48 protein-coding genes and 2 pseudogenes (1 of these 50 running past the window's edge) are annotated in these 57,671 nt (G+C 60.2%); 28 read left to right on the top strand and 22 right to left on the bottom strand.

Features of this window, described 5'->3' with window-relative positions; translation table 11 throughout:
* The 3 genes from AO064_RS01635 to AO064_RS01625 all read right to left on the bottom strand — a co-directional run.
* Positions 1-317: the beginning of a Fic family protein gene (locus tag AO064_RS01635; protein ID WP_064052212.1), read on the bottom strand. 829 nt of this gene lie to the left of the window's left edge; the window shows 317 of its 1,146 coding nt (coding positions 1-317); it begins with the start codon at positions 315-317; its stop codon lies beyond the left edge, outside the window.
* Positions 318-406: 89 nt separating this feature from the next.
* Positions 407-787 carry a MerR family transcriptional regulator gene (locus AO064_RS01630; protein WP_015886094.1) on the bottom strand — a complete coding sequence of 127 codons (381 nt, stop codon included), beginning with the start codon at positions 785-787 and terminating at the stop codon, positions 407-409.
* Positions 726-1,370 (bottom strand): NAD(P)H-dependent oxidoreductase, encoded by a 645-nt coding sequence (locus tag AO064_RS01625; protein ID WP_064052211.1) that lies wholly within the window; start codon positions 1,368-1,370, stop codon positions 726-728. Before AO064_RS01625 ends, AO064_RS01630 begins: the two co-directional genes overlap by 62 nt.
* 211 nt (positions 1,371-1,581) lie before the next feature.
* Between AO064_RS01625 and AO064_RS01620 the strand changes: the two genes are divergently transcribed.
* Both AO064_RS01620 and AO064_RS01615 read left to right on the top strand, forming a co-directional pair.
* Positions 1,582-2,664, top strand: a complete 1,083-nt coding sequence (locus AO064_RS01620) for a PDDEXK nuclease domain-containing protein (RefSeq protein WP_064052210.1) — start codon at positions 1,582-1,584, stop codon at positions 2,662-2,664.
* Between the two features lie 179 nt (positions 2,665-2,843).
* Complete coding sequence (locus tag AO064_RS01615) at positions 2,844-4,163, top strand: sensor histidine kinase (RefSeq protein ID WP_082893853.1); 1,320 nt, start codon at positions 2,844-2,846, stop codon at positions 4,161-4,163.
* 50 nt (positions 4,164-4,213) lie between these two features.
* Here AO064_RS01615 and ycaC read toward each other — a convergent pair whose 3' ends face one another.
* Positions 4,214-4,846: an isochorismate family cysteine hydrolase YcaC gene (gene ycaC, locus AO064_RS01610; protein ID WP_064052209.1), complete on the bottom strand. Its 633-nt coding sequence runs from the start codon at positions 4,844-4,846 to the stop codon at positions 4,214-4,216.
* Between the two features lie 269 nt (positions 4,847-5,115).
* Positions 5,116-5,226 (bottom strand): annotated as a pseudogene (locus AO064_RS31105) (tyrosine-type recombinase/integrase); the annotation flags it as partial.
* A gap of 123 nt (positions 5,227-5,349) precedes the next feature.
* On the opposite strand from AO064_RS31105, the gene AO064_RS01605 reads away from it, so the two are divergent.
* From AO064_RS01605 to AO064_RS01585, 5 genes are all read left to right on the top strand, one after another.
* Entirely contained in the window at positions 5,350-6,744 is a 1,395-nt protein-coding gene (locus tag AO064_RS01605; RefSeq protein ID WP_064052208.1) for a TolC family outer membrane protein, read from the top strand.
* Between the two features lie 170 nt (positions 6,745-6,914).
* Positions 6,915-9,056 carry a type I secretion system permease/ATPase gene (locus AO064_RS01600; RefSeq protein ID WP_064052238.1) on the top strand — a complete coding sequence of 714 codons (2,142 nt, stop codon included), beginning with the start codon at positions 6,915-6,917 and terminating at the stop codon, positions 9,054-9,056.
* A 5-nt stretch (positions 9,057-9,061) separates the two neighbouring features.
* Positions 9,062-10,486 (top strand): HlyD family type I secretion periplasmic adaptor subunit, encoded by a 1,425-nt coding sequence (locus AO064_RS01595; protein ID WP_064052207.1) that lies wholly within the window; start codon positions 9,062-9,064, stop codon positions 10,484-10,486.
* 37 nt (positions 10,487-10,523) lie between these two features.
* Positions 10,524-10,907: a hypothetical protein gene (locus tag AO064_RS01590; RefSeq protein WP_064052206.1), complete on the top strand. Its 384-nt coding sequence runs from the start codon at positions 10,524-10,526 to the stop codon at positions 10,905-10,907.
* 53 nt (positions 10,908-10,960) lie between these two features.
* Complete coding sequence (locus AO064_RS01585; RefSeq protein ID WP_122256250.1) at positions 10,961-21,055, top strand: calcium-binding protein; 10,095 nt, start codon at positions 10,961-10,963, stop codon at positions 21,053-21,055.
* Positions 21,056-21,227: 172 nt separating this feature from the next.
* Here AO064_RS01585 and AO064_RS01580 read toward each other — a convergent pair.
* The 10 genes and pseudogenes from AO064_RS01580 to exaC all read right to left on the bottom strand — a co-directional run.
* Positions 21,228-21,674, bottom strand: a pseudogene (locus tag AO064_RS01580) (tyrosine-type recombinase/integrase); the annotation flags it as partial.
* 324 nt (positions 21,675-21,998) lie between these two features.
* Positions 21,999-22,775: a LexA family transcriptional regulator gene (locus AO064_RS01575; RefSeq protein WP_015886088.1), complete on the bottom strand. Its 777-nt coding sequence runs from the start codon at positions 22,773-22,775 to the stop codon at positions 21,999-22,001.
* A 213-nt stretch (positions 22,776-22,988) separates the two neighbouring features.
* Positions 22,989-23,516 (bottom strand): inorganic diphosphatase, encoded by a 528-nt coding sequence (ppa, locus tag AO064_RS01570; RefSeq protein ID WP_064052204.1) that lies wholly within the window; start codon positions 23,514-23,516, stop codon positions 22,989-22,991.
* Positions 23,517-23,625: 109 nt separating this feature from the next.
* Positions 23,626-24,441 (bottom strand): M90 family metallopeptidase, encoded by an 816-nt coding sequence (locus tag AO064_RS01565; protein WP_064052203.1) that lies wholly within the window; start codon positions 24,439-24,441, stop codon positions 23,626-23,628.
* Positions 24,442-24,447: 6 nt separating this feature from the next.
* Positions 24,448-25,104, bottom strand: coding sequence for a DedA family protein (locus AO064_RS01560; RefSeq protein ID WP_043205963.1), 657 nt, complete (start codon positions 25,102-25,104; stop codon positions 24,448-24,450).
* A 309-nt stretch (positions 25,105-25,413) separates the two neighbouring features.
* Entirely contained in the window at positions 25,414-25,872 is a 459-nt protein-coding gene (locus tag AO064_RS01555; protein WP_015886085.1) for a GNAT family N-acetyltransferase, read from the bottom strand.
* Positions 25,873-25,964: 92 nt separating this feature from the next.
* Positions 25,965-26,798: an ethanolamine ammonia-lyase subunit EutC gene (gene eutC / locus AO064_RS01550; RefSeq protein ID WP_064052202.1), complete on the bottom strand. Its 834-nt coding sequence runs from the start codon at positions 26,796-26,798 to the stop codon at positions 25,965-25,967.
* Positions 26,795-28,189, bottom strand: coding sequence for an ethanolamine ammonia-lyase subunit EutB (locus tag AO064_RS01545; protein WP_015886083.1), 1,395 nt, complete (start codon positions 28,187-28,189; stop codon positions 26,795-26,797). Before AO064_RS01545 ends, eutC begins: the two co-directional genes overlap by 4 nt.
* 64 nt (positions 28,190-28,253) lie before the next feature.
* The gene (eat, locus tag AO064_RS01540; protein ID WP_015886082.1) at positions 28,254-29,687 is read right to left on the bottom strand and encodes an ethanolamine permease; all 1,434 of its coding nucleotides are present in this window, start codon (positions 29,685-29,687) and stop codon (positions 28,254-28,256) included.
* 207 nt (positions 29,688-29,894) lie between these two features.
* On the bottom strand, positions 29,895-31,415 hold the full coding sequence (gene exaC, locus AO064_RS01535; protein ID WP_064052201.1) for an acetaldehyde dehydrogenase ExaC: 1,521 nt from the start codon (positions 31,413-31,415) through the stop codon (positions 29,895-29,897).
* A 273-nt stretch (positions 31,416-31,688) separates the two neighbouring features.
* Between exaC and AO064_RS01530 the strand changes: the two genes are divergently transcribed.
* The 4 genes from AO064_RS01530 to AO064_RS01515 are packed head-to-tail and all read left to right on the top strand — an operon-like array spanning position 31,689 to position 35,906.
* Entirely contained in the window at positions 31,689-33,596 is a 1,908-nt protein-coding gene (locus tag AO064_RS01530) for a sigma-54-dependent Fis family transcriptional regulator (RefSeq protein WP_064052200.1), read from the top strand.
* Positions 33,597-33,653: 57 nt separating this feature from the next.
* On the top strand, positions 33,654-35,003 hold the full coding sequence (gene mpl / locus AO064_RS01525; RefSeq protein WP_064052199.1) for a UDP-N-acetylmuramate:L-alanyl-gamma-D-glutamyl-meso-diaminopimelate ligase: 1,350 nt from the start codon (positions 33,654-33,656) through the stop codon (positions 35,001-35,003).
* Positions 35,000-35,629 carry a flavin prenyltransferase UbiX gene (gene ubiX, locus AO064_RS01520; protein ID WP_010206807.1) on the top strand — a complete coding sequence of 210 codons (630 nt, stop codon included), beginning with the start codon at positions 35,000-35,002 and terminating at the stop codon, positions 35,627-35,629. Before mpl ends, ubiX begins: the two co-directional genes overlap by 4 nt.
* Positions 35,622-35,906 (top strand): YceK/YidQ family lipoprotein, encoded by a 285-nt coding sequence (locus AO064_RS01515; RefSeq protein ID WP_015886077.1) that lies wholly within the window; start codon positions 35,622-35,624, stop codon positions 35,904-35,906. Before ubiX ends, AO064_RS01515 begins: the two co-directional genes overlap by 8 nt.
* A 38-nt stretch (positions 35,907-35,944) precedes the next feature.
* Here AO064_RS01515 and AO064_RS01510 read toward each other — a convergent pair whose 3' ends face one another.
* The 3 genes from AO064_RS01510 to AO064_RS01500 form a co-directional block, all read right to left on the bottom strand.
* Complete coding sequence (locus AO064_RS01510) at positions 35,945-36,586, bottom strand: oxidoreductase (protein WP_064052198.1); 642 nt, start codon at positions 36,584-36,586, stop codon at positions 35,945-35,947.
* A 29-nt stretch (positions 36,587-36,615) separates the two neighbouring features.
* The gene (locus tag AO064_RS01505; RefSeq protein ID WP_064052197.1) at positions 36,616-38,334 is read right to left on the bottom strand and encodes a C13 family peptidase; all 1,719 of its coding nucleotides are present in this window, start codon (positions 38,332-38,334) and stop codon (positions 36,616-36,618) included.
* A 104-nt stretch (positions 38,335-38,438) separates the two neighbouring features.
* Positions 38,439-38,894 carry a MaoC family dehydratase gene (locus tag AO064_RS01500; protein ID WP_003194496.1) on the bottom strand — a complete coding sequence of 152 codons (456 nt, stop codon included), beginning with the start codon at positions 38,892-38,894 and terminating at the stop codon, positions 38,439-38,441.
* A gap of 176 nt (positions 38,895-39,070) precedes the next feature.
* Here AO064_RS01500 and AO064_RS01495 point away from each other — a divergent pair, with 176 nt between their 5' ends.
* The 4 genes from AO064_RS01495 to AO064_RS01480 all read left to right on the top strand — a co-directional run bounded on the left by AO064_RS01495 (position 39,071) and on the right by AO064_RS01480 (position 41,065).
* Entirely contained in the window at positions 39,071-39,424 is a 354-nt protein-coding gene (locus AO064_RS01495; protein WP_015886074.1) for a CidA/LrgA family protein, read from the top strand.
* Positions 39,421-40,137, top strand: a complete 717-nt coding sequence (locus AO064_RS01490; RefSeq protein WP_015886073.1) for an LrgB family protein — start codon at positions 39,421-39,423, stop codon at positions 40,135-40,137. The genes AO064_RS01495 and AO064_RS01490 overlap by 4 nt, the downstream gene beginning before the upstream one ends.
* A gap of 21 nt (positions 40,138-40,158) precedes the next feature.
* Entirely contained in the window at positions 40,159-40,749 is a 591-nt protein-coding gene (locus tag AO064_RS01485; RefSeq protein ID WP_015886072.1) for an LON peptidase substrate-binding domain-containing protein, read from the top strand.
* A gap of 100 nt (positions 40,750-40,849) precedes the next feature.
* On the top strand, positions 40,850-41,065 hold the full coding sequence (locus AO064_RS01480; RefSeq protein ID WP_064052237.1) for a hypothetical protein: 216 nt from the start codon (positions 40,850-40,852) through the stop codon (positions 41,063-41,065).
* On the opposite strand, the gene AO064_RS01475 is transcribed toward AO064_RS01480, so the two are convergent.
* Both AO064_RS01475 and AO064_RS01470 read right to left on the bottom strand, forming a co-directional pair.
* Positions 41,059-42,375 carry a bifunctional DedA family/phosphatase PAP2 family protein gene (locus tag AO064_RS01475; RefSeq protein ID WP_064052196.1) on the bottom strand — a complete coding sequence of 439 codons (1,317 nt, stop codon included), beginning with the start codon at positions 42,373-42,375 and terminating at the stop codon, positions 41,059-41,061. The genes AO064_RS01480 and AO064_RS01475 overlap by 7 nt on opposite strands.
* 64 nt (positions 42,376-42,439) lie before the next feature.
* On the bottom strand, positions 42,440-43,123 hold the full coding sequence (locus AO064_RS01470; protein ID WP_064052195.1) for a DNA-3-methyladenine glycosylase: 684 nt from the start codon (positions 43,121-43,123) through the stop codon (positions 42,440-42,442).
* Positions 43,124-43,298: 175 nt separating this feature from the next.
* On the opposite strand from AO064_RS01470, the gene AO064_RS01465 reads away from it, so the two are divergent.
* The 13 genes from AO064_RS01465 to AO064_RS01405 all read left to right on the top strand — a co-directional run bounded on the left by AO064_RS01465 (position 43,299) and on the right by AO064_RS01405 (position 55,806).
* Positions 43,299-44,564, top strand: coding sequence for a glutamate-5-semialdehyde dehydrogenase (locus AO064_RS01465; RefSeq protein WP_015886068.1), 1,266 nt, complete (start codon positions 43,299-43,301; stop codon positions 44,562-44,564).
* Positions 44,564-45,208, top strand: coding sequence for a nicotinate-nucleotide adenylyltransferase (gene nadD, locus AO064_RS01460; protein WP_043205958.1), 645 nt, complete (start codon positions 44,564-44,566; stop codon positions 45,206-45,208). The genes AO064_RS01465 and nadD overlap by 1 nt, the downstream gene beginning before the upstream one ends.
* Before the next feature lie 69 nt (positions 45,209-45,277).
* Positions 45,278-45,772, top strand: coding sequence for a ribosome silencing factor (gene rsfS / locus AO064_RS01455; RefSeq protein ID WP_064052194.1), 495 nt, complete (start codon positions 45,278-45,280; stop codon positions 45,770-45,772).
* Positions 45,773-45,781: 9 nt separating this feature from the next.
* Positions 45,782-46,249 carry a 23S rRNA (pseudouridine(1915)-N(3))-methyltransferase RlmH gene (gene rlmH, locus AO064_RS01450; protein ID WP_003176297.1) on the top strand — a complete coding sequence of 156 codons (468 nt, stop codon included), beginning with the start codon at positions 45,782-45,784 and terminating at the stop codon, positions 46,247-46,249.
* Between the two features lie 15 nt (positions 46,250-46,264).
* Positions 46,265-48,163, top strand: coding sequence for a penicillin-binding protein 2 (gene mrdA, locus AO064_RS01445; protein WP_015886066.1), 1,899 nt, complete (start codon positions 46,265-46,267; stop codon positions 48,161-48,163).
* Positions 48,164-48,194: 31 nt separating this feature from the next.
* Entirely contained in the window at positions 48,195-49,298 is a 1,104-nt protein-coding gene (gene rodA / locus AO064_RS01440) for a rod shape-determining protein RodA (protein ID WP_015886065.1), read from the top strand.
* 17 nt (positions 49,299-49,315) lie between these two features.
* Entirely contained in the window at positions 49,316-50,326 is a 1,011-nt protein-coding gene (gene mltB / locus AO064_RS01435; protein ID WP_015886064.1) for a lytic murein transglycosylase B, read from the top strand.
* Positions 50,326-51,330 carry a septal ring lytic transglycosylase RlpA family protein gene (locus AO064_RS01430; RefSeq protein WP_064052193.1) on the top strand — a complete coding sequence of 335 codons (1,005 nt, stop codon included), beginning with the start codon at positions 50,326-50,328 and terminating at the stop codon, positions 51,328-51,330. The genes mltB and AO064_RS01430 overlap by 1 nt, the downstream gene beginning before the upstream one ends.
* 180 nt (positions 51,331-51,510) lie before the next feature.
* On the top strand, positions 51,511-52,668 hold the full coding sequence (locus AO064_RS01425) for a D-alanyl-D-alanine carboxypeptidase family protein (protein WP_015886062.1): 1,158 nt from the start codon (positions 51,511-51,513) through the stop codon (positions 52,666-52,668).
* Between the two features lie 84 nt (positions 52,669-52,752).
* Positions 52,753-53,028 carry a DUF493 domain-containing protein gene (locus tag AO064_RS01420; RefSeq protein WP_015886061.1) on the top strand — a complete coding sequence of 92 codons (276 nt, stop codon included), beginning with the start codon at positions 52,753-52,755 and terminating at the stop codon, positions 53,026-53,028.
* Positions 53,028-53,675, top strand: a complete 648-nt coding sequence (gene lipB / locus AO064_RS01415) for a lipoyl(octanoyl) transferase LipB (protein WP_064052192.1) — start codon at positions 53,028-53,030, stop codon at positions 53,673-53,675. The genes AO064_RS01420 and lipB overlap by 1 nt, the downstream gene beginning before the upstream one ends.
* Before the next feature lie 26 nt (positions 53,676-53,701).
* On the top strand, positions 53,702-54,703 hold the full coding sequence (lipA, locus tag AO064_RS01410; protein ID WP_057444888.1) for a lipoyl synthase: 1,002 nt from the start codon (positions 53,702-53,704) through the stop codon (positions 54,701-54,703).
* Between the two features lie 182 nt (positions 54,704-54,885).
* Positions 54,886-55,806 (top strand): S66 peptidase family protein, encoded by a 921-nt coding sequence (locus AO064_RS01405; protein WP_064052191.1) that lies wholly within the window; start codon positions 54,886-54,888, stop codon positions 55,804-55,806.
* Between the two features lie 131 nt (positions 55,807-55,937).
* On the opposite strand, the gene AO064_RS01400 is transcribed toward AO064_RS01405, so the two are convergent.
* Both AO064_RS01400 and arfA read right to left on the bottom strand, forming a co-directional pair.
* Positions 55,938-57,263, bottom strand: a complete 1,326-nt coding sequence (locus AO064_RS01400) for a lytic murein transglycosylase (protein WP_015886057.1) — start codon at positions 57,261-57,263, stop codon at positions 55,938-55,940.
* A 61-nt stretch (positions 57,264-57,324) separates the two neighbouring features.
* Positions 57,325-57,489 (bottom strand): alternative ribosome rescue factor ArfA, encoded by a 165-nt coding sequence (arfA, locus tag AO064_RS01395; protein WP_064052190.1) that lies wholly within the window; start codon positions 57,487-57,489, stop codon positions 57,325-57,327.
* Positions 57,490-57,671: the final 182 nt, after the last annotated feature.

Raw genomic sequence — 57,671 nt, 5'->3', positions numbered from 1 at the left:
TCGGCCAAGCCTTCACTGCGACGGCTGACGCTGGCGTCCTTCAACGGCTCCAGGCCCAGGCCCAGGCGCCGTGCCAGTGATGAGCGCACCGAGCCCACATTCAACTGTTCCCCCTCGATGGCCGAAGAGGTCAGGATGTTTTGCAGTAACGCATCCAGCTCGTTGTGCGCGTTAACCGCCTGGCTGACGGTGCCAAGCATGCCCAGCAGCTTGCCTTGCGCTTGCCCGCACTCACGTAGCAAGGCCGCCAAGCGTCCTGGTTGCCAATGGAAGTGCGGCCAGTCGGGGTGTTGCCAGATCCAGAACGGCTGGTCCATGGGAGGTACCTGGTTGCGTGAGCCGAATAAAAACGTTATTCGGCTCATGTAGTGAGCCGATTGTGCCTCCTATTCGGCTCATCGTCCACTCAGGCAGACGTTGTGGCCGGTTGAGCGCAGCGGCCTTCTGCATCCTTTAGCTGGGCTTCGAACGCAAGCAATCCTGCCTGCGTCTTTTGCAGTGCTGCAATCTGAGTGGCCAATTCGTGTTTCTTCTCGGCGATTGCCTGGTCCGCCCGCTCCCAGGGCAATACATCGCCTACGTGGCCTGCAAGAATCTCCTGCAACTCCTTGAGCTTGAACCCCAATTGCTGCGCGCACTTGATAAACATCAGCAGCTCAACGCTTTGCTCCGAATACACCCGGTATTGACCCTGGCGCTGCGGCGGCGGCAACAGGCCGATCGCCTCATAGTGACGAATCGCCTTGATGGTGGTGCCCGCCAACTGCGCGGCTTTGCCGATGTACATGAAAACTCCCTTTTTCAAATAGTCCGCCGGCTTGCTTCAGCCACTTCGCCCGCTGCGCGGGTGTAGACCCCAGTATCGGCCCGAACATCAAGGTCTTGATTGGCTTGATACCGCAAAACGCCAGCGTAGTCGCACGCATCTGGTGAATGCCCGGCATGCGATAGACCCAGCGGTAATACCACGGGGGCGTGTCCAGGGTCACTAACAAGTGCGCGGTGCGTCCTTGCAGCAGTTTGTCAGGGAATGCCTTGCCCGCTCGGTATTTGAAGGCAAAACCGGGCAGGAAGATGCGGTCGAGGAAACCCTTCATCAACGCCGGGATACCGCCCCACCAGATCGGAAAAACAAATACCAGATGAGTCGCCCAGAGGATGTCGGACTGGGCGCTGAGCAAATCGGGCTCCAAGGCTTGAATGTCGCTGTAGCCGCTGTGAAGCACCGGGTCGAAAGCGATTTCACCCAGGCGTAGCACACGTACCTCATGGCCGGCGTTTTTCGCCGATTGGGTGCAGGTGTCTGCGAGGGCCGAACAGAAACTGGTGCTGGAGGGGTGGCCGAGGATGAGCAGGGTGCGATGAGCCACGGAGAGTGTCCTGGAAAAAAAGAGGCTCAGGGTAGGGGCTGCCGTATAGGGGAGAGTCAAGATTTGACGCCGAGAGGGGACGATTTTTAATTGCCAGTAGGACGATTCCGAGTCCTTCGCAAGCGCCTTCCTGATGCGGGTTCCAGCGCTTGTGAGAGCAAAATCCCCTGGCTAGGCTTCCTCCCGTTGCTAATACGAGAGTGAGCCAGGCATGAAAGAGAGATCGATTGGTGTGACCACGGCCCCCGAGGGTTACCACGATTGGCTGGTCGATCTCAAAAGTCGCATTCATACCGCTCAGCAGCGCGCTACGCTGGCGGTAAACCGCGAGTTGGTGCTGCTTTACTGGCAGATCGGCAACGATATCCTGACCCGCCAAGCGAAGCAGGGCTGGGGCGCCAAGGTTATTGAGCGCCTTGCGCAGGATCTGCGGGCCGCCTTCCCGGAGATGAGGGGGTTTTCACCGCGTAATCTCAAGTACATGCGCGCTTTTGCGGAGGCTTGGCCAGATGTGGAGTTTGTGCAACAAGCTGCTGCACAATTGCCCTGGGGGCATAATTTAGTCCTGCTGGACAAACTCCCCGGTCCCGAAACCCGCCGCTGGTACGCCTCCCAGGCAATCAAGTACAACTGGTCGCGCAATGTGCTGGTCATCCAGATTGAGGCCCGCCTGCTGGAGCGCAGCGGCAATGGCGTGAGCAATTTCGAGAGCCATCTGCCCAAGCCTCAATCCGATCTGGCGCGCGAGTCCCTCAAAGATCCTTATCGCTTTGATTTTCTCAGCCTGACTGCGGATGCGCATGAGCGTGATATCGAGAGCGCCTTGATCAAGCACGTCACCGATTTTCTGTTGGAGCTGGGTGCGGGCTTTGCCTTTGTCGGCCGACAAATGCGCCTGGATGTAGGCGGTGACGAGTTCTTTGTCGACCTGCTGTTCTATCACCTGAAGTTGCGCTGCTACGTGGTGATCGAACTCAAGGCCGGCAGGTTCAAGCCTGAGCATCTGGGGCAATTGAGTTTTTACCTCGCGGCCGTGGATGCCCAGTTCCGGCACCCACAGGACGGTCCCACCATCGGCCTGCTGCTGTGCAAGAGCAAAAATAAAGTCGTCGCCGAATACGCTCTGCGTGATCACACTCGGCCAATCGGTGTGGCTGAATATCAACGGGTCGAGTCGTTGCCGGCGGAACTGCAAACCAGCCTGCCGACTATTGAACAGATCGAGCGTGAGTTGGCCGGTGACGGTGCTCCCGTTCAAGAGAAAGAGTCACCCATCCAGGCTGGGAACGAATAATCGCTCAGTGCTTCTAAGCAACGGCTTCATTCACACCGTTTACCGCCGGAGCGCCAAAAAAACACAACTAACCTTCGAAGGCTGCCTGACTGAGGCACGGAAATAAGGTTCTCTTCATTTACCTTGCTGCGCCGTGCTTCGCCGAGCATCATTCTTTTCCCTGGACCCGACCGCGACGTATGCAGATGCCTCATCTTCCTGCCCCGCTCCCCGCCAACGAGCAGGAGCGCCTCCGGTCCCTGGAACATCTGGGCATCCTGGACAGCGCACCTGAACCTGGTTTTGATGACATTGTGTTGCTGGCAACCAACCTGTGCGACGTACCGATTGCGTTGGTATCGCTGGTGGACAAGGAGCGCCAGTGGTTCAAGGCCTGTATCGGCCTCGACGTTCGTGAGACGCACCGCGACCTGGCGTTTTGCGCGCACGCCATCCTGTCTCCCGATGAGGTGCTGGTGGTCGAGGACGCCGCCCTGGACGCGCGTTTCGAACACAGCGCGCTGGTGTTGGGGCCGCCGTATATCCGCTTTTACGCGGGCGCACCGATTCGCGATGATCGTGGTTTTGCACTGGGCACGGTCTGTGTCATCGATACCCGGGCCCGCACGCTGACGGTCGCGCAACACAATGCCTTGTTGGCGCTGGCCCGGCAAACCGCCTCGTTGCTGCAACTGCGTCTGCTCAGTGAACAGCGGGAATTGCGTGCCCGGCACCTCGAACACGAACTTGCTCAAGCGCAGGCGCTGGGGCGCCAGGCCGAACAGTTCATGCACCATGCCAAGCGGGTTTCGTCGCTTGGCATGGTGGCGGCCAGCATCGCCCACGACTTCAACAACCTCCTGCAAGCGTTGAGTGCCAGCTTGCAGATGGTGCGATTGCGCGCGCGCCGCCCGGACGACGTCGAGCGCTTCAGCGATGCCGGCCTGCAAGCGGTGGATCAAGGCCGTTTGCTGGTCAATCACCTGCTGACCAGCGTGCGTCACGACAGCCCCAACTTGATGTGCATCGACGTCAATGAGCGCCTTGAAAGCATGCGTGACGTGTTGCTGCGGACGGTCTCGGACGGGGTCGAACTGTCCCTCGACCTGGCGGCTGCCGGCACCGGTGTATTGTGCGAAGAGGCACAATTGAGCGCCGCGGTGATCAACCTGCTGGCCAACGCCCGCGATGCCCTGGGCGGCAATGGCCGCGTGCACATCCGTTCACGGCTGGTCAGCGTCGAGCAGGACGAAGCGCTGGCTGCGGGTAATTACCTGCTGCTTAGCATCACCGACAACGGCCCCGGTATGCACGAGGAACTGGCTGCCCAGGTCTTCGAGCCGTTCTTCACCACCAAATGCGCGGGCAAAGGCACCGGCCTTGGGTTGTCCCAGGTATTGGAGTTCGCCCAACGCGCGGGAGGCACGGTCAAAGTGCAAACCGCCCCAGGCGCCGGCACCACGATGAACCTCTATCTGCGTGCCCTTGGCCGTATCGACGCCAACCTGCCCGTCGGCTGAAACGCCGAAAGCCTGCTTTTAAGGGCAGGCTTTGGTATGCAGCGGTTTGCTTAGTCCTTGCGAGCCGTCAACGCCGAATAACCATTCATCAAGTTGCGATAGTTGGGAATACGTTGCGACAACAGATTCCCCAGGCCTTCGATATCGTTGCGCCAGTCGCCCTGCAACTCACACGCTACCGAAAACCAGTTCATCAACTGCGCACCGGCTTGCGTCATCCGGCTCCACGCCGCCTGCTGCACCGTGGTGTTGAAGGTGCCCGACGCATCGGTCACCACAAATACGTCAAACCCCTCCGCCAGCGCCGACAACGTCGGGAACGCTACGCACACATCCGTGACCACGCCGGCAATGATGATCTGCTTACGGCCGGTGGCCTTGATCGCCTTGACGAAGTCTTCGTTGTCCCACGCATTGATCTGACCAGGGCGCGCGATGTACGGCGCATCCGGGAACATCTCTTTCAGCTCCGGTACCAGCGGGCCGTTGGGGCCTTGCTCGAAGCTGGTGGTGAGGATCGTCGGCAGGTTGAAAAACTTGGCCAGGTCGGCCAGGGCGAGCACGTTGTTCTTGAACTCGTTGGGCGAGAAGTCCTGGACCAGGGAGATCAGGCCGGTTTGGTGGTCGACCAGCAGAACGATGGCGTCGTCTTTGTTCAAGCGGTTGTAGGTTGCAGTGCTCATGGTTGAATCCTTTTTGTTTAAGTAGGGAAGGGCGTTGCGTTCAACATGGGCATAGATTAATGGGTGGGTGGCGAGGGATAAATCGGGTGAAATAGGTAATACAGTCAACTCATAGGAGACAATGCTTGCATGGCCAGCAGTACCGATCCCTTTCATTTGCAGGACGTTTCCTAGAGAATCCCAGCCGCTTGCGCCAGCAAAATCCCGCGACTAGGCTGCGGTTTGTCACTGCCTATTCCGTGAACGGGTTTAGTCGCCCGGACTTCGCTAGCGTTTGCGTGCATGACTCCTGACTTGCCCTGACCTGGAAATAGAAACGGGCTCTCTCCTCGCTCTAAGCTCTTCACTAGCTTTACGACTTCCTCGGCAAGCGGAATCACATCTCCATTTTGTCACTCAGGCTTGAGTGCTTGACCTTCGACGCGGTCTATCTTAATTTCGGCGCCCCATCGGGGCAGCTGCCGATTTTCCGCTGCTTTCGCGTCATTCAAAAGGATTTGTTCATGAGTCGCGCTCAACACATTCTGTTGTTCGCCTGTCTGTTCCCTTCGTTCGTATTTTCCGCGCCGACAGCTGAGCGGGCCGAGCTGATGGCGGTCTATCGTCAGGCTGTTTCGCATAACTCCGATCTGGCTGCAGCCCGTGCCGATTACGCTGCGCAACTAGAACTGGTGCCGCAGGCACGGGCCAATCTATTACCGATGATCAGCACCGGCGCTACGTTTGAAGCCACTCGCCTGTCGCGTGACGAGCCAGGGCTTGAACGAGTGCGCAGCGGCAATACGATTCAGGCCAACCTGAAACAACCCTTGGTCAACGCAGCATTCTGGTATGAATTCAAGGCTGCCAAGGCCAGCATTGTGCAGGCGGCGCTGGAATTGTCGGCCAAAGAGCAAGCACTCATTCTGCAGACGGCGGAGGCCTATTTTGAAACATTGCGTGCCACGGATGAGCTGGCGGCATCGGAAGCTGAGGAGACCGCGCTCAAGCAGCAGATGGATCAGGCGCAAGCACGTTTGAAGGGTGGACTGTCGAGCATCACGGATGTCCTGGATGCTGAGTCTGCTTTCGATAATGCCCAAGCCAATCGCCAACTGGCGCAGCGCAAGGTCGAAGACGCTTTCGAGCAACTGGTGAATTTGACCAACCAGCAATACGCCAGTATCGAGGGCATGCAACATCGGTTGCCAGTGCTGGCGCCGATGCCCAATGATACGAAGTCGTGGGTGGAAGGCGCTGTCGAGCAGAACCTGATGCTGTTGGCGAGCAACTATGCCGTCGAGGCCGCCGAAGAACGCGTGCGTCAGCGTCAATCCGGGCATGCGCCAACGGTCGACGCGGTGGCTTCTTATCGCAAGGGCGATAATGACAGTTTTGGCTACAGCAACCCGACTGACTTTGGTCGGGATGGGTATCGTGGCAATGTTGCCCAGAGCAGTGTCGCCGTGGAAGTGACTGTTCCGCTCTATAGCGGGGGGCGCGTCAGTTCCCAATCGCATGAGGCCTATCAGCGGCTGACGCAAAGCGAGGAGTTGAGAGAAAGCCAGCGCCGGGAAGTGGTCCTCAATACCCGTAACTATTTCCGCGCCGTCAACTCGGACATCCAACAGATAAAAGCCCGAAGGCAGACGATCCTGTCGAGCCAGAAATCCTTGAAAGCGTCCAAAGTCGGCGCGGATGTCGGAACCCGTAACACCGTCGACGTCCTCAATTCCCAACGTCAACTCTTCAGGTCTGTACGTGATTACAACGACGCACGTTACGACTACATTCTCAATACCCTGCGGTTGAAACAGGCCGCCGGCACGTTGAGTGCCAACGACCTGCAAGAGCTTGCCCAATATCTGAAGGCCGACTACCAGCCGCAGCGTGATTTTCTTCCCCCTGATCTGATGTAAGGCTCTGGTACAGGCGTTAGAAGTCGGGTCCTAGTCGACAGAGATCGACAATTCGAATAATGTTGTTTTGATATCGTTCTTGCCTCGGGCCTTGGCGCCAAGCGGAACATCGTGCCCCACCCAAGGAAGTCATAGGGGCTCGCTAATGAATTTTCCGCATGGAAGCGTTTATGCAAGAACAAGGTACTTCTCCAGGGCCATCGGCGGCGCTGGACACCGGGCTGGCCTGTCTGGCCATGTTGGCTCGTTTTCACAACGTTGCCGTTTCACCAGAACAGCTTACCCACGAATACGTGGCTGAAGGGCAGTTGTTCGGCAAAGCCGAAATACTGCTGGCCACGCGTCAGGTTGACCTCAAGGCCAAGGCTATCCGCACCACGTTCGAACGGCTCGGGCAAACGCCCTTGCCTGCGATTGCCTGCGCCAGTGACGGCGGATTTTTCATCATTGCCCGTATGGACCAGGAAAAAATCCTGATTCATGACCCCCGATCCCAGCGCCCCGAGATGCTCAGCGCCGAACAGCTTCAGGCGCGCTGGGGCGGCGAGTTGATCCTCATACGGTCCCAGTCGTCGTTGGCAGGGGAGCTGTCCAAGTTCGATTTCACCTGGTTTATCCCCGCCATCGTCAAATATCGAAAGCTACTGGGTGAAGTACTGCTGGTTTCTTTCGTCCTGCAGATATTCTCGTTATTGACCCCGCTTTTCTTCCAGGTCGTCATGGACAAGGTGCTGGTGCACCACGGGCTCACCACGCTGGATGTGATTGCCATTGGTCTGCTGGGCATCATGCTGTTCGAAACGGTCTTGAGTGGGCTACGCAGTTATGTGTTCGCTCATACAGCCAGTCGCATCGATGTTGAATTAGGCTCCAAGTTATTCCGGCACCTGGTGACGCTTCCTCTCTCCTATTTCCAGGCGCGACGGGTTGGCGACTCGGTCGCTCGGGTTCGTGAACTCGAGAACATCCGCAGCTTTCTCACCGGCAACACCATTACGTTGGTGCTGGATGTCCTGTTTTCGGTGGTGTTCATCGCCGTGATGTTTTTCTACAGCGGTTGGTTGACGCTGATAGTGCTGCTGTCACTGCCGTTGTACATCGTGGTTTCCCTGTTGGTTACGCCGGTGCTGCGCGCCCGATTGAACGAAAGCTTCGCCCGTGGCGCCGAGAACCAGGCCTTTCTGGTGGAGACGGTCAACGGCATCGATACATTGAAATCCATGGCGGTCGAACCCCAGATCACCCGCAAATGGGACAACCAGCTGGCGGCCTACGTCAGTGCGGGTTTCAAGACCCAGACCTTGTCCACGATCGCCAATGAAAGTGTGTCCCTGATCGGCAAATTGGTCACTGTCGCGACATTGTGGCTCGGCGCCCGGCTGGTGATTGACGGGCAACTGTCGGTGGGCCAATTGATTGCCTTCAACATGCTCGCGGGCCGAGTCGCGCAACCGATCATGCGCCTGGCTCAACTGTGGACCAATTTCCAGCAGACCGGTGTTTCGGTCCAACGCCTGGGGGATATTCTCAATACCCGGACCGAGATGTCCCAGGCGACCCGCAGTGCATTGCCTGCATTGAAGGGCCGGATTGAATTCGACCAGGTGCATTTCCGTTATCGCCCCGATGGTTCCGAGGTGCTGCGCAGCGTTAGCCTGGAAATAGGCGCTGGAGAGGTGATCGGCATCGTCGGACGCTCCGGCTCCGGCAAAAGCACACTGACCCGCCTGCTGCAGCGTCTCTTTGTCCCGGAGCGCGGCCGTGTCCTAGTCGATGGCATGGACCTGGCGTTGGCCGATGTTTCTTCACTGCGCCGACAGATCGGCGTGGTGTTGCAGGACAACATGCTGTTCGCCCGCAGCATCCGCGAGAACATCGCATTGACCGATCCTGGCGCGCCTCTGGAAGCGGTCATGCAAGCGGCGAAAATGGCCGGGGCCCATGACTTCATTCTTGAGTTGCCCGAGGGCTACGACACGGTGGTCGGTGAGCACGGCGCTTCGTTGTCTGGCGGACAACGTCAGCGCGTAGCGATCGCCCGAGCATTGATCGGCAACCCGCGAATCCTGATTTTCGATGAAGCGACCAGTGCGCTGGACTACGAGTCGGAGCGGATCATCCAGCAGAACATGCAGGCCATCTGCAAGGGGCGAACTGTGATCATCATCGCCCACCGGCTTTCGGCGGTGCGCGATGCCAACCGGATTGTCGTCATGGATCGGGGACAGATCGTCGAACAGGGAACTCACCACGAGCTCCTTGCCCATCAAGCGGGACACTATTCTCGCTTGCACCGTTTGCAACAAGGATAGTTGCCATGAGCGAACCCTCAGCAACACGTGCGTTGTTGCGACGCTATCGGACTGCCTGGCGCCAGGCATGGCACCATCGTAAACAGTTGGACACGCCGAATCGGCTTGCCCACGAAGTCCAGTTCCTGCCGGCCGCGCTCGCCTTGCAGGATCAACCTGCTCACCCGGCGCCACGTTACATCCAATGGACCATCATGGGCTTCGCCGCGCTGGCGCTTTTGTGGGCCTGCGTGGGTGAAATCGAAGTCGTCGCCACGGCGCGCGGCAAGGTCGTGGCAAGCGGCAAGAGCAAGACCATCCAACCGAGCGAAGTGGCGGTGGTGAAAGCCATCCGGGTCTACGACGGGCAATGGGTCAAGGCCGGGGATGTCCTGGTGGAGTTGGACACCAGTGCGACCAGCGCCGACGTCAATCGCCTCAAGAGTGACTTGCTGGCGGCCGAGGTGGACAGCGCCAGGGCCACGGCGTTGCTTGAGGCGATTCAAAGTGGCAAGGAACCCGGCTCACTTGCCACGTACCTGCTTCAGGCGGATCCGCCGCAAGTGATGGCCGCACAACGCTGGCTCCAGGGGCAATACTTGGAACTGCGCAGCTCCCTGGACCAGGTCGATGCCGAAGTCGAGCAGCGCACGGCGGAAATCCAATCGGCCAAGGCGATGGTTGCTTCTGTGCAACAGACACTGCCGATCACCCGTCGCTTGGCCCAAGACTATCGAGAGTTGCTCGACCAGCAATACGTGCCTCGCCACGCCTACCTGGAAAAACAACAGGCCCTGCTGGACCAGGAGCGGGACATGGCCGTGCAGCAAGCGCGCGTGATTGAGCTCAATGCCAGCCGCAAGGAAGCCGAGCGGCGGCGCCAGGGCATCCTCGCCCAGACCCGCCGGGCAATGCTCGATTTGCAACAGCAATCAGAACAGAAAGCGGCGGCGTTGGCACAAGAACTCAAGAAGGCCGAACAACGCGATCACCTGATGAGCCTGACCGCGCCGGTGGATGGCACCGTACAGCAACTGGCAATTCATACCGTGGGCGGCGTGGTGACGGCGGCCCAGCCGCTGATGGTGGTCGTGCCCAATGACCAACCGATGGAAGTCGAGGCCATGCTGGAGAACAAGGACGTCGGTTTTGTCCGCCAGGGCCAGCCTGCCACGGTGAAAGTCGAAACCTTTACCTTCACCAAGTTCGGCACGGTCGAGGGTGAAATAGTCAGCGTTTCCAACGATGCGATCGAAGACGAGAAGCGTGGCTTGATCTACAGCAGCCGCATTCGTTTGTTGCAGGACTCCATTCTTGTCCACGGGAAAAAAGTGCCGTTGTCTCCCGGAATGTCGGTGACGGTGGAAGTGAAGACGGATCGCCGGAAGGTGATTGATTATTTCCTGAGTCCGTTGCAGCAGTATGCGGGTGAGAGTTTACGGGAACGCTAAGCGTGTCTAAGTTCAGAGATGGGCAGACGAGGTTTTAATGGATGAGCTTAAGGTTTTTTTTCGAAGTCTAGATGCGGGTGTTGTTTACTTGAGTCTGATCTTGGTCATGCTTTTGGCAATTAAGATAAAACTTGCCCGTGTATCGTACCTGGTTGTAGGGGGGTGTAGCGTTCCACTGTCATTTTATTGTTTTTTTTACTGGATTTATGGCGCCGGGGGAGACATGTGGGCGCCAGTGATGCTTGTTATAGAAGCGCTAGCGTTTGCCCAGCTCGGCTGGCTGGGTGGAATTCTTTTTTTGCTCGGGGTGGTGCTGAAAAAAGACTATTTGAAGATGTGTGGGCTTTGGGTGTCAATCAGTTCAATAGTTGCTCATGGTCTCTTTCTTGGAAATATCATTTTTCTTTGGGATGGGTCTTGATAAGTGCATTTTAAAATGCGGGTTTTAATAATTTAATCATAGGGAATTGAGCGATGTCGTTTAGCGGGTCTACGTTCGACTATATAAAAAACAACTCTGAAAAAGCTAAGGAAGTGGCCAGGGCGTTAGGTGCTCCAGACGTCACGGCTCAAGCGATATTGGGAGCTATTGGCGAGGAGTATGAATCTGTTGGTCTGGTCGATCAGGTTCAAACGGAACTTGTTAGTCGATACAGTCATGATGAACTTCAGAGAAATTATGAAGCTACGAAGTCCAGTCAGCAGATTTTAAAGGATGTTGTCAGTGCAGGCTTGATAGGCAAGATTACTATCAAAATGGACAATCCCGTGCTCAATGATGTAGGGCCCGGTAATATCAAGATTTTGACGGCTATTGATCTGCTAAAGACATATACTGATAATAATCCTGATGCGGATCCGTTAGAGATAAAAAATTATAATCAGGATTACAAGTTGTTGGTCAACGATCTTTCGGACCAAGACAATGTCTTGAGTCTGAAATTCGCAGCGCTGATGTTGCAGGAAGGCCAGGCCTTTTATTCCTCCCGAGCCTCGTCTGCGTGGAGCTCCTATGACCAAGACACCCAAGATGCCGTTCTGATCACCTATTACAACAACGGGAAGGAATGGGCGACCGAACGAGCGGATAAGTTTGCTGCAGAATCCCCGGGCGCTCAATATGCGCCCAAGCCGGGTGGCGGTGTCAGTGGCGGGGAAGTCTATCTTGAGAATGCCGAGCAAATTAAAAAATATGTGGGTGTTGTTTCCATCCCGGCCGTCAGCGATAACTTCTTTCAGCTCAACATTAATAATGCTGGCGCGGTTATAGAAAAAGGCGCAACAGACCACGAGCAAAGCGCCGCACAAGTGGCAGATGGATTGGTCCGCAGCGGTGGTGGTTGGGCAATCACCTATGATCCCAACAAGCTGAACGTCAATCAGATGCAAGGTAGTTGGGTCAACAACACCTTTGCTGCTGCGGCGACGCAGATTCTCGCCGATGGTTACCGGCCGGGTAACGTGAACACCGTCAAGGAAGTGTTCGATTTCAGCCTGCGCGGTGCCAGCAACGGTATTTCATTCGGCAGTAACTCAGGGCAGGCCGGCGCATGGCTCAATTCCGGTAATGCCCAGGCACGCCTGACGCTTCCGACTGACCCGCTGGTGCTTGATCTCAATGGTGACGGCGTTCGGTTGACTGACTATCTCAGCAACCCGGTGCTCTTCGACGTCGATAATGACGGCAGCAGCCTTGAGGAAACCGGCTGGGTCAGTGCGCAGGACGGAATCGTCGTTGTCGATCGCAACAACAATGGCAAGATCGACAACATCAGTGAAACTCTTTCCGAGTACTTCGGCGGGGCGGCGGGCGCGGGTGGCAACACGGGAGAAAAGCCTTTTGCCAATGGTTTTGCCGCGCTGAAAAGCCTCGACAGCAATGGCGACAACCTTTTCGATAATCGTGATGACGCCTGGTCCAGCGTGAAGGTGTGGGTCGACGCGAATCACGATGGTAAAAGCTGGGTAGATAGCAACGGCAACAATGCCGTCGATGCCGGGGAGGCCAGCGAAGTTCGCACCTTGGGCGAGCTTGGCATTACCAGTATCAATCTCGCCAACATCGTGCAAAACGGCGAAGTCCGCGATGGCAACGAAGTGTTGGCCCGTGGCACGTTTGTGCAAAACGGTATCAATAAGGAAGCGATTGCGGCCAATTTCCTGGCCAACCCCAACGGTCATACTTTCAGCGCCAGTGGCAATGGCACTGTCGTTTCGACTCAGGGCGGGGGTGAGGTAGCCCCGGTCAGCGCTTATGCCTCTTCCTCTACGTCAGGGGAAACCATTGATGTCGCGCAAAAGGGCGTCAGCAATGCCAGTGGTGGAGTGGGTCGCGACGTCCTGCTTGGCGATGCCGGAAGTAACTGGTTGGCCGGCGGGCAAGGCAGTGACAGCTTCCATGCGGGTGCCGGGGACGACGTGCTGTTGATCGACGCCGATGATCTGGCGGTCAATATCCACGGCGGTGCCGGTACCGATATTGTTCAGGTGATTGGCGACCGAGGTGTCACCCTCAATCTGACCGAGGCTGAAATCGAGATCGCGCAGGGCGGCCGGGGTAATGACGTTTTTATCGCCGGCGGACACAGCACGGTCTATATGCGCGGTGGTGAAGGTGATGATGTCCTGGTAGGTGGGTCGGCCAACGATGCCTTATCCGGCGAGGATGGCGATGACTTCATCAACGGCGGTGCCGGTAATGATGTCCTGCGCGGTCACCGTGGGCGAGATCAGCTCATGGGCGGGGAAGGCAACGATCTTATCGATGGCGGTCTGGAGGACGATAACCTGAGTGGCGGCGCCGGCGACGATGTTCTGATCGGCGGCGAGGGTGACGATACGATCAGTGGCGGTGACGGTGTAGACGTCATCGAGTTGTCCGGCGATTTTAGCGATTACCGCATTACCCGGACCGCCGAAGGCGTCTGGATCAGCGATACCGTGGCCGGCCGCGACGGTACGGATTTCCTGCAGAACGTCGAAAAAGCCAACTTCAAGAACCTGAAGCTGGTGGAGATCCCGACCGCGACCAGCGAGGGCATGGAGAGTGCGCTGTTGGTCAAGGATGTCCTGAGCAAGGATAAAAGCGGTGTCGAGTTCGAGCGCACCAGCGCGCACTTGATTGGCAAGGAACAACTGCTGCAGAACGACATCGATTGGCAGCATGACGCGCTGCACATCACCGGCTTGTTCGATGTGGTGGGCGGAACGGCCGTCGTAACGCAGGCCGGTGACGTGCTGTTCACGCCGGACGCGACCTTCACCGGCATCATGGGCTTCAAGTACACCGTCGCCGATGCCAAGGGCAACGAGGCCAGTACTATCATCAACATGGGCACCGGCGAAAGCGCGACGATGCGTGCCGCTGTCTATTTGAAGACTTCGGACCTGCCCGACGATCCACTGGTGACCGATCAGTGGTACCTGTCCCAGGCCAATATCCTGCCGGTCTGGAAGGACTACACCGGCAAAGGTGTCAGGATCGCCGAGATCGAGACCAACAGTCCGTTCGGCACCACCAAGGAGATCCTGGATTACCGACACGCCGACCTGAAGGACAACATCGACCAGAACTGGCTGGCCAATGCCACGCCGGGGCAGATGGCGGGCGAGGGCAGCGGTGGCAAGTTCAGCGACCACGCGACCCTGGTCGCCGGGGTGATGGTCGCCGCTCGCAATGGCGAGGGCAGTGTCGGTGTCGCCTACGACGCCACGGTGGCCGGTTACTGGGTCAATAAAGACGACTTCAGCAACATGTCCCACATGTATGAATACGATGTGGTGAACCACAGCTGGGGCAGCAACTTTCACTTCGACCTGAAGTTCAGCCCCACCGAGCTGGGAACGTTGCCGACGGCTTATCACCAGGCCATCGACGAAGGACGCCACGGTTTGGGGACGGTGATTGTCACGGCGGGTGGCAACGATCGGGAGAAGGGCGGCAACACCAACTACTCGAACGTCTCTAACACGCGCAGCAGCATCGTGGTCGGCGCGATCAACGCCACCACCGACCTGGGTGCGTTGCAGCTGGGCGGCAAGCCGTTCTCCAGTCCTGGCGCCAGCATCCTGGTCAGCGCGCCAGGCTCGAACGTCACGTCGACCTCACGCTTGGTACAGAACGACAACGGGTCCACGTTCGGTGGCGACACCAGCGTTTCCCAAGGCACTAGCTTCGCAGCCCCCATCGTCTCCGGCATCGTGGCCTTGATGCTGGAAGCCAATCCGGAGCTGGGTTATCGCGATGTGCAGCAGATCCTGGCGATTTCGGCCCGCAAGGTGAACGACCCCACGACCTCCTGGCAGACCAACGGTAGCCAGAACTGGAACGGCGGCGGCATGCACGTCAGCCACGACTATGGTTATGGCGAAGTCGATGCCCTGGCCGCCGTGCGTTTGGCGGAAACCTGGAACACCCAGCAGACGTTGGGTAACGAACTCCGCCTGACGACCCCGCTGGAATCCGGCGCGCTCAACCGCGCGATCACCGACGGACAGGGCGCGGGCATCAGCCATTCGCTGACGATGGGTGCTGCCGACATCCTGGCCGAGCATGTCGAGGTCAAGGTCAACCTGAGCCATGCGCGGCCAGGAGACCTGATCCTCAAGTTGATCTCGCCGTCGGGCACCGAATCCATCCTGATGAATCGCCCGGGCAAAGCCCCGGGCAGCGCGGCGACGGATCGTGGGAATGCCGACTTTAACGGCCAGAACACCTTGAACTATGTCTTTGGCACGACTCTGCTGCGTGGCGAAGCGGTGCAAGGGAACTGGACGCTGCAAGTGATCGATAGCGTGACCGGCGATACCGGGACGCTCAACAGTTGGAGCCTGAACGTCTACGGCAAGGGCGACACGATTGACGACCAGTATGTGTATACCAACGAGTACGCCCAACTGGCCGCTTTGGGCGGGCGCAATGCGCTTGACGACACCGACGGTGGCCAGGACACGATCAACGCGGCGGCGATCTCCAGCGCCAGCGTGATTGATTTGTCCAAAGGCGAGGCCACTCTGGCCGGCGCTCACTTGGCGATCGCCAATGCCGCGCAGATCGAGCACCTGATCGGGGGCGAATTCGCCGATACGTTGATCGGTAACGCTGCGGACAACCATCTCTCCGGTGGCCGAGGTGGTGATGTGCTGTCGGGTGGTGCAGGCGTCGATACGCTCATCGGTGGCAAGGGCAACGACACCTTGACCGGCGGCGCTGATACGGATTATTTCGTGATCGACAAGGCTGCGGGAGATGTCGACACCATTACTGATTTTGTGGTCGGTACTGACCGGATCGTGCTGTCCGGCTTTGACGCTGACGTCTATACGACGGCGACCATTACCCAGCAGGGCGCCGATACTCGGTTGAGCCTGGCGGATGGGCAAGTTCTGCTCCTCAAGAACGTTCAGTCCGAAGGTTTGACGCTACGCAATTTCGTCAATATTCCGGACGGTGTGCGCCTGAGTCAGTTGGAGCGGGCCTCGGGGTACGGTTTTGGCGTCAGCGGTGCCAGCACCGAGCGCAATTTGCCGGATGTGACCGGTGGCTTCCTGTATTGGACCAACGATAGCGGCGAACGCGTGTTTGGCGGCATCGGTGCCGATACGATCGTGGGTGGCCAGGGTGACGATGTACTGGTTGGAGAATCTTCGACGGCCTCGACCGTGGGTGGCAATGACATTATCAGCGGCGGCGAAGGTTACGATGTCATTCGTGGCGGCGCCGGCGATGATGTATTGCGTGGCGATGTCGGGCTGGATTACCTGGGCGGTGACGCCGGTAACGATGTGCTCTACCTCGAGGGTGACCAGGCCGTCGAGGACCATGCCTTTACAACCTTGCTCTCACCGAATATCAACCTGAGCGGGGCCGCCACGCACACCGGTGCCTCCGTTGCGGGCGGTGCCGGTAATGACCGTTTTGTGCTGGTCGAAGACCTACTGGCCAGTGCCTCGCAGGGCATCATGGGCAACCTGATCGATGACTTCGAAGTCACCAATCCCAACGAGAAGATCGATCTTTCGCAGATTCGCGCGGTACATAGCTTTGCTGAATTGAACTTCAGCACCGTGACGGTCGATGGCGAGCAGTATCTCAGGGTCTGGCTGGGCACGATGGCCAGCGGTACTCAGTACATCACGCTTAAAGGCGTGACTGCTGGGCAGCTCTCTGCGACCAATTTCATTTTCGGCCAGGCGGTCACACAGCCCAAGGTGTTGCTGAGCGGTACCGGCGCGAATGATCTGCTGATCGGCGATGCCGGAGGCAACACGCTTGACGGTGGCGCAGGCGCCGATGTCCTTGAAGGGCGGATGGGGGACGATACCTACATCGTCGATAACGCGGGGGATGTCATCAAGGAAGTCGTAGGCGGTGGCTATGACGTGGTCAAGTCCAGTGTCAGCCATGTCCTGGCCAGTGAGGTGGAGTCTTTGCAGTTGCTGGGCAGTGCCGCCATCAATGGGACCGGTAACGAGCTCTCCAACCGTTTGGTTGGCAATAGCGCAAACAACATCCTCAATGGTGCTGGCGGCTCCGACGTGATGATCGGCGGCCTGGGCGACGATACCTATGTGGTTGATGACGGTTCCGACCGGATCGTCGAATCCGAAGGCGCGGGCACCGATACCGTCAATTCCTCGGTCTCCTTTACGCTCGCCAACCACCTGGAAAACCTGGGTCTGACCGGTACCGCGGCGATCAATGCCACGGGTAACGCGGCCAACAATGTCCTGCGTGGCAACGTTGCCGACAACCGTCTCGACGGCGCCCAAGGTGCAGACCGGATGATCGGTGGTTTGGGCAACGACACGTACTTCGTGGATAACGCCGGTGACGCAGTCGTGGAGGACCTCAACGGTGGCAATGACCAGATTATTTCCACCATCGACTACACCCTGGCGGCCAATGTCGAGGCACTGACCTTGTCCGGTCCTGCTTTGAATGCCAGCGGCAATGAGCTGTCGAACGAACTGATCGGCAATGAGCGCAATAACCGCTTGTATGGGGCTGCTGGCAACGACTTCCTGCAAGGTGGCAGAGGTGACGACCGCTACGTATTCGGCGTCGGCCATGGCCAGGACCACATAAGTGAAGACCTGGACGCTGCTGGCGGTATTGACACCATCGTGTTCGAAGCGGGTATCAAGGAAAGCGATGTCGCTGTTGACCATTCAGCCCAGGGTATGGTGCTGCGCCTGAATGACGGCCAGCAAATCATCTCCGGCTGGACGGCCGCCCGCGGTCATAGCGTCGAGCGCATCGAGTTCGCCAACGGGACGGTATGGAACACCGCGACGCTGTCGACCCAGGCCAATCGGGCGCCAACCGTATCGACAGCGATTGTCGACCAGACGGTCGCCGAGGACAGCGCTTTCGTCCTGACGCTCGCGGCCAATGCCTTTGTCGACGCGGATACGGGCGACGCTCTCCAACTGAGCGCAACCCTTGCCGACGGCAAGCCATTGCCTGCCTGGTTGAGTTTTGACGCCAAGACTCGCACGTTCAGCGGGACGCCTGGTAATGACGCGGTGGGTGATGTGGCGATCCGGGTCACGGCAACCGACAAAGCGGGGTTGTCTGTCAGCGATGGCTTTGCAGTCCAGATCAGCAAAACCAACGACGCACCGGTCTTGGTCAAGGCCATTGCCGACCAATCTGTCGTCGAGGGAGCACCTTTGACGTTCGCGCTGCCGGCAACCACGTTCACGGATATCGATGCAGGGGACCGGCTCACCTACCAGGCGACGCTGGCCAACGGTTCGGCGCTTCCTGCGTGGCTGGTATTCGATGCGGCCACTCGAACCTTCAGTGGCACGCCCACGCAGGCTGGAAGCGTCTCGGTCAAGGTCTTAGCCGTGGACCTGTCTGCAGCCGTGGCAAGTGACGTGTTCGATATCGTGATCAATGCTCAAGCCGTCACCAACGGCACCGCAGCTGCCGATAGCCTCAACGGCGATGCCTCGGGCAACGTCATCAACGGGCTGGGCGGTGATGACTCGATTTACGGTCGGGACGGTAACGATGTGCTGAACGGCGGTGATGGGGCCGACTGGATCTACGGTGGCAACGGCAACGATACCTTGGACGGTGGTGCCGGCAATGACAATCTGCGTGGCGACGTTGGCAATGACACCTATCGGTTCTACCGAGGTATGGGCCAGGACAGCGTCACCGATTTTGACTCGACTGTCGGCAACGTCGACACGATCAAGGTCGCGGCCGATATTGCTCCGGCAGATGTGATCGTCAGCCGGGACCAGACTTACCTCACGCTGGCGATCAAAGGCACGACCGATAAATTGTCGATCACCTTCTTCAATAGTTCGAATTACATCGTGGAGCGCGTCGAGTTCGCCGATGGAACGGTCTGGGGGATCGATGTCCTGAAACAAATGACCAAAGGCGTCGCCAGCAGCGGTGCCGATACCTTGTACGGTGACAGCGGCGCCGATGTCCTCGATGGGCTTGAGGGTGACGACAAGGTCTACGGCGAGGCAGGTGACGATAGGCTCGAAGGCGGCGCCGGTAACGACTCGCTGGGAGGGGGGGATGGCAATGACATCCTTAATGGTGGTGCGGGTAACGATTATCTGAGCGGCGATAACGGCAATGACCGCCTTGATGGCGGTGTCGGCAGCGATCAATTGTCGGGGGGCGCAGGCAACGATACTTATCTGTTCTACAGAGGCATGGGCCAGGACAGGATCAGCGAGTTCGATTCGACCGCCGGAAACAGCGATACGATCAAGGTCGCTGCCGACATCAATCCCGACGATGTCATCGTCAAGCGCGAGGGGAGCGATGTTTACCTCACCATCAAAAACACCACTGACCGGATGACCATCTACAGCTACACCGACGCCAACTATCAGGTTGAACGCGTCGAGTTCGTAGACGGCACCGTCTGGTCCGTCAGCGATCTCAAGCGCCTGTCGGTAGAGGTCGCCACCCATGGCGCCGATACGCTGATTGGCGACGAAGCCAACGATCGGTTGGACGGGCTTGACGGTGATGACAAGTTGTCTGGCCTAGCCGGCAACGATGTGCTCAACGGCGGAGCGGGTCAGGATACGCTTGACGGTGGGATGGGGCTGGATACGCTGGACGGCGGGGCGGGCAATGACTTGCTGTACGGCGGCTCCGGCAACGACACGTATCTCTTCCAGCGTGGTGGTGGCCAGGACCTGATTTCCGATCGTGACTGGACCAGGGGCAATCTTGACGTGATCAAGTTGGCCCAAGGGATCAGCCCAAGCGATATCAAGGTTGCTCGCGTGGGCTACAACCTGGAACTGACGATCCTTGGTACCACCGACAAGCTGACCGTCAACGAATGGTTCCTTTCCACGGACTCGCAGGTTGAACAGGTTCAGTTCGACGACGGCACGCTCTGGGACGCCGCAACCCTGACGACCCTGTCCAAGGGCGTGGCGAGTGAGGGCAATGATGTCCTGCAAGGCGACGAGTCCAGTGCCGATATCCTGAATGGACTGGGTGGTGATGACTCGCTCTATGGATTGTCGGGCAATGACACACTGAACGGTGGCGCTGGCAGCGACAAGCTCTTTGGTGGCGCGGGCATGGACACGCTCGATGGTGGCGCCGGCAATGACTCCCTTTACGGCGATGCCGGTAACGATACCTATCTGTTTTACCGCGGGGTCGGGCAGGATTGGATAAGTGACTACGACTCTTCGGTGGGTAACTTGGATACGATCAAGGTAGGAGCAGGTCTCAAACCGTCCGATATCCAACTCAGTCGTGACGCCAGCAACCTCTATCTAGGCATTGCAGGGACAACCGACAAGCTGACCGCCTCCAGCTGGTTCTCCAACAGCGCGTATCGGATCGAGCAGATCCAATTCGACGACGGAACCCTCTGGAATGCCGACACCATCAAGAGCATGACCAAAGGTACGGCAACCGCGGGCAACGATGCGCTGTTTGGCGAGGATGCACTGGCCGACTCGTTAAGTGGCCTTGACGGCGATGACAAACTTTACGGGTTGGGTGGCAACGACACACTGTCGGGTGGCAACGGGGCCGATGAGCTGCAAGGTGATGCAGGCTCCGATACCTTGCTGGGTGGCGCGGGCGATGATCGGTTGTATGGTGGCACCGGCGCCGACACATTGGTGGGTGGGACTGGCAATGATCAATTGAGTGGGGATCGCGGTAATGATCTTTATCGATTCGAGCGTGGAGATGGTCAGGATGACATCGACGATTTTGACCCGGACGCCAACACCGATGTGTTGCAGTTCGGTGCCGGTATTTCCGCCAATCAACTTTGGTTCAGCAAGAATGGCAACGACTTGGAGGTGAGTGTCATTGGCACCGCCGATAAAGTCACTATCTCCAGTTGGTCTTTCTGGGGACCGGGCACGTGGGAGAAGGCCCAGCATATCGAGCAGTTCCGTACCGCCGATGGCAAAGTCCTGTTGGAAAACCAGGTAGATCAGTTGGTAGGTGCCATGGCCGCTTTCGCCCCACCGGCACCGGGCGAGACCTCATTGCCACAGAACTATCAAACGTCGTTGAATGCAGTGATTGCCAGCAACTGGCAATAGCATCCCTAACTGCCGCGCCCAAAGGCGCGGCAGTTAGATTCTCAAAATAGCGCGGGTGATAGGAGGTTGGCGTATTGCTTGAATCTGATAAGTCTTGAACCATATCTTCAATAGACGAAGTGACCTGCCATCAATTTTTGATCCAGGTACCCTCGTTATGGAAAAAAGGCTGTTAGGCCGGAAACTTGATCAGGAATTTCACCCAAACATTCATGAGTTGACGGCGCTTGTCGAGATAGTCTGAGCGCGAATACGCGCCTTCGGTTTGGTCACGCTCGTCGTGTGCTAATGCCATTTCGCAAACCTCACGTGGATAGTGAGTACATTCCCCTGCCCAATCTCTGAACGAGGATCGAAAGTCGTGTCGCGTAATGTGCTTGTACCCCAAGTCATGCAGGAGCGTTCGTACTGCGTTTGCATGCATAACTCCTGATTTGCCTTGGCCTGGAAATAGAAAGGCGCTTCCCTCGTCTCGTGGAATGCCCTTCACCAGCTTTACGACTTCCTCGGCAAGCGGAATTACGAAAGCTACCCGCATCTTCATTCGCTCACCTGGCAGCGACCAAGTACCCGCTTCCAAATCAAACTCATCCCAACGAGCAAACCTCACCACCCTACTTCATCGTCGGATGAGGTCGAATGGCGATGAACACCATCGGACAGAGGAATGCCTGAAAGCCCCGGAATAGCTAAGCTATCAGGAGAGATTCTCGGATGGGATAGGATTATTTCGGGCAATTAAAAAGCCGGCTTGTGGCCGGCTTCTCGGGGACTGCTTCAGCTTGTTTTTGACAAGCCTCACCAGCCTTCAAATCGCTCAGCCCACATCGCGTCTGGCTGAATAGTAGGGGCATCCGCGGGAACTCCTCCGCTTCGCCGAGCAGGGTGGATAGCGTCAGGCCACCCCCTGCCAAATGTGCGGCGCATAATACCCACATTCATTTCAAATGCCCACCTCCGGATCCGATTTAGAGCCTTCCCAGCCGATTAAATGCTCATCCAGCGGCACGGGCGGGCGACGGTTGTTCAGTGTGGACCACCAGAATACCCAGCCCAGGATCTCGACGTTCTGCTCGAAACGTTGCTCATGAGTCAGGTACTCGTCGGGATGCTCGCCAGCATTGTGGCTGCGCATGCGCAAACCACCCCCGGGTCGGTTGTAGAGGTACTTGATGCGCAGCATGCCGTCGTGCTCTACCGCGTAAATCTCGCCGTCGATGATTTGGGTGCGGCCTCGGTCGATGGCGAGGGTGGCGCCTTGTTGGATGATGTCGATCATGCTGTTGTCGACCATGTAGGCGCCCAGGGCGCGGTCGGGGTTTACGGTGAGGGTCTGGAGGGTGTGCAGGGAGACGCGGATGCGCTCAGTTGAGGTGAATGAAGGGTGGAGGTCGATCTCCACGTCGATTTTTTCCGGGAGACAGGCGGGGCCTGTGAGGTATTTGCCGCTTCCTTCGCGGGTGGTGGGCAGTCCTTTTCGGGTGTCCGGGCCTTCCAGCAGGAAGTTGGCCGGTGGGTGTTTGGGGCCTTCGCCGGTGCGCAGCCAACGGCTGGAGATGCACAGCAGTTCTGCGATCTCGTTGAGTCGACCCATGGGTACACCGCGCTTGAACCAGTTGTTCACGTGTTGAGGCGTGACACCACGGTTTTTGGCGAAGTCGGAGGCGGAAAGATGAACTTCCCGCAGTAGCGCTTTTAAACGATCACCTGATGTATTCATAAACGCAGAGTTTACTGGCCGGGAATACAGATCAAATAAACCATGCGTTGAGTTGCGGTTGTAGGTCTTTGCTTAGTTGTAGCTTGATACTTCGGATTTTGAATGAAGTTAAACAGTGTTTACAAAACATTGAACTTGTCGTTTAGCGTTTCCCACAAAAAAGCCCCGAATGATCGGGGCTTTTTCAATTGCCGAAGCAATGAGGAACCGGTATCAGCCTTTGTAGGCAGCAACCGACTTCAGGATCTCGGCGCGGGCGGCGTCTGCGTTGCCCCAACCGTCGATCTTCACCCATTTGCCTTTTTCGAGGTCTTTGTAGTTCTCGAAGAAGTGCTTGATCTGTTCCAGCAGCAGTGGCGGCAGGTCGGTGTATTCCTTCACGTCGACGTACAGCCGGGACAGCTTGTCGTGAGGAACCGCGATCACTTTGGCATCGCCGCCGCCGTCGTCGGTCATGTTCAGGATGCCGACTGGGCGTGCGCGGATAACCGAGCCTGGAGTAACCGGATAAGGGGTTACGACCAGCACGTCGAGGGGGTCACCGTCGTCAGCCAGGGTGTTAGGGATAAAACCGTAGTTGGCCGGGTAGAACATCGGGGTGGCCATGAAACGGTCAACGAACAGGCAGTCGCTGTCTTTGTCGATTTCGTATTTGATCGGCGCGTGGTTGGCCGGAATCTCGATGGCGACGTAGATGTCGTTCGGCAGGTCTTTGCCAGCCGGAATCTTGCTGTAGCTCATTGGGCGTTGCCCCCGTTAGTTGGCCAAGAAACTTGGCCGGATTGGCCTAAAAGTGGCGGCGATTATAGGCACATTCCGCCGCCGATGCCATGCGCCAGACGTCGTACGGTCATTCGCCCTGCGACTGATAACGCGGGTCGTCGGCTTGCAGTCGAGTAAGGCGGGCCAGGGGATCCTGGCGATAAAAGCGACTCAGTTGGGCGTACACCTGTGGATAACGACTGACCAGTAAATCCGGGGCGCTGAAAAAACACTCGCTGGTGACGGCAAAGAATTCCGCCGGGTTTTCAGCGGCGTAGGGGTCGATCTCAGTGTCAGCGTCCGGGTTGTCGTCCAACTGGCGATTGAGGTCGTCGTAGGCGCTTTGCATCACGCTGGCCCATTCCTGCACGCGCATGTCGTTGTGCAGCGGCGGCAGGCCGTTGGCGTCGCCGTTGAGCATGTCGAGCTTGTGCGCGAGTTCGTGGATGACCAGGTTGTAGCCTTCCCAGTTGCCGCTGGCGAGCACGCCGGGCCAGGCGAGGATCACCGGGCCTTGTTGCCAGGCTTCGCCGCTGTGTTCGCCGTCCCATTCGTGCTCGATGCCGCTGCTGTCGCGATGGCGCTGGGGGCTGACGAAGTCGTCGGGGTACAGCACGATTTCGTGAAAGCCCTGGTACCAGTCAAGGTCGCCGAGGTTCATCAGCGGCAGTTGCGCCTGGGCGGCGAGCAGCAGGCGTTGTTCCTGGTGCAGCTCAACGCCGGGCAGGGCGGTCAGGTGCTTTTCGGCGAGGAACACCACGCAGGCTTCGCGCAGCCACTGGTCCTGCTCGGGGCTGATGCCGTCGAGGAAGGTCAGGTGGTGGCGCACCCGTTGCCAGGTGTCCTCGGCAATCGGGTGCTTGGCCAGCAAGCGCCGGCGACGCCAGGCGCTGAGGGACCACATCGCAGGTTACTGCGGCTTGGCTTCGGAGGACGCGCGGCCAAAACGGCTGCGGAACACGCCAATAATCATCGGCACCAGCGACAGCAGGATGATGAACACCACCAGCAACGACAGGTTTTTCTTGATGAACGGTACGTTGCCGAAGAAGTAGCCCAGGGTCACCAGGCCGCCGACCCACAGAATGGTGCCGAGCACGCTGAACCCGAAGAACCGCGCGTAGGGCATTTTCGCGATACCGGCAACGAACGGTGCAAAGGTGCGCAGGATCGGCAGGAAGCGCGCCAGGGTCACGGTTTTGCCGCCGTGCTTGTCGTAGAAATCGTGGGTTTTTTGCAGGTAGTCGCGACGGAAGATTTTCGAGTTCGGGTTGTTGAACAAGCGTTCGCCCAGCGTTCGCCCGATCACGTAGTTGGTACTGTCGCCCAGGATCGCCGCCAGCATCAACAAGCCGCCGAGCAGGACCGGGTCCATGCCGCCACCTGCCGCCACGGCGCCGGCGATGAACAGCAACGAATCACCCGGCAGGAACGGCATGACCACCAGGCCGGTTTCGCAAAAGATGACCAGAAACAGAATGGCGTAGATCCACGGACCGTAATTGGTTACCAGCAGGTCGAGGTACACATCGAGATGCAGGATAAGGTCGAGCGGGTTGAAATCCATGGATGGCACCTGTGTGAATGGCCCGGCTCAGCAGGCCTGTGCGGAAGCTCGGGTAATAAGGCTACAAGTGTATGCCGCATTTCTTACAACCCTGAAAGGTCCGCATTATACGGATTGAGTCGTGAAAAGCGTGTTGGTTTTGTAGCGGGGGATGTCGTGGTACTCGGGCTTGCAAGCGCTGCAGGGCTAAATGTGGGAGGGGGCTGTCCCCCGATGAGGCAGTGCCAGTTATAAATTGGCTGACTGACACACTGCTATCGGGGGCAAGCACCCTCCCACATGAGATTTGAGGTGTTTGGGCTGCCGCGATCAATCCTCACTGATCGGCAGCGTGTAGTTCTTGAATTCGGTGTCTTCGCGAAACCCGATCGACTCATAGGTCTTCTGCGCCACTTCGTTGTCACTGCTGGTCGACACCCGCAGCCGTACCGCGTGGGTTTCCTTGGCCATCTTCTTCGCCGTGCGCATCAGGTTATCCGCCACCAGTTGCCGGCGAGCATCCTCCGCCACATAGATGTCATTGAGGATCCACACCCGCTTGAGCGACAACGACGAAAAGCTTGGGTACAGCTGGCAAAAGCCCAGCAACTTCTTGTCGTCATCATCGGCCAGGGCCAGGTAAATCACCGACTCCTTGCGGCGCAGGCGTTTTTCCAGAAAGCCCCGCGATGAGTCCGGGAAGGGCAAGGCGCCGTAGAACTCACGGTATTTGACGAACAGCGGGGTCAACAGGTCCAGGTGTTCCAGGGTCGCTTGAGTAATCCGCATGCCAGGCCTCAACTTCCAAATGGGGTATGACCACACGAGCGGCCGTGACTCGATGCTGCCTAAAGGCACGAAAAAGCGCAATCGTGCCGCAATCAGTCATCCGGTGAACTGAGCAGGAAATTGCCTTTCATCAGGTCAGGATCATCGGATTCGAGGGTCTGGACCTGCGCCTCGTCCTTGAGATTGACCCCCGACAGTTGCCGCCGACACGCCTCTCGCATCAAGTAAAGCAGGCGGTGGGCCGCCATGCCGTAGCTCAAGCCTTCCAGGCGTACGTTGGAGATGCAATTGCGATAGGCATCAGTCAGGCCGACCTTGGGGTTGTAGGTAAAATACAGGCCCAGGCTGTCCGGCGAACTGAGCCCAGGCCGCTCGCCGATCAGGATCACCACCATCTTGGCACCGAGCAATTGCCCGATTTCATCCGCCACTGCCACGCGGCCTTGCTCCACCAGGATCACCGGCGACAAGGACCACCCTTCAGCGTGGGTTTGTTCCTCCATGCGCGTCAGAAACGGCAAGGTATGTTTATGCACGGCCAGTGCCGATAAACCATCGGCCACGACCACTGCCAAGTCCACGCCGCCGGGATTGGCTGAGGCGTGGTCACGCAAGGCCTGGGCCGATTCATCGCTGAGGCGCCGCCCCAGGTCCGGGCGTTGCAGGTAGCTGTGCCGGTCGGCAGCAGCGCTGTGCAGCAGCAGGCTGTCGCGGCCGCGTTCGGCCAATTGGCTGCTGAGGCCTGCATGATCAAAGGGTAAATGCACCGCGTCCCGCGCCTGAGCGTGGGCGAATTGAAAATCCAGCTGCGCATTGGTGGGGATACTGGTGCCGGTGCGGCCCAGGGCGATACGGGCTGGCGTCAGGCGGCGCAGTTCCAGCCAGGGGTTGTCAGGCAGGTCGAGTTGCACAGGCGGCTCCTTCATCCCAATTGCGCCAAGGCTTGGCGAAACGCCGGTGGCAGGCTGTTGCCGAAGTGCACCTTGCCGTCGGCTTGCGTGAAGATGCCCATTTTCGCCAACCACTGCTCAAATTCCGGCGCCGGCTTCAACCCCAAGGTCTGGCGGGCGTACAAGGCGTCGTGGAACGAGGTGGTCTGGTAGTTGAGCATGATGTCGTCGGAGCCGGGAATGCCCATGATGAAGTTGATCCCGGCCACGCCCAGCAGGGTCAGCAGGGTGTCCATGTCATCCTGGTCGGCTTCGGCGTGGTTGGTGTAACAGATGTCGCAGCCCATCGGCACGCCGAGCAGCTTGCCGCAGAAGTGGTCTTCAAGGCCGGCGCGGATGATTTGCTTGCCGTTGTACAGGTACTCCGGCCCGATAAAGCCCACCACGGTGTTCACCAGGAACGGCTTGAAGTGCCGGGCCACCGCATAGGCGCGGGTTTCGCAGGTTTGCTGGTCGACACCAAAGTGCGCATTGGCCGACAAGGCGCTGCCCTGGCCGGTCTCGAAATACATCAGGTTCTGGCCCAACGTGCCGCGATTGAGGCTCAGACCCGCTTCGTAACCCTCCTGCAGCACGCTCAGGCTGATGCCGAAACTGGCGTTGGCCGCCTCTGTGCCGGCAATCGACTGGAACACCAGGTCCAGCGGCACGCCACGGTTGATCGCTTCGATGGACGTGGTGACATGGGTGAGTACACAGGCCTGGGTCGGGATTTCGTAGCGCTGGATGATCGCGTCGAGCATTTCCAGCATGGCGCAGATCGAGGCGATGCTGTCGGTGGCCGGGTTGATGCCGATCATGGCGTCGCCGTTGCCATACAGCAGGCCGTCGAGAATGCTCGCGGCGATGCCTGCCGGTTCGTCCGTCGGATGGTTGGGCTGCAGGCGTGTGGATAAACGTCCGCGTAGGCCCAGGGTGCCGCGAAATTGCGTGACCACGCGGATCTTCTGCGCCACCAACACCAGGTCCTGGACGCGCATGATCTTCGACACGGCGGCGGCCATTTCCGGTGTCAGTCCTGGCGCCAAGGCGCGTAGGGCGTGTTCATCGGCCGCGTCGCTGAGCAGCCAGTCGCGCAGGCCGCCGACGGTCAGGTGGCTGACGGCGGCAAATGCCTGTTTATCGTGGGTGTCGATGATCAGGCGGGTGACTTCATCGCTTTCATAGGGGATCAGCACTTCTTGCAGAAAGTGTTTCAGCGGGATATTCGCCAACGCCATCTGCGCCGCCACCCGCTCACCGTCGTTCTGTGCGGCCACGCCGGCGAGAAAGTCTCCGGAACGCGCGGGGCTGGCCTTGGCCATCACGTCCTTGAGGCTGTCGAAGCGGTAGGTTTGAGCACCCACCGCGTGGGAAAAGCTTGCCATACAGTGTCTCCTTGATGGCGCGGGCCCACTGTGAGAATGGCACCCGCGTCGAGGTTTACGGCATCTAGTGCAGGGCGGCCTCTGCGGCCTGGATCGCCGCGAATTCCTCTTCGGGCGTACCCGCTACCAAGTGATGCCGGCTGTAGAAAGCAAAGTAAGCAATTAATACTCCATAGATGATCGCGGCGCCAATCACTACGCGCGGATCCACCAGAAAGCCCGCCACTACGGCCACGCAGGCCAGTACCAGCGCAATGCCTGAGGTGAAAATACCGCCCGGCGTGCGGTACGGACGATCCATTTTGGGGCGGCGGATGCGCAAGGTGATGTGCGCGGCCATCATCAGCACATAGGAAATGGTCGCGCCGAACACCGCTACCAGAATCAGCAGATCACCCTGGCCGGTCAGCGACAGGCCAAAGCCGATGATGCCGGGGATCACCAGGGCCAGCACGGGTGCCTTGCTTTTATTGGTCTGGGACAGTTTGCGCGGCAGGTAGCCGGCGCGGGACAGGGCGAAGATCTGCCGCGAATAGGCGTAGATGATCGAGAAAAAGCTCGCGATCAGCCCTGCCAGGCCGACCAGGTTGACGAAGCTGCCCATCCAGGTCGAGCCGCCGTAGGCCAAGGCCAGCGCTTCAACCAGCGGGTTGCCGGACTTGATCAGCGCATAAGTGCCGGCGCCCCCTGGAGCAATGACCAGGATCAGCAGGGCAAAACTGGTCAGCACCACAATGGCGCCGATCAAGCCGCGCGGCAGGTCGCGCTTCGGGTTCTTGGTCTCTTCGGCGGCCAGGGGCACACCCTCTACCGCCAGGAAAAACCAGATGGCATACGGAATCGCCGCCCACACACCCACGTAGCCGAAGGGCAGGAAAGTGCTGGCGCCCTTGGCCTCGCTCACCGGGATATCCAGCAGGTTGGCGACGTTGAAGTGCGGCACCATGGCGACCAGGAATACCCCCAGCGCAATCGCAGCAACAGCCGTAATCACAAACATCAGCTTCAAGGCTTCGCCGACACCGAAAATGTGGATGCCGATAAAAATGATGTAGAACGCCAGGTAAATCATCCAGCCGCCGATGCCGAACAGCGATTCGCAATAGGCGCCGATAAACACCGCGATGGCGGCGGGGGCGATGGCGTATTCGATCAGGATGGCCGTGCCGGTGAGGAACCCGCCCCAGGGACCGAAGGCGCTGCGGGCAAAGCCGTAGCCACCGCCGGCGGTGGGGATCATGGACGACAGTTCGGCGAGGGAAAAACACATGCACAGGTACATGGTGGCCATCAGCAAGGTGGCCAGGAACATCCCGCCCCAGCCACCTTGGGCCAGGCCGAAGTTCCAACCGGCGTAGTCACCGGAGATCACGTAGGCAACGCCAAGGCCGACTAACAGCACCCAGCCGGCGGCGCCTTTTTTCAATTCACGTTGTTGGAAGTATTGGGAGTCGACTTTTTCAAAGTCGACGGATGAACTTGTAGGTTCGCTAGGCATGGGAAAGTACCTTTCGTTGTTATTTTTTTAGTTCGGCATCTTTGTGCCGGATGCACTTCGCAAGTACTTATGAAGATCTAAAACGGTGGGAGGGGGCTTGCCCCCGATGACGGTGGATCAGTTAAAAAGTTAGGGGCTGACACACTGCAATCGGGGTCAAGCCGCCTCCCACATTTGATTGCATTTCAAATGTGGGAGGCGGGTTAGTTAAAAGAAGCCCAGTGGATTAATGTCGTAACTCACCAGCAAGTTCTTGGTCTGCTGGTAGTGATCCAACATCATCTTGTGGGTTTCACGCCCCACGCCGGACTTCTTGTAGCCACCGAATGCGGCATGCGCCGGGTACAGGTGGTAGCAGTTGGTCCACACGCGGCCTGCCTTGATCGCCCGGCCCATGCGGTAGGCGCGGTTGATGTCGCGGGTCCACACCCCGGCGCCCAGGCCGAACTCGGTGTCGTTGGCAATGGCCAGGGCTTCGGCTTCGTCCTTGAAGGTGGTGATGCTCACCACCGGGCCGAAGATCTCTTCCTGGAACACGCGCATTTCATTGGTGCCCTTGAGCAGGGTCGGCTGGATGTAATAGCCGCCGGCCATATCGCCGGTGAGCTTCTCGACCTTGCCGCCGGTCAGCAGTTGCGCGCCTTCGCCCTTGGCGATTTCCAGGTAGGACAGGATCTTGTCGAACTGCTGCTCGGACGCCTGGGCGCCGACCATGGTGTCGGTGTCGAGCGGGTCGCCACGTTTGATCTGCTCGACTTTCTTCATGACCACTTTCATGAAGTCGTCGTAGATCGACTCTTCCACCAGTGCGCGGGACGGGCAGGTGCACACTTCACCTTGGTTGAAGAACGCCAGCACCAGGCCTTCGGCAGCCTTTTCGATGAACGACGGTTCGGCCTTCATGATGTCGGCAAAGAAGATGTTCGGCGACTTGCCGCCCAGCTCCACCGTCGACGGAATAATATTCTCGGCCGCCGCATGCATGATGTGCGAGCCCACTGGCGTGGAACCGGTGAAGGCAATCTTGGCGATGCGTTTGCTGGTGGCCAGGGCTTCGCCGGCTTCTCTGCCGAAACCGTGCACCACGTTCAGTACGCCCGGTGGTAGCAGGTCGCCGATTAATTCCATCAGCACGTTGATGCCCAGCGGGGTTTGCTCGGCAGGCTTGAGCACCACGCAGTTGCCGGCGGCCAGGGCCGGGGCAAGCTTCCATGCCGCCATCAGCAGCGGGAAGTTCCACGGGATGATCTGGCCAACCACGCCCAGTGGCTCATGGAAGTGATAGGACGCGGTGTGTTCATTGATTTCGGCGCTGGTGCCTTCCTGGGCACGGATGCAACCGGCGAAATAGCGGAAGTGGTCGGCCGCCAGCGGAATGTCGGCGTTGAGGGTTTCACGCACGGCCTTGCCGTTGTCCCAGGTTTCGGTAATGGCCAGCAGTTCGAGGTTCTGTTCGATGCGGTCGGCGATTTTCAGCAGGACCAGCGAGCGGTCCTGGGCCGAGGTCTTGCCCCAGGCGTCGGCGGCGGCATGGGCGGCGTCCAGGGCTTTGTCGATGTCTTTGGCCGTGGAGCGCGGGAATTCGGCGATGGGCTTGCCGTTGACCGGCGAGGTATTGGTGAAGTAGTTGCCATCGACCGGCGCAACGAACTCGCCACCGATGTAGTTGCCGTACTTGGCCTTGAACGAAACGATGGCGCCTTCAGTACCGGGGTGTGCGTAACGCATGGTGGGTATCTCCTGGCTTTTATGTTTATTGGGAGCGCAGCGCTGCAAGCGCTTGATAAAGCGTAGAGCAAAGGTTGGGCCACCGCTTCGTGGGCCAGGGAAATCAAGGGCTTGGGCATTGTTGCAAGGCGTTGCTGTGGCAGGACTGATACAGGTCATGTGACAGTTTGTGCCATTTGCGGTACAGCCCGTGACCAGTGAGTCGGCCCGGGATTGCATTGGTCGGATGGCTGGGGGATGCTGGGCGCTCTCACGCAGGGAGAATAATAAGAAATGCACAACGATCATTTCAGTCGCCATGCCCAGCAGGTGCTCACTGTGGCGCATGGCCGCGACCCGTCCAGCGACCCCTCCATCGCCCGCTCCTGGCTGCGTTGCCTGGAGGACTATCACCTCGACCCTGCGCAAACCATTGCCCCCACCGTGCTTGAACACGGCCGCCTGCTGGAAAGCCGCGAGCGTCTGCAACAGGTGCTGCACATCGCCGGCAGCGAGATGAACAGCCTGCATCAGCAGCTCTCGGGCGCGGGGCACGCCGTGCTGCTCACGGATGCGCGGGGCGTGATCCTCAACTGTGTCACTGCGCCGTCCGAGCGTAAGATTTTCGAGCGCGCCGGGCTGTGGCTGGGGGCGGATTGGAGCGAAGCCTGCGAAGGCACCAACGGCATCGGCACCTGCCTGGTGGAGCGCCAATCCCTGACCATCCATCGCGATGAGCACTTTCGTGGCCGGCATACCGGGCTGACGTGTTCGGCGAGCCCGGTGTTCGATCCCCACGGTGACCTGCTGGCCGTGCTGGATGTGTCTTCGGCGCGCGAAGCCGTGTCGCGCCAGAGCCAGTTTCACACCATGGCGTTGGTGAACCTGTCGGCGAAGATGATCGAGAGTTGCTACTTCCTGCGTCACTTTGAACACCACTGGTTGCTGCGTTTTCATCTGCAGGCGGAGTCGGTGGGCCTGTTCAGCGAAGGGCTGCTGGCGTTTGATGGCAACGGGCGCATTTGTGCCGTCAACCAGAGCGCGCTGAACCTGTTGGGGCAGCTGCGTGGCGGCTTGTTGGGGCAGCCGGTGGAGGCGTTTTTCGAATGCTCCCTGGACCAGTTGCTCGGACGCGCCAGTGCCAATGCCACGGCCAGTTGGCCGCTGCGTACCCGTGATGGCCGGCCGCTGTTCGCGGCGCTGCGCGGTCAGGCGCGCAGCGTTCCCGCGCCGGTCGCCCGGCCTGCCGTGGTGGAGCGGCCGCGCCTGCCCGGCATCTGCCTGGGCGATCCGGCGCTGCAACGGGACTTCAGCAAGGCGCTGCGGGTATTCGAGCGCGATGTGCCGTTGTTGATCAATGGCGAAACCGGCTCCGGTAAAGAGGCCTTCGCCAAGGCGGTGCACCAGGCCAGCCAGCGTGCCGACAAGGCATTCGTGGCGCTCAACTGCGCCGCCATCCCGGAAAGCCTGATCGAAAGCGAACTGTTCGGCTATCGCGGCGGCAGCTTTACCGGCGCGCGCAAAGAGGGCATGCAAGGCAAGTTGCAGCAGGCCGATGGCGGCACCCTGTTCCTCGATGAAATCGGCGATATGCCCCTGGCGCTGCAAACCCGTCTATTAAGGGTGCTGGAGGATCGGCTGGTGGTCCCGCTCGGCGGTGAGCCCCAGGCTGTGAACGTACGAATTATCAGCGCAACCCACCGGAATTTGCTGGAGCGTGTGCAGGACGGCAGCTTCCGCGAGGACTTGTATTACCGGCTCAATGGCCTGGAAGTCGGGTTGCCCGCTTTGCGCGAGCGCAGTGATAAATCCCAGTTGCTGGACTTCCTGCTGGCGCAGGAGGCCAATGGCGAAGCGGTGGCGCTCGACCCGGCGGCGCGTATGGCGCTGTTGGCATTTGCCTGGCCGGGTAACGTGCGCCAGTTACGCACGGTGCTGCGTACGCTGGTGGCGCTGTGTGATGAAGGGCGCGTAGCGCTTGAGGACTTGCCCGCGCAGATTCGCCAGGCCCGCCCGGTGGCCGTCGCGCAGGCCAAGCCCGCAGAGTCGCCGCTGGAAGACGCGGAGCGCCTGGCATTGCTCACCGCTTTGCAGCAACAGCGCTGGCACATGACGCACACGGCGGAGCAGTTGGGCGTCAGCCGCAACACGCTGTATAGAAAGCTGCGCAGGCACGGTATCGCACGCCACGCCCTCAGCTAAAGGGTGCGATTTTCGCCCCCCTGCGCTAACCTGCCTCGATGTTTTACGAGGTCGACTATGCACATTCATATTCTCGGTATTTGCGGCACGTTCATGGGCTCGATGGCGGTACTGGCCAAAGAGCTGGGCCATCACGTCACCGGCTCCGACGCCAACGTTTACCCGCCCATGAGCACGCAACTCGAGGCTCAGGGCATTGCGTTGACCCAAGGCTACGACCCCGCGCAATTCAACCCGGTGCCGGACCTGGTGGTGATCGGCAACGCCATGTCGCGTGGCAACCCGGCGGTCGAGTACGTACTCAATAAAGGTTTGCCTTATGTGTCTGGCCCGCAATGGCTGGCCGACCATGTGTTGCAAGGCCGGTGGGTGCTGGCGGTTGCCGGCACACACGGCAAGACCACCACCAGCAGCATGCTGGCCTGGGTGCTGGAACACGCGGGTATGAGCCCGGGTTTCCTGATCGGCGGTGTGCCGCAGAACTTCTCGGTATCCGCGCGCTTGGGCGATACGCCGTTTTTCGTGATCGAGGCAGACGAATACGACAGCGCCTTTTTCGACAAGCGCTCCAAGTTCGTTCACTACCGCCCGCGCACGGCGATCCTGAACAACCTGGAATTCGATCACGCCGATATCTTCCCCGATCTGCCGGCCATCGAGCGGCAGTTCCACCATTTGGTGCGCACTATTCCAAGCGAAGGCCTGGTGATCCACCCGACCACCGAGCCGGCCTTGCAGCGTGTGATCGAGATGGGCTGCTGGACCCCGGTGCAGACCACCGGGGCGGGCGGGCAGTGGCAGGTCAAGCTGCTCAGCGAAGACGGTTCCAAGTTTGAAGTGCTGTTCGACGGCGAAGCCCAGGGCATTGTCGATTGGGACATGACCGGCCAGCACAACGTCGCCAATGCCTTGGTGACCCTGGCGGCTGCGCGGCATGTGGGCGTGGTGCCGTCCATGGGCATTGCCGCGTTGAGCGCGTTCAAGAGCGTAAAGCGGCGTATGGAAAAAGTCGCCGACGTGAATGGGATTTCCATCTACGACGACTTTGCCCACCACCCGACGGCCATTGCTACCACATTGGATGGCCTGCGCAAGCGTGTCGGTGATGCGCCGATCATTGCGATCATCGAACCGCGTTCCAACTCCATGAAACTCGGCGCGCACCGCGATGGTTTGCCCGAAAGCGTCAACGATGCCGACGAGGCGGTGTGGTATGCGCCGGCGAACCTCGGCTGGGACCTGCCGGGCATCGCTGCCCTGTGCACCGTGCCCTCCACCGTCTGCGATAGCATCGAGGGCATCATTGAGCACGTTCGGCAGCAGGCCAAACCCGGTACCCACGTGGTGGTCATGAGCAACGGCGGCTTCGGCGGCCTGCACGGCAAACTGGCCGAGGCGCTGAAATGAGCGGGCCGGAACGTGTCACCCTGGCAATGACCGGTGCATCGGGCGCGCCCTATGGCCTGCGGCTGTTGGATTGCCTGGTGCGCGAAGAGCGCGAAGTGCACTTCCTCATCTCCAAGGCCGCGCAATTGGTCATGGCCACTGAGACCGACGTGGCGTTGCCGCCCAAGGTGCAGATGATGCAGGCCTTCCTCACCGAGTACACCGGTGCGGCGGCGGGGCAGATCAAGGTCTACGGCAAAGAGGACTGGATGTCGCCCGTGGCCTCCGGCTCGGGTGCCCCGGCGGCGATGGTGGTGGTGCCATGTTCCACGGGCACCTTGTCGGCGATTGCCACCGGTGCCTGCAACAACCTGATCGAGCGCGCGGCCGACGTGACCTTGAAGGAGCGCCGCCAGTTGATCCTGGTGCCGCGTGAAGCGCCGTATTCGAGTATTCACTTGGAGCACATGCTCAAATTGTCGAACATGGGCGTGACGATTCTGCCGGCCTCGCCCGGTTTCTATCACCAGCCGCAGACCATCGATGACCTGGTGGACTTTGTAGTGGCGCGTATTCTCAACCTGCTGAACATCCCCCAGGACATGCTGCCGCGCTGGGGTGAACACCATTTGAGCAGCGATGAATAAGGCCCTGCTGATCTTGCTGGCGTTGCAACTCACGGGCTGCGCCACTGCGCGCACCTTGGATGCCGCGCAGCCAAACGCGCCAGTGGTGTATGCCGGCACGCGGTTGGATTTGTATGCAATGAACGGTGGTTGCTGCGCCAAGGACCGGTTTGGTGCTGAGGCGCCGACTTATCCGGGTGTGGACCTGCCGGCGAGTGCGTTGCTCGATACCTTGTTGTTGCCGCTGTCGGTGTTGACGGTGCTGGGCGTTGGATTCAACGCCACAGGTGGCCTATAGGGCAAATCTTTGAACAGGCTTGCCCGGTCATCGCAACATTACTTACCTAGCTTGCGTAACTCATCCGACTCCACCACCCGCACCCCATCCTGCTCTTCCAGCGCCAGGCGCCACATGGCTCGCGCCAGTTCGCACACTTCGATGCCGTGGTACTTGCCCGGAATCAACCGCGACAACGGCCCGGCCAATTGTTCGGCCAAGCGCGGCTCCAACCGTTCCCCCAGCAGCAACGACGGCCGCACGATGGTCAGTTGTGGCCAGTCCTGGGCCTTCAGCGCCTGTTCCATTTCCCCTTTGACCCGGTTATAGAACACCGAGGATTTCGGGTCGGCGCCGATCGCGCTGATCACGATCAGGTGCCGCGCGCCCATTTCCCGCGCACGCTTGGCGAACGCCACGACCATGTCCAGGTCGACGGCGCGGAAGGCGGCTTCGGAGCCTGCCTGTTTGATCGTGGTGCCCAGGCAGCAGAAGGCGATGTCCACCCGGCCATTCAGTTGCGGCAGAAACACGGCCGGGTCGCCCACCGGGTTTTCCAGGCGCGGGTGTTCGGCCAATGGTTTGCGGCTGGGTGCGAGCACGCGGGTGACGGTGGGTTCGTTGAGCAGGCGGTCAAGCAGGTGTTCGCCGGTAAGGCCGGAAGCTCCGGCGAGCAAGATATGCTGAGGCGTCAGGTACATGGTGTTTCCCCCTTGTTACACAGTTCAGCTTAGTTGCCTTTGGCTTCCTTGCTATTCATTGAGACGCTTTCGAGCGCCTTTCGTGCCTGCTGTTTGCGTAATAATTGCCAGTGGGCGATGACGCCCTTGGGGGCCCAGATCTGCGGTTCGGAGGCTTCGAAGTTGTCCGCCTGTTCGCGTTCGGCCACCTGCAGTTGTGCCAGCTTGAAGGCTTGCTGCAAGTCGTCGGTCTGGTTGAAGGCTTGGGCGAAGAGGGCATCGCCAAAGTAGGTGAAGTCAGCTTCCTCGGAACACCCGAAGGACACCCGGTCGGCCCGCGAGGCGGTCATGATCAGCGTGCGTTCATCTTTCAGCGCCGGGATGAACCCGCCGGAGTAGCAGGCCGAAATCACCACGATTTTGTCGCGGTTCTTCAGCGGTGCCAGCACGGCGGCCAACTCATCGGCAGGCAAATCGGCCAGCTCCATGCGCGGTTGGTCCAGCACCAGTTCGTGTTCGTGGGTGCCGTGGCTGGTCATGTAGATAAATACCAGGTCTTCCGGGCCGGTGCGCTCGGCCAGGGTTTGCACGGCGCGACGCAGGCTTTCGCGCGTGGCCAGGGGGCGGTCGGCGATGTGGTCGCGGTGATTGACCAGGCGGATCTGCCCACGCGCGCCGAACCGGGTGGCGAGCAGGTTACTGACGTAGTCGGCCTCGCGCAGGAACACGCTTTGTTTACCGTCGCCGGCCACGGCCAGGGTATAGAGCTCTACGGCGGGGGTGGAGGCGGGCACGGCGGCAAGCGCCGCATCCAGCAGGTGACCCTGGGCTAGTACGCCGATTTCCAGAGGGTCGGGCAACAGTTTTCCGTCGGCGTCGCGCACGCGCATGCCATTGACCCAGGTGCCGGCGTGTACGGTGCCGTCAGTAAGGACAAGGGTGCCTTTGCCTTGATAGCTGTCGCTGTCGAAACCACCGATATAGAAACTGCCGTCGGACAGGTTCAGGCGGCCCTCACCGGTAAAGCGCCAATCGCTGAACTGGCCGACATAGTGGCTGCCGTCGACGCCGATCAATTCGCCTTTGCCGCTGAGCGCGCCCTCCTTGAACTGGCCGATCCACACGTCGCCGTCGGCGTTCTCATAGCGGCCCTTGCCGTTGAGCTGGTTCTGTTTGAACTGGCCGACATAGATATCGCCGTCGGCACTGTTGAACGTACCGTTGCCTTCCAGTTGGCCATCGACGAAATGGCCGCTGAACTGGTTGCCGCTGTCATCGTTGCGTTGGCCTTCGCCATTCGGTTTGCCGTGGGCGAACTGGCCTTGATACTGACTGCCGTCAGCCAGTTCCAGACGACCGAGGCCCGAATACTGGTCGTCCTTGAATTCGCCGCGATAGGTCATTTGCCCCTCTTTGAGGGTGCCTTCGCCGTTGCGCCGGCCATTCTTGAAGCCGCCCACATAGTGGCTGCCCGCGGTGGTCAGGCTGCCCTGGCCATCGAACAAACCCTGCTGGAACTGGCCTTTATAGACTTCGCCATTGCTGCCATGCCACTCGCCCTGGCCGTGCCATTGGCCTTTGTCGAACTGGCCGGCGTACCAACTGCCGTTGGGGTAGTCCACGCGCCCCTGGCCTTGCAGCAAGCCATTGACCACATCGCCCCGGTAGCGTCCGCCGTCGGGCAGGCGCGCATCGGGCGGCAACAGCGATTCGCCATCTCCGCAAGCGGTGAGCAACAGGGCAAGGGCGAGGGGAGCGAGTGGGCGCATAGCGGGATCCGGGTAATTGAGCGCCGAGTATGCCGCAGCTGCGAGTTACATACATAAATTTACATACACTGTGGTGAGGTTTTATCCCTCACCACAGGGAAGGCTTACACGAAGCAGAGCGACAACGACTCAGCAATGTAAGCCGGTTTTTCCTGCCCTTCGATTTCCAGGGTGGCGGTGGCCTTGAACAGCCATTGGCCAGGCTTTTTCTCGGTGACGTCGGTGAGGGTCACGTTCAGGCGCACCTTGGAGTTGACCTTCACCGGCTGGATAAAGCGCACGCTGTCCAGACCGTAGTTGACCGCCATCTTCAGGCCTTCAGGCATGATCAGGATGTCTTCCATCAACTTGGGCATCAGCGACAGCGACAGGAAACCGTGGGCGATGGTGCTGCCAAATGGAGTCTGCGCGGCCTTGACCGGGTCGACGTGGATGAACTGGTGGTCGCCCGTGGCCTCGGCGAACAGGTTGATACGTGCCTGGTCGATGGTGAGCCACTCGGAACGTCCCAGTTCCTTGCCGACATAGTCTTTGAGCTGCGCTACGGGTACATAGGGCATTGCGTCTCTCCTTGGTTCATCATGCGGTGCACAACGTCGGGTTTTTATGGGTTACAGAGAACCAATGTAGATCATCATGGCCAATCAGCCCGGTCAACCCACCATGCTTTTGGCGAATGCCGGTGCATAGGGCGGGCATGTTTATAATGCGGGCGAGTCTTGAGGGGGAAGAACGGATGCTGTTACGTGGCCTGACCTGGCTGGTGCTGTTTCAACTGATCGGCACCGCAATCAACCATTTGCTGTTGCCGGTGCTGCCGGGGCCGATCATCGGTTTGCTGCTGATGCTGGGCTTTCTGGTCTGGCGAGGTGAAGTCGGCGAGCCATTGAGCCTGGCGGCCAGCAGCCTGTTGCGGTACCTGCCGTTACTGCTGGTGCCGCCGGCGGTGGGGGTCATGGTGTATGCCAAGGACATCGCCGCTGATTTCTGGGCCATCGTCGGCGCGCTGGTGCTGTCGCTGGTGATCGCCATGGGCTTTGTCGGCGTGCTGATGCAACAGATGGTCAAGCGCAAGGAGAAGGATCAATGACCTTCGACTGGCAGGGCGCGTGGACGGCGGTGATCCACCATCCGTTGTTTGGCATCGGCATCACCCTCGGCGCTTATCAAGTGGTACTCGCAGGTTTCGAGAAAACCCGCTGGATCTTCCTGCAGCCGGTGCTGGTGTCCATGCTGCTGGTGATCGGCGTGTTGCTGACCTGTGGCCTGAGCTACGCCGAGTACCGCAAGAGCACCGAAATCATGGGCATCCTGCTGGGCCCGGCGACGGTGGCCCTGGCCGTACCGCTTTATTTGAACCTGCGGCGCATCCGCCAATTGTTCTGGCCGATTTTTACTACGCTGGTGGTAGGCGGGGTGCTGGCTACCGGGCTCTGTGTCGTGCTGGGTAGGTGGTTTGGCGCCGAACACATGATGCTGATGACCATGGCGCCCAAGTCGGTGACCTCGCCGATTGCCATGCTGGTGGCCGAGCAGATCGGGGGTGTGGCGGCGCTGGCGGCGGTGTTTGTGCTGATCACCGGGGTGGTGGGTGCGATGATCGGCCCGGCGTATTTGTCACGGTTGGGCGTGCACAGCCCGGAAGCGCGCGGCATGGCGCTGGGCATGACCGCCCATGCTGTCGGCACCTCGGTGGCCTTGCAGGAAAGCGAAGAGTGCGGCGCCTTTGCAGCGCTGGCCATGAGTCTGATGGGCGTGGCCACGGCAGTGTTCCTGCCGCTGGCCGTGTCGGTGATCGTTTAAACCGGGTTTAAGGAAACCTTTATGAGTCTGGCGCTGTTCCCGCTCAATACCGTGCTGTTCCCTGGTTGCACCCTCGACCTGCAATTGTTCGAGGCGCGCTACTTGGACATGATCAGCCGCTGCATGAAAAAAGGCGAAAGCTTCGGCGTGGTGTGCATCCTCGACGGCAAGGAGGTAGGCATGGCCCCGGACGGCTACGCGCTGATCGGCTGTGAAGCGCTGATTCGCGACTTCAAGCAGCAGGACAACGGCCTGCTGGGCATTCGCGTGGAAGGCGGTCGCCGGTTCCGGGTACGTGACGCCGGCGTGCAGAAGGACCAATTGCTGGTGGCCGACGTGCAATGGCTCGAAGACCTGCCGGACCAGCCGCTGGAAGAAGAGGATGCCGACCTGCTGGCGCTGCTGCAGGCATTGGCCGAGCACCCGATGGTGGCCTCGCTGGACATGGACGCCCGCGCCGAAGGGCAGCAAGCCTTGGGCAACCAGCTGGCGTATCTGCTGCCCTTCACCGAGGCCGACAAGATCGACCTGCTGCAACTCGACGACCCGCAGCAGCGGCTGGATGCGATCCAGATGTTACTGGATGAGTTGCAGGGTGAGCTGTTCAACTGACTTCGGAAATATCCGGCGTTGTTATCAGACGTTCCTTCGTTGTCCCGTGCGCGGGGCCTGAAATAGTCTCCGATCACACACTCAGGGTCAGGGGATGAACATGATTCGGCTAGCGCACTCGGAGCAGGCGGTCTGGGACGGGTTTCTCATCAGCGTGACCGCGCAACTGATCCAGCAAGAGGCAAACCGCGGCCCGGAGTACATCGCCGAGCGCGCGGCGGAAATTGCCGATGAGATGTTGCTGGAGCGGCGTGAACGCTGCGTTGAGCGCCGAGCCGCCTCCGTCGGTTGGATCGGCCCGGCCAAGGGTCAGTAGGCATATCGGAGCAGGGCGTGAGGGGTGCCGGTGAGCGCGATGAAGCTCAGCACCGCGATCAGCGCCGGTAACAGCAGCCACCAGGTCTTCTGCGACATGGCCGGCAGCGGGCTTCGATACTCGCTGGCGCCCAGGCTGAACGCACACACCGTCATCGCCAGCAGCGTGCCGGCCAGGATGTCGGTGGGCCAATGGGCGCCAAGATAGACCCGCGACAGCGCAATGAACGCCGCGGGAATGCAGCCCAGCAGCATCCAGGTCAGGCGCAGCCGGATGGGTTGTCCACGACCGGCCAATACCGCCAACGCCAGGAAAAACGCGAACGCGCCGGACGCATGGCCGCTGGGCATGCTGAAGCTGGTCAGTGGGTCTGTAAGGATTTCCGGGCGGCCACGGGCGAAAAACAGCTTGGTTCCCGTATTGATGACAGCAGACCCGGCCAATGTGGCGCCGACGAACACGGCATGACGCCATTGCCGCGCCAGTAACAGCAGGCCGGTGAACACGGCGCTGGCGAAAAACATTTTCTTGAACTCACCCAGTTGGGTGATCCGCACCATGACTTCGTCGAGCCACGGGCTACGATGCTCCTGCACGAGGGCGCTCAGGCCCTGGTCAAAGTTGTCCAGCGAGTGATAGCCGATAAACACGGCGATCAACAACGTCAGGCTGGCGCAGCCGACCCACAAGGTGGCGCGACGATGGCCGCGCAAGCTGCTGTTCAGGCTGAGCCCAATCAACACAGCAAGGCACGCAGCCACCACCGCCGCCTCGGGCCAGAAACCTTCGGGCAACGGCAGGCGGAAGGCGGCACCAGTCGCCCAGCCCGGTAGCAGATAGGCGGCCGACCAGCCCGCCGCAGCCACAATGCTCACCACCGCGAAGCGCGGAAACGGCATGTCGCACATCCCCGCCACCATCGGCAGCATGGGGCGCAGCGGACCGATGAAGCGTCCGACCAGCAGGCTGGCGATGCCGTATTTGTGGAAGTAGGTTTCAGCGCCGTTCATCCATTCGGGGTGATGGCGCAGGCCGGGCAGGCGCCGGATGTTTTGATGGAAATGTCGGCCCAGGTAATAGGAAACCCCGTCACCGAGTAGCCCCCCCAGGAAGCCCACCAGCAGGGTTTCGCTCAATGACAGCGCGCCGCTGCCGGCCAGCGCCGCAATCGCAAACAATAAAACCGTGCCCGGCACGATCAGCCCGGCAATGGCCAGGCACTCCACACAGGCGACGATAAACACCGCGACCGCCAGCCATTCGGGGTTCAGGGTCAGCCAGCCGGTAATGCTATCGAGCCATTGGCCCATACAACGTCACTCCCTCTATGTAATACATAACTTGATCTGCTGTGTTGCAGCCGTCTGGATCCATTCAAATCAAAACGTAGTCGCGGCCTTCGACCTGACCCCGGCGCAGCGGGTTCCGTGTGCAATATGGCGCATAGCCTGCATCGACGAAGCGGTACATCAGGTGTTCATCGCGGCCGCTGGGGATGCCCAGGCGGGTGGTTTGTATGATCTGCGTCGGGGTCTGGCCCACGTCTTCAACGTAGAGCAACGCCTGATCGAAGCGCTTGGCGTCCCACATCGGTACCTTCAACCCCAGGGCTTTGCACAGCAGTGTCTGGCCTGCGCACAGCTTTTGCGCGGCGCGCGGGCTGCCGTCGGCGTTCGGGTTGTTCAGCAACATCTGCGCCAGGCTGGCCGGGCCGGACACGTCGTCGACCCATGGATACGCTGATTTGATCAGCACGGCATTGCCCGGCCCATGGGAGCTGAAGTTCAGGGAGTCGCCGCCACGGGCGTAGTACATGTAGATATGGCCACCATCCAGAAACAAAGCCTTACGCTTTTCTGTGTAGCCCAATGAAGCGTGACTGCCTTTTTCGGCCACGTAATACGCTTCGGTTTCAATAATTCGCGCCGAAAGCCAGATTTCGCCGACACGATGGCGTATGACTTTTCCGAGCAATGCTTGCGCCAGGATTTGCGCGTCCCGGTCGAAGAAGCGGTCGGGCAGGGCGCTGGCGGGGCGTTGGGGCGATGAGCTGGGCATGGCGGTCAGGGGTAAATACGGCTAAATGTGACCGAATCATAACAACTCCCACCTTAATTACCGCTGAACCCCAGGTTTTTACAGTTCATTTCGACCATCCGCCCCTCACCGCTGTCAGTCGGGCGGCGTCACAGCTATAATCTGCCGCTTTCCTCTTTGCCAAGACTCCCTGACCATGACTGAGTCCGTTCTTGACTACATGACCCGCCTGGGTCGCGCTGCCCGTCAGGCCTCGCGGTTGATCGCCCGTGCGAGCACCGCGCAGAAGAACCGTGCCTTGCTGGCCGCCGCCGACGCTCTGGATGCTTCGCGCTCCGAGCTCACCGCCGCCAACGAACAGGACCTGGCCAACGGCCGCGCCAATGGCCTGGAGCCGGCCTTGCTGGACCGCCTGGCGCTGACCCCGGCACGCATCGACGACATGATCGAAGGCCTGCGTCAGGTGGCCAAGCTGCCTGACCCCATCGGTGAAATCCGCGACATGCGTTACCTGCCGTCCGGCATTCAGGTCGGCAAGATGCGCGTGCCCCTGGGCGTGATCGGCATCATTTACGAGTCGCGTCCGAACGTGACCATCGACGCCGCGAGCCTGTGCCTCAAGTCCGGTAACGCCACCATCCTGCGTGGCGGTTCCGAGGCGATCAATTCCAACCGTGCCATCGCCGCCTGCATTCAACAGGGCCTGGCCGTGGCCGAGTTGCCTGCCGAAGTGGTGCAAGTAGTTGAAACCACCGACCGCGCCGCCGTGGGTGCGCTGATCACCATGCCGGAATTCGTCGACGTGATCGTGCCGCGCGGTGGCAAGAGCCTGATCGAACGCGTCAGCCGTGATGCCAAGGTGCCGGTTATCAAGCACCTGGACGGTGTATGCCACGTGTTCATCGACATTGCCGCCGATATCGACAAGGCGATCCGCATCGCCGACAACGCCAAGACCCACCGCTACGCCCCGTGCAACACCATGGAAACCCTGCTGGTGCACGTCGGCATTGCCGATCGCGTGCTGCCGCCGCTGGCTGCCATCTACCGCGACAAGGGCGTGGAACTGCGGGGTTGCGAGCGCACCCGTGCGCTGCTGGGGGCGGACGTGATCGAGGCGACCGAGCTGGACTGGTACACCGAATACACGGCACCGATCCTGTCGATCAAGATTGTCGACGACCTGGACGAGGCCATCGAACACATCAACACCTATGGCTCCAAGCACACTGACGCCATCGTTTCCGAGCATTTCAGCGATGCGCGGCGCTTCCTCAACGAAGTGGATTCCGCTTCGGTGATGATCAACGCCTCCACGCGTTTTGCCGACGGCTTCGAGTATGGCCTGGGCGCGGAGATCGGTATTTCCACCGACAAGCTCCACGCACGCGGCCCGGTTGGCCTGGAAGGCCTGACCAGCGAGAAGTACGTGGTGTTCGGCGACGGTCATGTGCGCACTTGATGGCTAAACGCATCGGGCTGCTCGGCGGTACCTTCGACCCCGTGCACATCGGCCATTTGCGCAGTGCCCTGGAAGTCGCGGATGCCCTCGCGCTGGATGAGTTGCGCGTGATGCCCAACGCCCGGCCGCCCCATCGCGATACACCGCAGGTGTCGCCGCAGCAGCGCCTGGAAATGGTGCGGTTGGCGGTGCAGGGCATCGCACCGCTGGTGGTGGACGACCGCGAGCTCAAGCGCGATAAACCGTCCTACACTGTTGACACCCTGGAGCTGATGCGCGCCGAGTTGGCCGCGGATGACCAGTTGTTTCTGCTTTTGGGCTGGGACGCATTTTGCGGCCTGCCCTCTTGGCATCGCTGGGAGGAACTCCTCCAGCATTGCCACATCCTGGTTTTGCAACGCCCGGATGCCGACAGCGAACCGCCGGATGCCTTGCGCAACCTGCTGGCCGCGCGGTCGGTAAGTGACCCCTTGGCCCTGACCGGGCCGAACGGGAATATTGCATTCGTCTGGCAGACCCCGCTTGCGGTGTCCGCCACCCAGATCCGTCAACTGCTGGCCAGCGGGAAGTCGGTACGTTTCCTGGTGCCTGACGCGGTCCTGGCCTACATCGATGCGCACGGGCTTTACCGTGCGTCGAACTGAAAAGGCGCGCTTGAACGTACGCACCGTCGTACAGCGAGCGCCCGAACATACGAGCAAAACGAGTTTTATATGACGAACAAAGACGTAAGCAAAGTTAAGCGCAAAGGCACCTTCAAAAGCGCCCCGCTGCCAGTTGAAGCCCATGTTGGCCCTGAGCTGGCTGGCGAAGAGCTGGTAAAAGTCGCCGTGGCGGCCCTGGAAGACGTGAAGGCCCAGGACATCCAGGTGCTGGACGTGCGCGACAAGCAGAGCATCACCGACTACATGATCATCGCCACCGGTACCTCGAACCGCCAGATCGGCGCGATGCTCGACAAGGTCCGCGAAGCCGTCAAAGCCCAAGGCGTGAAGCCGCTGGGTGAAGAAGGCAAGGGCGACAGCGACTGGGTGCTGCTGGACATGGACGACTTGATCGTTCACATGATGACTTCCAACGCTCGCCAGTTCTATGACCTGGAGCGTCTGTGGAAAGGCGCCGAGCAGAGCCGTGCCGCCGATGGCAAGCACCACAGCCCGGAAGTGGGCCACGCGCACTTCGACAAGCTCAACAAAGACCAGGAATAAGGAACGGCTTTGCGCCTGCGTCTGATCGCTGTCGGTTCACGCATGCCCAAGTGGGTGGAAGAAGGCTGGCACGAGTATGCCAAGCGTCTGCCCGCTGAGCTTTCGCTTGAACTGGTGGAAATACCGCTCAATACCCGGGGCAAGAATGCCGACGTGGCGCGCTTCATCCGTCAGGAAGGCGAAGCCATGCTGGCCAAGGTCGGCCCTAACGAGCGCATCGTCACCCTTGAAGTGCACGGCAAGCCCTGGAGCACCGAGCAACTGGCGGTGGAGCTGGATCGCTGGCGCCTGGATTCGCGTACGGTCAACTTCATGGTCGGCGGCCCCGAAGGCCTGGCGCCGGAAGTCTGTGCGCGGGCGGACCAGCGTTGGTCGCTGTCGGCGCTGACGCTGCCGCACCCGTTGGTAAGGATCCTGATCGGTGAACAGCTGTATCGCGCCTGGACAGTGCTGTCCGGGCACCCTTACCACAAATAATCTGCGCCCCTCCCGATGACCCAACCGATCCGCATCAAGGACCACGAGAAAGACGCACGTCTGGTACGCGCTCGGGTCGTGTTCGGTGCTTTTTTGGTGGTGGGGTTGATCGGGGTGTTGATTGCGCGCCTGTATTTCCTGCAGGTGATCCAGTACGACTATCACTCCACGCTGTCCGAAAACAACCGGGTGCATGTGCAGCCGATCCCGCCCACCCGTGGGCTGATTTTCGACCGTAATGGCGTGGTGGTCGCGGATAACCGGCCCAGCTTCAGCCTGAGCATGACCCGCGAGCGCTCCGGCGACTGGGCGCAGGTCCTCGACGTGATCGTCGAGGTGCTGCAACTGACGCCGGAAGACCGGGTGATCTTCGAAAAACGCATGAAGCAGGGGCGCCGACCTTTCGAACCGGTGCCCATCCTGTTTGAGCTGACCGAAGAGCAGATCGCGCGGATCGCGGTGAACCAGTTCCGTCTGCCGGGCGTGGAAGTGGTGGCGCAGTTGGTACGGCATTACCCACAAGGGCCGCACTTTGCCCACTCCGTCGGCTACATGGGGCGGATCAACGAGAAAGAGCTGAAAACCCTCGACCCGGTCAATTACAGCGGCACCCACCACATCGGCAAAACCGGCATCGAGCGTTTCTACGAGCCCGAGCTGCACGGCCAGGTGGGTTACGAGGAAGTCGAGACCAACGCCCGCGGCCGCGTGCTGCGGGTGCTCAAGCGTACCGACCCGGTACCGGGCAAGGACATCGTGTTGAGCCTGGACATCAAGCTGCAGGAAGCGGCCGAGATGGCGTTGGGCGGGCGACGGGGTGCGGTGGTCGCGCTGGACCCGAAGACCGGCGAAGTGCTGGCGATGGTCAGCCAGCCAAGCTTTGACCCCAACCTGTTTGTCACGGGCATCAGCTTCAAGGCTTACGCCGAGTTGCGCGATTCCATCGACCGCCCGTTGTTCAACCGCGTACTGCGCGGCCTGTATCCGCCGGGGTCGACGATCAAACCGGCGGTGGCAATTGCGGGGTTGGACGCAGGGGTGGTCACGGCCTCCAGCCGCGTGTTCGACCCGGGCTACTACATGCTGCCCAACTACGATCACAAATACCGTAACTGGAACCGCACCGGTGACGGCTATGTCGATTTGGACACCGCGATCATGCGCTCCAACGACACCTATTTTTACGACCTGGCCCATAAGCTGGGTATCGACCGTTTGTCCGCCTACATGGGTAAGTTCGGCCTCGGCCAGAAAGTCTCCCTGGACATGTTCGAAGAATCCCCAGGCCTGATGCCGTCGCGGGAGTGGAAGCGCGCGACCCGTCGCCAAGCCTGGTTCCCAGGCGAAACGCTGATCCTCGGCATCGGCCAGGGCTATATGCAGGCAACACCGTTGCAGCTGGCCCAGGCTACCGCGCTGGTGGCCAACAAAGGCATCTGGAACCGCCCGCACCTGGCCAGGACCATCGAAGGCGAAAAGCCTCTGGATGAAAACCCGATCCCGGACATCGTGCTGCGCGACCCGTCCGACTGGACCAAGGTCAACCACGGCATGCAGCAAGTCATGCACGGCGCCCGTGGTACCGCGCGCAAGGCGGCGATCGGCGCGCAATACCGTATCGCCGGCAAGAGCGGTACCGCCCAGGTGGTGGCAATCAAGCAGGGCGAAAAATACGACCGCTCCAAGGTCCAGGAACGTCACCGCGACCATGCCCTGTTCGTCGGTTTTGCGCCGGCGGACGACCCGAAGATCGTGGTGGCGGTGATGGTCGAGAACGGCGAGTCCGGTTCCGGCGTCGCCGCGCCCGTGGTGCGCCAAGTGATGGACGCCTGGCTGTTGGCCGACGACGGCAGGCTCAAGCCCGAATATGGCGGCCCCCCTTCAAGCACCGAGGTTACGGCCAGTGAAGAGTAATTTTGACCGCATCCTCTCCAGTGAGGACGTGATGCGTCGCCGCGCGACGTTGTTGCAGCGCATGCACATTGACGGCCCGTTGCTGATCCTGCTGCTGACCCTGGCGGCCGGCAGCCTGTTCGTGTTGTATTCGGCCAGTGGCAAGAACTGGGACCTACTGATCAAGCAAGCGTCGTCGTTCGGCCTTGGGCTGCTGTCGATGGTGGTGATCGCCCAGCTGGAGCCGCGCTTCATGGCGCGCTGGGTGCCGCTCGGTTATGTAGCGGGCGTGTTACTGCTGGTGGTCGTGGACGTGATGGGCCACAACGCCATGGGCGCGACCCGCTGGATCAACATTCCGGGGGTGATTCGCTTCCAGCCGTCGGAATTCATGAAGATTCTGATGCCGGCGACCATCGCCTGGTACTTGTCCAAACGCACCTTGCCACCGCAGCTCAAGCACGTGGGGATCAGCCTGATCCTGATCGGCGTGCCGTTTATCCTCATCGTGCGCCAGCCGGACCTCGGTACCTCGCTGCTGATCCTGGCCGGCGGTGCGTTCGTGCTGTTCATGGGCGGCTTGCGCTGGCGCTGGATCCTCAGCGTGCTGGCCGCCGCCGTGCCCGTGGCCGTGGCCATGTGGTTCTTCTTTATGCACGACTACCAGAAGCAGCGGATCCTGACCTTCCTCGACCCCGAAAGCGACCCGCTGGGCACCGGCTGGAACATCATCCAGTCGAAGGCGGCCATCGGTTCCGGCGGCGTATTTGGTAAAGGTTGGTTACTGGGCACCCAGTCGCACCTGGACTTTTTGCCCGAGAGCCACACCGACTTCATTATCGCGGTATTGGGCGAAGAGTTCGGCCTGGTAGGCATTTGCGCGCTGTTGCTGATCTATTTACTGCTGATCGGTCGCGGCCTGGTGATCACTGCGCAGGCGCAGACGCTGTTCGGCAAATTGCTGGCCGGCGCGCTGACCATGACGTTTTTTGTTTACGTTTTCGTCAACATCGGTATGGTCAGTGGCCTGCTGCCGGTGGTGGGGGTGCCGTTGCCGTTCATTAGCTACGGCGGAACTTCGCTGGTGACATTGCTGTCAGCGTTTGGGGTTTTGATGTCGATTCATACGCATCGCAAATGGATCGCACAGGTTTGAATAAGGTGAAGATGTCAATGCAAGTAATGCGCGGCTGGGCGACTCGGCATGCGTCCTGGATGGGCCTGATTGGGCTGCTGGGCGCAACGCAAGAGGCGCAGGCCGGTGACTACGATGGTTCACCCCAGGTCGCCGAGTTCGTCGGTGAAATGACCCGCGACTATGGTTTTGCCGGTGAACAGCTGATGGGCGTGTTCCGCGAAGCCCAGAAAAAGCAGGCGATCCTTGATGCCATTTCCCGCCCTGCCGAACGTGTGAAGCAGTGGAAGGAATACCGTCCGATGTTCCTGACCGACGCCCGCGTGGCGCGTGGCGTGGACTTCTGGCGCCAGCACGAAGCGGTATTGGCGCGCGCCGAACAGGAATACGGCGTGCCGGCCCAAGTGATCGTTGCGATCATCGGCATTGAAACCTTTTACGGGCGCAATACCGGCAGTTACCGGGTGATCGACGCCTTGTCGACCCTGGGCTTCGATTACCCGCCCCGCGCCGACTTCTTCCGCAAGGAGCTGCGCGAATTCCTGCTGCTGGCCCGCGAAGAACAGGTCGACCCACTGACCCTCAAAGGCTCCTACGCCGGTGCGATGGGCTTGCCGCAGTTCATGCCGAGCAGCTTTCGCGCTTATGCCGTGGACTTTGACGGTGACGGGCATATCAATATCTGGAGCAATCCCGACGACGCCATCGGCAGCGTGGCCAGCTACTTCAAGCGCCACGGCTGGGTCGGCGGCGAACCGGTGGTGATTCGCGCCGATGTCACCGGCGATCGCGCCGACGAAGGGCTTACCCAGGGCATCGAGCCGGCCAAGACGGTCGGGGAGTTGCGGGCGTTGGGCTGGTCGAGTCAGAATGCGCTGCCTGATGATATGCCAGTGACCGCGTTCCGCCTCGACGGCGAAAACGGCCCGGAATACTGGATGGGCCTGAAGAATTTCTACGCAATCACGCGTTATAACCGCAGTGTGATGTACGCCATGGCCGTGCATCAGCTGTCAGACATGCTGGTCCAAGCACGGGGCAACAAGTAATGCGGGCATCGCCGTTCAAACAACCGCTCAAGCTGGTGGCGTTCGCCGCGTTGTCCTTGCTGGTCGTCAGTTGTTCCACCACCAACAGCCGCGCGCCGGCGCAAAAGTCCGGCGGCGCAGTCGTCCGTGCCCAGCCGGGCCTGGACATCAACCGCGCACACAAAGACGGCGCGCCGTGGTGGGACGTTGATGTATCGAAGATCCCGGACGCCACGCCGACCCTGCACACCGGGCCTTACAAGGCCAACCCGTATACCGTGCTGGGCAAGAATTACTTCCCGCTGCAGGAATCCAAGACGTACGTCCAATCGGGTACAGCGTCCTGGTATGGCACCAAATTCCATGGCCAGAACACCGCCAACGGCGAAGTGTATGACCTGTACGGCATGAGCGCTGCCCACAAGACCCTGCCGCTGCCCAGCTATGTACGGGTGACCAACCTGGACAACAACCGCACGGTGATCCTGCGCGTCAACGACCGTGGGCCGTTCTATTCGGACCGCATCATCGACTTGTCCTACGCCGCCGCGAAGAAACTCGGTTACGCCGAAACCGGTACCGCGCGCGTCAAGGTCGAAGGTATCGACCCCGCGCAGTATTGGGCTCAGCGCGGCAAACCGGCGCCGTTGATGCTTAACGAACCGCAAACCCAGCAGCCGCAAGTGACCGCCTCAACCGGCAAGATCGAGCAGTGGACGCCGCCACCGGCACAGCATGCGCCTGACACGGTGGTCGTACCCCATGCCGCGCCGGGCGCTTCGATGGCTGGCGGGCAATACCTGCAGGTCGGCGCTTTCGCCAACCCGGATGCGGCAGAACTGTTAAGGTCCAAGCTCAGCGGTATGGTCAACGCGCCGGTCTTCATCAGCTCCATCGTGCGTAATCAACAGACGTTGCACCGTGTGCGGATGGGCCCGATAGGCTCGCCGAGCGAAGTCGCCCAAGTACAGAACAGCGTGCGCATGGCCAACCTGGGGCAACCCAGCGTGGTCACTGCCGAATAATAAAAGATTGATGGTTCAAGCCCGTGCGCGGGCCTGGGCCCAGGTTGTTGGCTCGTTGAACAATAAAAACCCGGGGGCAAGGGGTGAGCGGGCAACCGAACACGTGACAGTCTGGAAGCGGGCTGTCTGAATAAGTTTTGCCCGCGAGGGCAAGTTTCCATAAGCAATTTCGAGAGACGGATGAACATCACCACCTTAGCCAAACGCACGTGCCTGCTTATCTCGCTGATCATCACCCCGGCCGCCTGGGCGGTTGAAATGGTGCCGGCTTCACCGCAACTGGCTGCCAAGTCCTGGGTCCTCATGGACGCTGCCAGTGGCAACGTGCTGGTCGAGAGCAACGGTGACCAGCGCCTGCCGCCGGCCAGCCTGACCAAACTGATGACGGCCTACATCGCGACCCTGGAAATCCGTCGCGGCCAGATCGGCGAGAACGACCCGGTCACCGTCAGCGAAAACGCCTGGCGTACCGGCGGTTCGCGGATGTTCATCAAGGTGGGTTCGCAGGTCACTGTGAGCGACCTGCTGCACGGCATCATCATCCAGTCCGGTAACGACGCCAGCGTCGCCCTGGCCGAGCACATCGCCGGCAGCGAAGACGCGTTCGCCGACATGATGAACAAAACCGTGGCCGACCTGGGCATGACCAACAGCCACTTCATGAACCCGACCGGTCTGCCGAACCCAGAGCACTACTCGTCGGCTCACGACATGGCGATCCTGGCGCGCGCGATCATCCGCGTCGATCCGGTGCACTACGCGATCTACTCCCAGAAGGAATTCTTCTGGAACAACATCAAGCAGCCTAACCGCAACCTGTTGCTGTGGCGCGACAAGACCGTCGATGGCCTGAAAACCGGCCACACCGACGAAGCCGGCTACTGCATGGTGTCGTCCGCTGTACGTGACGGCCAACGTCTGATCGCCGTGGTCTTCGGTACTAACAGCGAGCAGGCCCGTGCGGCCGAGACGCAAAAACTGCTGACCTACGGTTTCCGTTTCTTCGAAACCCAGACCTTCTATCAGAAGGGTGCTGAGCTGGCGACCGCGCCAGTGTGGAAAGGCGCTACCTCCCAAGTCAAAGCCGGCCTGGCTGAAGACCTGACCCTGACCATGCCTAAGGGCCAGCTGAAAAAGCTCGCAGCCAGCATGACCATGAACCCGCAGTTGGTTGCCCCAATCGCCAAGGGTGATGTGATCGGCAAGGTTGAAGTGAAGCTGGACGACAAAGTGGTTCACAGTGCCGACCTGATCGCACTGGACGCCGTCGACGAAGGTGGTATCTTCCGCCGCGTCTGGGATAGCATCCGTCTATTCTTCTACAGCTTGTTCAACTGATAGTGTGCACCTGCAAAGCCCCGTGTTGATCCGACACGGGGCTTTGCCCGTCGCCACGGCTTACGCTTACGAGGCCGTTACGCCATGACCGATAAAGAAGTAAAGGCGCCAAAGATCGAATTCCCGGTGGTGGACTATCCCATCAAGGTGATCAGCGATACCGGTGTCGGCCGTAAAGACCTGATCCTCGAGATCGTGCGTAAACACGCGACCATCAACGATCAGCGCGTGGATGAGCGCTCCAGCTCTACCGGCAAATACACCACGATCCAGTTGCACATCGTTGCGACTGATCAAGACCAGCTCTACAACATCAACAGCGAACTGCGGGCCACCGGCTTCGTGCACATGGTGTTGTGATGTCTCACGTCCTGGGCTTTCGCGAGCTCGGCCGGATGGACTATGAGCCCGTCTGGCACGCCATGCAGCGGTTCACGAATGAACGCGGCACGTCGGCTGAAGATGAAATCTGGCTGGTCGAACACCCGCCGGTCTTCACCCAGGGCCAGGCCGGCAAGGCCGAGCATCTGTTGCTGCCGGGTGATATTCCGGTGGTGCAGGTCGACCGAGGGGGTCAAGTGACTTACCATGGTCCCGGTCAACTGGTGGCTTACCTGCTGCTGGACGTGCGCAAGCTTGGGTTTGGCGTGCGTGACCTAGTGAGCCGCATGGAGGCTTGCCTTATCGAGCTGTTGGCCAGTTACGGCGTGACCGCCGTGGCCAAGCCCGATGCGCCCGGTGTGTACGTGGACGGCGCGAAAATCGCTTCCCTGGGGCTTCGCATTCGCCACGGTTGCTCCTTTCATGGCCTGGCGCTGAATGTGGACATGGACCTGGCACCGTTCCGGCGGATCAACCCGTGTGGCTATGCCGGGTTGGCGATGACGCAACTGAGCGACCACGCCACACCGATTAAATTTGCCGAGGTTAGTGCCCGGCTGCGTGCGCAGCTCGTCAAACACCTCGACTATGCTGAGCAGACGACCCTTACGGGCGGAATCGACTGATTATGACTACTGATGCAGTGCAAACCATGATCCCGACGCTGGACATCACCGAGCGTCCGGCCCCGGCCCCGCGTGCCAAGGTGGAAGCCGGCGTCAAGCTGCGTGGCGCCGAGAAGGTTGCGCGCATCCCGGTGAAGATCATTCCGACCACCGAACTGCCGAAGAAGCCTGACTGGATCCGCGTGCGCATCCCGGTTTCGCCGGAAGTCGACCGTATCAAGGCGCTGCTGCGTAAACACAAGCTGCACAGCGTGTGCGAAGAAGCCTCCTGCCCGAACCTGGGCGAATGCTTCTCCGGCGGCACCGCCACCTTCATGATCATGGGTGACATCTGCACCCGTCGTTGCCCGTTCTGCGACGTCGGCCACGGCCGTCCGAAGCCACTGGACGTCAACGAGCCGGAAAGCCTGGCCATCGCCATCGCCGACCTGAAACTCAAGTACGTGGTGATCACCTCGGTCGACCGCGACGACCTGCGTGACGGCGGTGCCCAGCACTTTGCCGACTGCATCCGCGAAATCCGCAAGCTGTCGCCGAACGTGATGCTTGAAACCCTGGTGCCGGACTACCGTGGCCGTATGGACGTAGCGCTGGAAATCACCGCCGCCGAGCCGCCGGATGTGTTCAACCACAACCTGGAAACCGTGCCACGCCTGTACAAGGCAGCGCGCCCGGGTTCGGACTACCAGTGGTCGCTGACCCTGCTGCAGAAATTCAAGCAGATGATGCCGCACATCCCGACCAAATCCGGCCTGATGCTGGGCCTTGGCGAGACCGACGAAGAAGTGATCGAAGTCATGAAGCGCATGCGCGAACACGACATCGACATGCTGACCCTGGGCCAGTACCTGCAACCGTCGCGCAGTCACTTGCCGGTGCAGCGTTTCGTGCATCCGGACACCTTCGCCTGGTTCGCCGAGGAAGGTTACAAGATGGGCTTCAAGAACGTCGCGTCGGGCCCGCTGGTACGTTCCTCGTACCATGCGGACGAGCAGGCCAAGCTGGTCAAGGCGAGCCTGGTTTCGTAAGCCGCACCGCCGCCTCAATGTGAGAGGGGGCTTGCTGTGTTGAACGGGCTCGCTGTGGTGAGCGGGCCTGCTGTGGTGAGCGGGCTTGCCCCGCGCTGGGCTGCGAAGCAGCCCCACCTGATCTTAAGTAAACTCGCCCCCCTCTCACATTTTGTTTGGCGTTATTTCAGGAAGAACTGCGGATGACTGCTGCCGTACCTGCATTGCGTGCCGAAGGCACCATCGCCTTGATCGCCCCCGCTGGCCCCGCCACGCTGGACGTTGAAAAGGCCGGCCAATGGATGCGTACCCGTGGCTACGACCTGCGAATCTTCCCCGGCGTCTATGAACGCGACGGCTACCTTGCTGGCAGCGATGCAGTGCGCCTGCGTGACCTGCATGCCGCCTTCGCCGACCCTGAAATCGATGCCATCTTCTGTCTGCGCGGCGGCTACGGCACCCCGCGTCTGCTCGATAGCTTGGACTTTGACCTGCTGCGCGCCAACCCCAAGCCATTCGTAGGTTACAGCGACATCACCGCGCTGCACCTGGCAATCAGCCGTTATGCGGGTTTCGTGACCTTCCACGGCCCGATGCTCAATGCCGACCTGTTGGGCGACAAGCAACCCCCCACGGAGTCGTCACTGTTCAGCCTGTTGCGCGGTCAGTTGGGCGCCGGCAGCGAGTTGGTGCACCCGGTGGCCTACCCGTTGACCACGATCGAGCCTGGCATCGCCTGCGGGCGCTTGCTGGGTGGCAACCTGTCGATGATCGCGGCGGTCATGGGCACGCCTTACGAAATCGACGCAGGAGGCATCATCCTGTTTATTGAAGACGTCAACGAGCCGATCTACCGCATCGACCGGCTGCTGACGCATCTGCGTCTGGCGGGCAAGCTGGCACACGTTGCGGGTGTGCTGGTGGGGGATGTGGCGGGGGTGGACAAGGCTGCGCTGGAGCGGCTGCTCAAGCAGACCTTTGCGCCGTTATGCATTCCGGTATTGTCGGGCTGGCGCAGTGGGCATTGTGATCCGAACCTGACGTTGCCGATGGGCGCGTTGGTGAGGTTGGATGCGGGGGAGCAGCGGGTGGTGTTGGAGCAGGATGTAGTGGTCAGAGCCTGAAGCTGTTGTCGTCTGCCAAAACGCTATCGGGAGCAAGCCCCCTCCCACATTTGACCGCATTCCAAAGGATGTACGCGGCCCAAATGTGGGAGGGGGCTTGCTCCCGATAGCATTAGTCGCCCTAAGCAGATCTAGCGGTTTTGCAGTGACTCGAGCAACTTCACCGTCGGATACCCATCCGCCGGCCAGCCCAGCGCTTGCTGCGCCGCACGAATCGCCTTGCGCGTGTTGGCGCCGATAATCCCGTCCGGGTTGCCTGCGTCATAGCCGTTGGCACTCAGCGCCGTCTGCAAGTCGATACGCTGTGAGCGGCTCAGTGGCAGCTCATCCTTCGGCCAATCGCCGCGAATCACACCCCCGCCACCGAAACGCTCCGACAGCAGTCCCACCGCCAGTGCGTAGGACGATGAGTTGTTGTACTTGAGGATTGCGCGGAAGTTATCCAGCACCAGGAACGCCGGGCCGCGATAACCCGCCGGCAACAGCAAGGCGGCGGACAGTTGGTCGACGTTGGGCGGCATGCTCGCGCCTGGCGGCAGCTGGATGCCCAGCTTCAGCCATTCAGCCACCGTCTTGCGGGTGCCGCCATCGGCCAGGGCGTAATCGAAGTTCGTCGGCAGCTGTTTCACTTCCATGCCCCACGGCTGGCCTTTCTGCCAGCCGGAGCTTTGCAGGTAGTGCGCGGTGGAGGCGAGGGCATCGGCCGGGCTGTTCCAGATATCGCGGCGACCGTCGCCATCGAAGTCCACGGCGTGGGTGTTGTAGGTGGTGGGGATAAATTGCGTCTGGCCCATGGCCCCGGCCCAGGAGCCTTTCATCTGATCGGCCTGGATATCGCCGTGCTGGATGATCTGCAGCGCTGCCAGCAACTGCGCTTGTGCAAACGCGGGGCGACGGCCTTCGTAGGCCAGGGTCGCCAGGGAGCGGATCACCGAGTTATTGCCCTGGAACTGGCCGAAATTACTTTCCATGCCCCACACCGACACCAGCGCCTGGCGGTCGACACCATAACGTTGCTCGATGCTTTGCAGGATGTCGGCGTACTTGATCAGCAATGCCTGGCCATTACGCACGCGCACGGGAGACAGGGCGCCGTCGAGGTATTCCCATACCGGGCGGGAAAATTCCGGCTGGCTGCGGTCGGCGCGGATCACCGCCATGTCAGGGGTGACGTTGGCGAAGGCATTGTCGAACACGGCGGCGGTGATGCCGGCCTGCAGGGCTTGCACACGAAAGGCCGCCTGCCATTCGGCAAAGGTCTGGGTCGGTTGGATATCGAGGTTATCCACAGCCAGCGGGGCCACGACAGCGGGCGCTACCACGGGTGCGGTCTGGAGCTTGGGCAGCGGTTGAGCGTCGGCGGCGGTGGGTTTCTCGGCGCAGGCGACAAGCAGAATGAGGCTGGAGGCAGCGATCAGTTGCCGCAGGTGCCAACGACGGGAAAGACTAGAGGGCATGCACAGGTCCAGGGATTACAAATCAGGTGCAGACCTTATCATGCCAGAGGGGCGCTTGCCTTCAGGCAGCCAGAAAGTAAGAAGCCTCCCAGCTATTAGACTGGAAGGCTTCGCGGCGGTAGCTGCCTTTGCCCTTGCCGGCGCGTTCCTGACGGCTGCGGAACAGTGGCTGGGCGATGATGGATTTGGCCTTGTTGGGGCTATGCTTGGATGGCTTTTTGCTCATGGTTACTTCTCTCTTGGAGGGGGGAAACGGTGCGAATCATCTGCCGAAGTTGCTTGCCTGTAAAGCCCAGCACATTTGTGGAAATGTAAATGCAATCAAAATGTGGGAGGGGGCTTGAACTGGTCAAGTAATCTTGGACACTGATTACGGTTCACGCCGCCAACCTTTCCTTCACGACCGGC

The sequence above is a fragment of the Pseudomonas marginalis genome, assembly GCF_001645105.1.
Classification (GTDB): Bacteria; Pseudomonadota; Gammaproteobacteria; order Pseudomonadales; family Pseudomonadaceae; genus Aquipseudomonas; species Aquipseudomonas petroselini.
Note: the sequence above shows the minus strand (reverse complement) of the source record. Positions and strands in the feature narration are given on the sequence as shown.

Bases quoted from the DNA above. Each gene is read 5' to 3' on its own strand.
- AO064_RS01505 (WP_064052197.1), bottom strand. From the start codon at position 38,334: ATGCGCCCACTCGCTCCCCTCGCCCTTGCCCTGTTGCTCACCGCTTGC.
- AO064_RS01565 (WP_064052203.1), bottom strand. From the start codon at position 24,441: ATGTGGTCCCTCAGCGCCTGGCGTCGCCGGCGCTTGCTGGCCAAGCAC.
- AO064_RS01420 (WP_015886061.1), top strand. From the start codon at position 52,753: ATGACCGATAAAGAAGTAAAGGCGCCAAAGATCGAATTCCCGGTGGTG.
- AO064_RS01595 (WP_064052207.1), top strand. From the start codon at position 9,062: ATGAGCGAACCCTCAGCAACACGTGCGTTGTTGCGACGCTATCGGACT.
- AO064_RS01480 (WP_064052237.1), top strand. From the start codon at position 40,850: ATGATTCGGCTAGCGCACTCGGAGCAGGCGGTCTGGGACGGGTTTCTC.
- AO064_RS01515 (WP_015886077.1), top strand. From the start codon at position 35,622: ATGAATAAGGCCCTGCTGATCTTGCTGGCGTTGCAACTCACGGGCTGC.
- lipA (WP_057444888.1), top strand. From the start codon at position 53,702: ATGATCCCGACGCTGGACATCACCGAGCGTCCGGCCCCGGCCCCGCGT.
- AO064_RS01425 (WP_015886062.1), top strand. From the start codon at position 51,511: ATGAACATCACCACCTTAGCCAAACGCACGTGCCTGCTTATCTCGCTG.
- AO064_RS01470 (WP_064052195.1), bottom strand. From the start codon at position 43,123: ATGCCCAGCTCATCGCCCCAACGCCCCGCCAGCGCCCTGCCCGACCGC.
- AO064_RS01590 (WP_064052206.1), top strand. From the start codon at position 10,524: ATGGATGAGCTTAAGGTTTTTTTTCGAAGTCTAGATGCGGGTGTTGTT.
- ycaC (WP_064052209.1), bottom strand. From the start codon at position 4,846: ATGAGCACTGCAACCTACAACCGCTTGAACAAAGACGACGCCATCGTT.
- AO064_RS01545 (WP_015886083.1), bottom strand. From the start codon at position 28,189: ATGGCAAGCTTTTCCCACGCGGTGGGTGCTCAAACCTACCGCTTCGAC.
- rodA (WP_015886065.1), top strand. From the start codon at position 48,195: ATGCGTCGCCGCGCGACGTTGTTGCAGCGCATGCACATTGACGGCCCG.
- AO064_RS01605 (WP_064052208.1), top strand. From the start codon at position 5,350: ATGAGTCGCGCTCAACACATTCTGTTGTTCGCCTGTCTGTTCCCTTCG.
- AO064_RS01630 (WP_015886094.1), bottom strand. From the start codon at position 787: ATGTACATCGGCAAAGCCGCGCAGTTGGCGGGCACCACCATCAAGGCG.
- AO064_RS01600 (WP_064052238.1), top strand. From the start codon at position 6,915: ATGCAAGAACAAGGTACTTCTCCAGGGCCATCGGCGGCGCTGGACACC.
- AO064_RS01475 (WP_064052196.1), bottom strand. From the start codon at position 42,375: ATGGGCCAATGGCTCGATAGCATTACCGGCTGGCTGACCCTGAACCCC.
- AO064_RS01575 (WP_015886088.1), bottom strand. From the start codon at position 22,775: ATGAATACATCAGGTGATCGTTTAAAAGCGCTACTGCGGGAAGTTCAT.
- AO064_RS01615 (WP_082893853.1), top strand. From the start codon at position 2,844: ATGCAGATGCCTCATCTTCCTGCCCCGCTCCCCGCCAACGAGCAGGAG.
- mrdA (WP_015886066.1), top strand. From the start codon at position 46,265: ATGACCCAACCGATCCGCATCAAGGACCACGAGAAAGACGCACGTCTG.
- eutC (WP_064052202.1), bottom strand. From the start codon at position 26,798: ATGAAGGAGCCGCCTGTGCAACTCGACCTGCCTGACAACCCCTGGCTG.
- eat (WP_015886082.1), bottom strand. From the start codon at position 29,687: ATGCCTAGCGAACCTACAAGTTCATCCGTCGACTTTGAAAAAGTCGAC.
- rsfS (WP_064052194.1), top strand. From the start codon at position 45,278: ATGACGAACAAAGACGTAAGCAAAGTTAAGCGCAAAGGCACCTTCAAA.
- AO064_RS01495 (WP_015886074.1), top strand. From the start codon at position 39,071: ATGCTGTTACGTGGCCTGACCTGGCTGGTGCTGTTTCAACTGATCGGC.
- AO064_RS01560 (WP_043205963.1), bottom strand. From the start codon at position 25,104: ATGGATTTCAACCCGCTCGACCTTATCCTGCATCTCGATGTGTACCTC.
- AO064_RS01585 (WP_122256250.1), top strand. From the start codon at position 10,961: ATGTCGTTTAGCGGGTCTACGTTCGACTATATAAAAAACAACTCTGAA.
- exaC (WP_064052201.1), bottom strand. From the start codon at position 31,415: ATGCGTTACGCACACCCCGGTACTGAAGGCGCCATCGTTTCGTTCAAG.
- AO064_RS01400 (WP_015886057.1), bottom strand. From the start codon at position 57,263: ATGCCCTCTAGTCTTTCCCGTCGTTGGCACCTGCGGCAACTGATCGCT.
- nadD (WP_043205958.1), top strand. From the start codon at position 44,564: ATGGCTAAACGCATCGGGCTGCTCGGCGGTACCTTCGACCCCGTGCAC.
- AO064_RS01620 (WP_064052210.1), top strand. From the start codon at position 1,582: ATGAAAGAGAGATCGATTGGTGTGACCACGGCCCCCGAGGGTTACCAC.
- AO064_RS01530 (WP_064052200.1), top strand. From the start codon at position 31,689: ATGCACAACGATCATTTCAGTCGCCATGCCCAGCAGGTGCTCACTGTG.
- AO064_RS01465 (WP_015886068.1), top strand. From the start codon at position 43,299: ATGACTGAGTCCGTTCTTGACTACATGACCCGCCTGGGTCGCGCTGCC.
- mltB (WP_015886064.1), top strand. From the start codon at position 49,316: ATGCAAGTAATGCGCGGCTGGGCGACTCGGCATGCGTCCTGGATGGGC.
- AO064_RS01485 (WP_015886072.1), top strand. From the start codon at position 40,159: ATGAGTCTGGCGCTGTTCCCGCTCAATACCGTGCTGTTCCCTGGTTGC.
- AO064_RS01405 (WP_064052191.1), top strand. From the start codon at position 54,886: ATGACTGCTGCCGTACCTGCATTGCGTGCCGAAGGCACCATCGCCTTG.
- AO064_RS01500 (WP_003194496.1), bottom strand. From the start codon at position 38,894: ATGCCCTATGTACCCGTAGCGCAGCTCAAAGACTATGTCGGCAAGGAA.
- AO064_RS01490 (WP_015886073.1), top strand. From the start codon at position 39,421: ATGACCTTCGACTGGCAGGGCGCGTGGACGGCGGTGATCCACCATCCG.
- arfA (WP_064052190.1), bottom strand. From the start codon at position 57,489: ATGAGCAAAAAGCCATCCAAGCATAGCCCCAACAAGGCCAAATCCATC.
- mpl (WP_064052199.1), top strand. From the start codon at position 33,654: ATGCACATTCATATTCTCGGTATTTGCGGCACGTTCATGGGCTCGATG.
- AO064_RS01430 (WP_064052193.1), top strand. From the start codon at position 50,326: ATGCGGGCATCGCCGTTCAAACAACCGCTCAAGCTGGTGGCGTTCGCC.
- AO064_RS01510 (WP_064052198.1), bottom strand. From the start codon at position 36,586: ATGTACCTGACGCCTCAGCATATCTTGCTCGCCGGAGCTTCCGGCCTT.
- AO064_RS01555 (WP_015886085.1), bottom strand. From the start codon at position 25,872: ATGCGGATTACTCAAGCGACCCTGGAACACCTGGACCTGTTGACCCCG.
- ubiX (WP_010206807.1), top strand. From the start codon at position 35,000: ATGAGCGGGCCGGAACGTGTCACCCTGGCAATGACCGGTGCATCGGGC.
- ppa (WP_064052204.1), bottom strand. From the start codon at position 23,516: ATGAGCTACAGCAAGATTCCGGCTGGCAAAGACCTGCCGAACGACATC.
- lipB (WP_064052192.1), top strand. From the start codon at position 53,028: ATGTCTCACGTCCTGGGCTTTCGCGAGCTCGGCCGGATGGACTATGAG.